We start from the raw sequence: 57,671 nt of genomic DNA on the forward strand, positions 1-57,671 counted from the left end.
TCGCCACATAGGTATCTGTTCCGTTAAATCGCATAGCTGTTTCCGAGTGTATTGGTATGGTATCCGGCCTATTCTCCAACAATATCGTTTCAATTGAAATAAATCTGATCGGTGCATAGATAAAAAGGGTGTTCGACTTGACGTTCTATTTACGTTCTCTGTATGATGTCTCTGGCTTCGCGAAATCCCTTATCGGTGCAAGTTCGATCAGGGTTCACCGAGGTCGACAGTAATCCATCTCGTCACTCTTTCGGGTTGGTGAGGTTAAATACAGCTTCAGTGCAGGGTGGGAAGACTATGGCCGTTATTGCAATGTGGAAATGTGACCGGGACAACAGCATGTTTGAAAACAGAAAAGAGGCCGATGCCCATGATCGAATGCTCGAACTGGGTGAACACTTTTCACGCCTGCTGGAGCAGGTGATTCCCGAAGTTGATGAGCATTCTGCCGAGGAATTCGGGCTGGTGCTGGCGAGGAACAAGGAGTTGATCATCCAGGCCTGTAAGGGCAGGCCGGAGGTGATGTCGGATATAGAGTTACAGGATAAAAAAGTTACCCAGCTGACTGCATCCCGTTGACGGTTTTGGAAGCCGGTAGCACCGCGACACTCCCCCATACCCACACGCTACCGGCTTCTACCTTTCTGTAATTCTGAGCGATTTTGCGGAGATTATTCGCAGTTCCAGCAAGACTGCTGTTTAGCTTGCCTTTTTTGTGGTGCGTTCTGTCATGGTGGGGATGATGGCTTTTAGCTGATCACCTGCCAGGCACCGCCAGTGTCTTTATAAGAGCGCATTGCCCGAGTCACCGATCAAGGCATGTTGCCCTAAATTCCCACATCGCGTATAAGCGGTAGCAGTTTAACCAAGACCTGTTGTCATCATGAATATCGTCTTTTTTCTGTTGGTGCTTATCGCCTTTTTGACGGCGGCCTGGCGGCAGTTCAGCCTGCCTGCGGCTGACGTCAGCCCGATGGATGCGCTCTCCAAGGCGATGATTGACTCGGCCACCGGGGCGGCGGAACTGGCCTTGGGCCTGGTGGGTGTCATGGCACTGTTTCTCGGCCTGATGAAAATTGCCGAGCAGGGTGGATTGCTGAAGATACTTGCCCGCCTGATTCGGCCATTGATGATCAGGCTGTTTCCCGATGTGCCGGCGGAACATCCCGCCATGGGGGCAATGATTCTGAATATGTCAGCCAATATGTTGGGGTTGGGCAATGCCGCCACGCCATTTGGGATCAAGGCGATGCAGGAGCTCAATCGCCTCAACCCCCACAAGGGGAGTGCGACCGATTCAATGGTTCTGTTTCTTGCCATCAATACCTCCAGTATCACTCTGCTGCCCACGGGCGTGATCGCCTTGCGGGCATCCGCCGGCTCGGCCGACCCGGCCGGTATTCTGCCGACCACCCTGTTCGCCACACTCTGCTCAACCCTGGCCGCGATTCTGGCGGTCAAAGGCTATCGCCGATTTTTCCCGGTAGCACAGGGAACCCCGGACAGGGATGAAGCTGATCAGACAATCGAGTCGTCAGACATCCCGCTGGCAACGGAAGAGGGTGTCGGTTACCCGGCCTGGGTATCTCTGACCGCACTGATCGGTTTTCTGCTGCTGATACCGTTGACGGTACTCTATGGCCAGGTCATCTCTCCGTGGATTCTGCCGGGTCTGATGCTCGGTTTCCTGCTGTTTGGTGTGATCCGCAAGGTGCCGATCTATGAAAGTTTTGTCGAGGGAGCCAAGGATGGATTCCAGGTCGCCCTAAAAATTATTCCCTATCTGGTGGCCATTTTGGTGGCGGTTGGTATGTTCCGGGCCAGCGGTGCCATGGAATGGCTGGTGGGCCAGATCGGCCAGATAACCACCTTGGTCGGACTGCCCGCAGAGGCTTTGCCGATGGCACTGCTGCGGCCCCTGTCAGGGTCGGGTGCCTACGGGGTTATGGCCTCGATCATTAACGATCCCGCCATCGGTCCGGACAGCTATATCGGTTACCTGGTCTCCACCCTGCAAGGATCGACCGAGACCACCTTCTATGTGCTCGCGGTCTACTTTGGCGCAGTCCAGGTCAGGCGTATCCGCCACGCGCTGGCCGCCGGTCTGACCGCCGATATTGTGGGCGTGATAGCGGCGGTGGTCGCCGTTTCATTTCTCTACGGATAGAATGTCGGCATGCTGTATATCTCCAACAGTGTGACCATTCCCGAGAGCGAAATCGAGTTCTCTGCCATACGTGCCCAGGGCGCGGGTGGCCAGAATGTCAACAAGGTCTCGACTGCTGTCCATCTGCGCTTTGATATCAAGGCCTCCTCCCTGCCTGCCTTTTACAAAGAGCGGTTGTTGCATTTCAACGATCAGCGCATCTCCAAAGAGGGGGTCGTGATTATCAAGGCGCAAAGCCATCGCAGCCAGGAGAAGAACCGTGAAGAGGCATTGGCGCGTCTGAAGGAGCTGATCATCTCGGCGACAAAGATTCAGAAACCACGCAAACCGACACGGCCGACTCGAAGTTCACAGAAAAAGCGTCTGGAAAGTAAAGGGAAGCGGGGCAGGATCAAGGCGCTTCGAGGTCGGGTGGATGATTAGGCGGGCTGGGGATCATATACTGATCAACCTTTGATATAGCGCAACATCAGGTGATTGGCGCCTATGTTAATGGTTTGATTCGGAGCATTATGCAGTCTTGGTCTGGTGAGAATTCTCAGGGGATGCCCAAATGAGCAATAAAAAGCGTGCAAAAAACCGCGTTGGAAACGGTAAAGATAAGACCCCCTATGTCGAAGAGTCACTGGATGAAGTAGCCGATGCACCCATAAAGAAAATCAAGAATTCAGTATATGAAAAGGAGCTGTTCCGGCTACAGCTTGAGTTGGTTAAACTCCAGGCCTGGATAGCCAAAGAGAAGCTCAAGGTGGTGGTTATTTTTGAAGGCCGGGATGCGGCCGGAAAAGGCGGGGTGATCAAGCGGATTACCCAGCATCTCAACCCCCGCATCTGCAGAGTGGTGGCGCTGCCCGCGCCAACGGAAAGAGAAGCCACTCAATGGTATTTTCAGCGCTATGTCGGCCACCTGCCGGCCGGGGGAGAGATAGTGCTGTTTGATCGTAGTTGGTACAACCGAGCGGGTGTTGAGCGGGTGATGGGGTTCTGTGACAACGAGGAGTACAGTGAATTTCTCCGTTCCTGTCCCGAGTTTGAGCGTATGTTGGTGCGCTCGGGGATTATCCTGCTGAAATATTGGTTTTCAGTGTCGGATGAAGAGCAGGAGCGCCGTTTCCAGAGTCGTCTTGAGGAACCTCACAAGCGCTGGAAGCTGAGCCCGATGGATCTGGAGTCACGCGCCCGCTGGGTCGAATATTCCCGGGCCAAGGATATGATGTTTGCCCATACCGATATCAAACAGGCGCCCTGGTATGTGGTTAAGTCGGATGTCAAAAAACATGCCCGGCTCAACTGTATTGCTCATTTGTTGAGCAAGATACCCTACGAAGATCTGACGCCGAAGGAGATCGTTTTACCGAAGCGAAAGGATAGTCTGGGCTACGTGCGCCCACCGATGTCTGATCAGACATTTGTTCCTGAAATTTATCCCTGAGACAATCACATCAATACCGAGATGCGGAGACTCCCCGTGGGTTTATGGATTGTGAGTCATTGTGGCACAGGTCGCACCGTGACACGCCGCGAATCCCGCACCAATGCAGCAAATATCATGGCAGATGTGCCCTATGGGCGGTTTTGTTTAAGAGGTCTGACCGGGTTGCGGATCACCAGATAGACTCCATAAGTCGTAAGACCGATACCCGCGATGCCCCAGACCGTAAGCCGTTCATCGAACAGTACCCAGGCGAGCAGGGCCGTCACCGGAGGTGTCAGATAGAAATAGGCGGCAACCTTGGTCGCCTCACCCTCTCTGATCATCAGCATCAGCAACAGGATGGCACTGAGCGAAAGTCCGAAAACCAGCCATAGCAGCGCGGCGATAAACTGGGGCTGCCAGTCTATTTCACGGGTTTCGAACAGCAGTGCAAGCAGGCTCATGACGAGCGCATTGGCCAGATACTGATAAAAGGTGCCGGTCAAAAGGTCAATCTTGGCGCAGAAACGTTTTTGCAGCAGGGTGCCGACGGTGATGCCGAACAGCGCCGTTAGGGCGAACAGCAGGGAGACCGTATTGAACTGTAGTGCCAAGGCGTTGGTTTTTCCCAGCAGCAAAACCGCAGCAACTCCAAATATACCCAGCATCAGACCGGTCATTTGTTTTCGGCTGATTTGATTACCCATCCAGAGCCAGGCGATCAAGGCGGTCAGAATTGGTTGCAGCCCCACTAGCAGGGAAGTCAAGCCGGCGGCCATACCGGCGTTGATGGCGGCAAAGACACCGCCGAGATAGGCTGCGTGGACCAGGGAGCCCACCAGCATGGAGTGCAGAGCTCCTTGCCACGAAGGCCATTTCGGGCGGTATACACGGATCAATATGAGGAATACCCCAAGGGTAATGTACATACGGATTGCGAGCACCGTGAACGGTTCCGCATAGGGCAGTGCGAATTTCGCCCCGATAAATCCGGTTGCCCATAACAAGACAAACAGTATAGGTATCCATCTCAGTAGTCGGGGTGAGGGCATAGCCGGGTCTCATGGCAGCAAAACTTGAATATAAAGGGCTGGCTCTGCTGGTTACAGGGGCAGATCCGGTTGAAAATCAAGGTGCAGATTGACAGGAATTTAGAATATTTGCATACCGGGTGTGTTGTACCTATTCTGATTACTCGTCAATTTCCCCGAGACAGAATACACCACAATATGCCTTTACCGGCATGTTATGTTGGATGATGCCGGCGGACGGCAGTTGTCACCGGCTGAACAGTATGACCATTATTGCGAATGACCTGTTGGGTGATTTTAGTCAGGGAAGAGGCCGGCCACGAACGGCCAGCTCCTGGCGCAAGGCTGTCAGGGAGAGGCTACTGCTCTGTTCGTCCCTGTCGAAACGCTGTATTCCGGTAGTGCATGAGTATTGATAAAAATATACCTAAATATTCAAAAATATAGGTTATACAATTAAAGTTATTTGTAATTATAGTTAATACGACTTCCGAATAAAAAGGGTTTAGCCGATGGCAAAAGAAGATGCGCGTATTCCTGCTGAAATCGGCTGTCTTGATACGGAGAATCTCCGAGTCACTCTGATTTCGACAGTTGGTGCGCACTGTGATGTGTGGCAAACGGCGGGTTACCACTTTGAGCGGGAAAAGAATCGCGCCTTCGATATGGTGATAAAACGCCATACCCTGAGCTGCAATTCCCTTGATGTAAAGATTTACCGGCGTGATTACGGGATGTTGAAAAAACGGCTGCACGATATTATTCCGGAAGCCATTTTTGTGCGTACCCGCATCGATGGCGAGGAGAATATGCTGGTCCTTGCCCAGGCGTTTACCCCCTGGTTCAATCTGGCCAACCCGGCGATTGCTGAGGATGCAATCCCGTTGATGGCGAAACTGCACAAGGCCAGGCTTCAACTCGGCCTGTTTATCCAGACCGCCAAAGAGATTCGTACCAATCAACAAAAGGTTATCGATCTATATGGACTGGATAATCTGGTACTGGACAGAAATAAGGAAGTCCGTTACCTGGACAGCTTTGAAGTGTTTTTTCACGAAGACCTGCTCTACATGATCGATGATCCCTGCGAGGATTTGCGTGAAAAAATAGATGTTTCAGTCAAGCGCCTCGCCTATCTGGAGTTCCTGCTGGCGAGTGCCAATGAGCTGGCGGCCACTCTTTCCTGACCAGATCCCCGGCTTTAACCAAAGGGGGCGGAGTCAAGCCGGCGCAAAACAGCGGGGAAAAATCACTGGGCCAAGCGGCTCGACTCCAGCCCCGCTGTTTCGGGATAGCGCGTCCAGCAAAATGTATCAGATGCCCAGTTCGTCAAGCAGACTGTCGGAATCGTTCCGATCATCGCCGGTAACGGCCTGTGAGGCGGCCGCTCTCTTGTTAGCTTCCCCCTCCAGGATATCGTCAGGATCAAAATCTTCCTGCTGCTCAAATTCATGCAGCTGGATAAATTCGGTTTTATCCATGGCCAGCTCAAGATAAAAAATATTATTCCGTTGGGTGGTGAAGGTGACCCGACGCGCCTGGGGACGGTCCAGATTGGTATTGATGGAGAGCAGCACCTCTTTATTGATGGTCAGCATTTTCGGCTGATTCTGATTGATCGGTGTCAGCAGTTGCTTGCCGACGTTGCTAATGAAATCACCGATCATCTGGTTCATTAGCTCTCCCAGGACGTTGCCCACTTCATCCGAAGTATGGCTGACCGCCAGCTCCTCACGGGGTATGCCCATGTTCGAGAGATAGGCCTGATACAGCTCGAGGGCCGCCGCCGCGGTGAAATTGATCACAACCAGACCGGAAAAGCCTCCGTCAAAGAGCACGAAACAGCCGATATCCGGCTTTAGACAGGTGCGGTTGATCTTCTGGACCATGGCCGAGTAGTTGATCTCATTTTGCGTGGCCGTGGATAGTACGGATGTGACTGACTTGCAGAGCATGATCAGAATATCATCTGTGGTGACAATCTTTGTCTTCGCCATCGAGTAATGCCTCGTGTTTTTCTGTTTTTGTTATAGAGTAATAAGGGGGTTATCGACTATTATTCACACAACTTAACAACAATACTGCACTCTATGACACCACGGCAACTGATCCGCGAGGCAGGCGATCTCGTTTCCCTTCCAGAGGTTTGTGTTCGCATCAACCAGTTGGTCGATGATCCTACCAGCTCAGCACAGGAAATCGGGCAGGTGATCAGTCAGGATACTGCGCTGACTGCACGACTGCTTAAAATCGTTAATAGCGCTTTTTATGGCTTTCCCGGCCGCATCGACACCATTGCCAGGGCCATCACGATTATCGGGACCAAAGAGTTGCGTGATCTGGCGCTGATGACCGCTGCCTGCGGGATGTTTACTGGAATACCGCCCAATCTGATCAATATGGAGCGGTTCTGGCACAGTTCACTGGCCTGCGGTGTGCTGGCCAGACGACTGGCCAAGTCCTGTCAGGTATTGCATCCCGACCGGTTGTTTGTGATGGGCGTGCTGCATGATATTGGGCGTCTGGTGATGTTCCAGCAACGGCCGATTGAGTCAAGGGATATTCTGCTTATCAGTAAAGGACGTGATGATCTGATTGTCGCAGCGGAGCGGGAGGTGCTCGGATTTACCCACGGTGAAGTCGGTTTTGAGCTCGCTAGTGACTGGCAGTTGCCATCACCCATCAGCTCAGCAATTCGCTGGCACCATCTTCCTGAGCAGGCAACTGCTGATCCGATGGAGTGTTATCTTGTCTATATCGCCAATATCCTCGCCGATTCCCTGGTATGGGAGAGCGACCTGAAAGTGGAGCTGGACCGGGTGCTGCCCAGTAGCTGGCAGATTACCGGACTTACTCCCATGCAGTGTGAAATGGCGGTTTCTGAAATCGGCAGTGAAATCCGCGAGCTGTATTCCATTCTGATGGGGCACACCCAAACGGTCTCGGCCGGGTAGGCGTCTATCGGGCTTGAGCCTTTGCAGCCAGACCATGTTGCATTTGGCTGGCTCCGGGGATGCCTCGGCTATTTGATCAGGCCCTTGCTGCGAAACAGCTCTTCCATCTCCGGCTTGTTGGCCAGTATCTCGCTCTGCTCCAGTCCTTTCATCTCATGCGGGAACACCAGCCACTGGTCTGTTTCGTGGATATAGTAATCGGGCTTGAGTGATGTCTGGTTGTTACCCGGCTTGTACCAGGGTGTGGCGATGCGGATCTGCTCCGGCATGTTGCGCCGGGTTTTCGCCTTCAGGGAGTCAAGAATAGCCTGCAGACTCAATCCGGAGTCGAACACATCATCCACGATGAGCAGTGAGCTGTCCCAGTTCATATTGCGTATCAGATAGCCAAGGCCGTGCACCCGCACCTCCTTGCTGCGCTGCCCGATACCGGTATAGGAGGAGGTACGGATCGCGATGTGATCTGAATGCACATCAAAATAGTCCAGAATCTCCTGCACCGCGATGCCTACCGGGGTACCACCGCGCCAGACGCCGACAATGAAATCGGGCCTGAAGCCGCTCTGCAAAATCTCCAGCCCCAGACGGAATGAGTCGGTCAGCAACTGCTGGGCGGTAATGTAATATTTGTCATTCATATGGCGGTGTTCTGTTTCCCGGTTCAGGCCGGAACGCTATCTTTTTTGGCTCACCAAGGCAACCGCTTTCAAGTGGTTTTCCGGGGCTGTTGCTCTTCTTTCCCGGGTGGAGCAGGGGGCTTACCCAACTGTTGCAACGCATTGCCGGCAATAATCAGCAGGAGCCCGGCGCCGCTGGACCAGTGGATATCCTCGCCGACGATGAAGTGGATCAGAAACAGCGAGAGTATCGGAGAGAGAAAGATCAGATTCGCCACCTTGGCGGTGCTCTTGGTCAAACGCAGTGCCTTGAGCCAGAGCACAAAGGTGATGCCCATCTCGAACAGGCCCACGTAGGCTGCTCCGTAGAGACCCTTAATCGAGTCAAACCCGAAGCCGGCCGTGAGCCAGGTGATCAGGGCAATTACCGGAATGGCAAAGAGAAAATTCAGGAACAGCCCGACTACCGGTTCGATCCGGCTACGGGTGTTGAAAATCCAGAACAGCGACCAGATCAGGGTGCTCCCGAGGGCCAGCAGAACACCATAGCCATTGCTGAATCGAAGCGTGAATGGTGCGCCGTGGGTGGCGATCACCAGAATACCGAAATAGCTGATGCCGATTGCCAGCAGGTCGAGCCGGCGTAGATGCTGTTTGAGCAATGGAACGGCCAGGATAGAGAGGGTGATGGCCCAGGTGTAGTTGAGTGGCTGAGCCTCCTGTGCCGGTAGCAGGTCATAGGCCTTGAACAGTACCCAGTAGTAAATACAGGGATTGAGCAGACCCAACGTGGCGCAAAGCAGCAGATCGCGGCGGGGTGTGCGCAAAAGGCGTTGCAGATGTCCCTGCCTGATCAACACCGCCAGCATCACCAGCAACGAGGCGATACTGGCATAGAACAGGAGTTGTATCGGCTCCAGATGACGTAAGGACAATTTGAAGGCGGTGGCTACCGTCGACCAGAGCAGCACGGCGCTGATTCCGTACAGGTAGGCTCTGGACTGATCGTTCACCTGTTCGGACTGCCGGCCAGGTGCCAGATGCTGAAGCGGGCGGCCACAGCGGTGAGTCTCACAGCTGTTCCAGGCAGTTCAGGAGCAACCGCAGGTCTGCCGGTTCCGAAAGCCGGTGGTCACCCTGTTTGATCAGGGTGAGGGTGGCGTCTTTACTTTCCAGTTGCTCACAGGTTCTGCGACTGAAATCCCAGGGTACGTCCGGGTCCCGCATGCCGTGAAACATCCGCACCGGGCAGTGAATGGGGATGGGTTTGTCCAGCAGGAGGTGGTTGTCACCCTCTTCGATCAGCTGTCGGGTGATCGGATAGGGCTGCTGGTCATCATAGTCGCAGGGGATCAGCACGCAGCCTTCGCTGGTTAACTGCTGTTTTTGCACATCGGAAAATGTCGGTATCAGCAGTCGCCGGGTGAAATCGGTGGCGCAGGCGAGGGTGATCAGCGCATGCACACGCTGCGGCCGGGCGATGGTGGCCAGCAGTGAAAGCCAGCCGCCCATGCTGGAGCCGACGATGATCTGAGGCCCTTTGGTCAGCTCATCGATGACGCTCAGCGCATCATCGAGCCACTCACCGATGGTGCCGGTTTCGAAACGACCGCTGGACTGGCCATGCCCCGAATAGTCAAAACGGGTAAAGGCGCGCTGATGGGTTTGGCACCATTGTTCCAGCTTGACCGCCTTGGTGCCTGTCATGTCTGATTTGAAACCACCAAAGAACAGCACGCCGGGTCCCGTGCCTTCCGTTTTATGGTAGGCGATCCGCTTGCCGTTCGGCAGGTTGAGAAAACGGACTGTGCCGGTAGTCACCAAGGTTTATCCTGCGTCAGCGAAAAGAGGGATAATACCGCCCGGTCGCGCTATTGCAACTTTGAAAAGATCACGTCTATGTTGAAGGCGCGCTTCGTACCCGCCGAATCGCCTGGTGCCAGCCCTCCAACAGTGCTTCCCGGGTGTCGGCCCGCAGTGCCGGGGAAAATTCGGTGTCCAGTTGCCAGTTTTGTTCCAGATCCTGAAAAGAGTCGAACAGGCCGCACTGCAGTCCGGCGAGATAGGCGGCGCCGAGCGCCGTGGTTTCTGTCTGTACCGGACGCTGTACCGGCAGTTCCAGGATGTCGGCCAGGAACTGGCAAAGCCAACGGTTACTGACCATGCCTCCGTCGACCCGCAGCCGGGTCGGCGTCACGCCGTCATCCGCCATGGCCTGAAACAGGTCGTGAGTCTGATAGCAGACGGATTCAAGGGTGGCGCGGACGATCTCCTTGATCCCGGTTCCCCGGGTCAGCCCAAGCAAGGCACCCCGCGCATCGGCATCCCAATGGGGCGCGCCCAGTCCGGTAAAGGCGGGTACCAGATAGACCCCCTGGTTATGTTCCAGTGTGTTTGCAATGGCCTCGGTCTCCTCAGCCGTTTTGATCAATCCGAGTCCATCCCTTAACCATTGCACGGCCGCGCCGGCGACAAAGATGGAGCCCTCCAGGGCATAGCTGCTCTGCCCATTGAGTCGGTAGCCGATGGTGGTCAGCAGTTTGTTCTGTGAGGCCACTGCGGTCCCGCCGGTATTCATCAGGACAAAACAGCCGGTACCGTAGGTGCTCTTGATCATGCCTGGTCGGAAACATGCCTGGCCAAACGCTGCCGCCTGCTGATCACCCGCCATGCCGCCGATACTCAATGACTCGTCCAGCAGCGTATGGCTGGTGTGGCCAAAATCGGCGGCACAGTCCGTGACCAAGGGAAGGAGCGCGGCGGGTATATCAAACAGCGACAGCAGTTCCGTATCCCAGCGGTTGCTGTGGATATTGAACAGCAGGGTGCGGGCGGCGTTGGTGGCGTCGGTTGCGTGGTTTTTGCCACCGGTCAGGCGCCACAGCAGGAAGCTGTCGATGGTGCCGAAGGCGAGATCACCCGTTTCGGCGCGGCGGCGGGCATCAGGTATCTGGTCAAGAATCCAGGTGATCTTGGTGGCGGAGAAGTAGGGGTCAAGCAGCAGACCGGTCTTCGCCATCACAGTCGGCTCGTGACCTGCCTGCTTGAGCGTGTCGCAGTGGCTGGCCGTGCGTCGATCCTGCCAGACAATGGCGTTGTAAACTGGCTTGCCGTTATGGCGGTCCCATATCACCGTGGTTTCACGCTGGTTAGTGATGCCAATTGCAGCTATCTGCCGATTCATCCGTCTGCCGGCGGCAACGGCATCCCGCACCACGGAGAGGGTGGTCGCCCAGATCTCTTCCGGATCATGCTCGACCCAGCCAGGTTGTGGAAAGAGCTGCTTGAATTCCAGTTGGGCGATGAATGCACAGCGTCCATCCTTTTCAAACAGGACGGCCCTGGAACTGGTGGTGCCCTGATCGATACTGAGTAGCAGTGGCGTGGCTGGCATGGGCTGCAGTGTGACTCCCGCATTGTTCTTCTGCTGAGTATAGCCGCGGGAGATTGACAGGTATGGGGTGAGGCAATGATAGTGTGCCTGAAGTTTAACAGAGTTGATGCTGATCTGTTCTGGCTGCTCACCACACCTGATGGAAAACCCAATGCCGAACCCCGAGTCCGCTACACCACTGTTTGATCTTCTGGTGATCGGGGGTGGTATCAATGGCGTCGGTGTGGCCCGGGATGCCGCAGGCAGGGGGGTGAAGGTCTATCTTTGCGAAAAAGATGACCTGGCCCAGCACACCTCATCTGCCAGCACCAAACTGATTCACGGCGGCCTGCGTTACCTGGAACAGTATGATTTCAGGCTGGTCCATCATGCCCTGCGGGAGCGCGAGGTGCTGCTGCGTAGCGCACCCCATATCATTCACCCCATACGCTTCGTTCTGCCGCATAACGAGTCGCTACGCCCTGTATGGATGATCCGTCTGGGGCTGTTTCTCTACGATCATCTGGGAGGGCGCAGGCAGCTACCGGGATCTCGACGTGTCATGCTTGAACAGCATGTCGCCGGCCAAGCGTTGAAGGAGGTCTACCGTACCGGCTTTGAGTATTCCGACTGCTGGGTACAGGATGCGCGACTGGTGGTGCTGAATGCCATGGATGCAGCGGCGCGGGGAGCGGAGATTTCGACCCACACCCGTTGTGTTGCCCTGTTCCGTGGCCCCACTCACTGGAAGGCAACCTTGCGCAATGAGCGAGATGGATCGAGCCGTATCCTCACGGCGAGGGCGGTGGTCAATGCGGCCGGTCCGTGGGTTGAGCAAGTGCTGGAATCCGGTGTCACTACCGAGCATGTCCGGGGGACTCGGTTTGTAAAGGGAAGCCATATCGTGGTGCCGCGGCTGTTCGAACATGATTACGCCTATATCTTTCAGCACCGGGATGGGCGGGTACTGTTCGCCATCCCGTTTGAAGGCGAGTTTACCCTGCTGGGTACGACGGATATTGAACTGGATACGCTACCGGAGAAAAACCGGATTATGCCGGAAGAGGTGGCGTATATCTGCCAGGCAGTAAGTGAGTATTTTTTGCGGCCGGTGCAGCCATCGGATGTAGTCTGGAGTTTCAGCGGTGTACGACCGCTGTATGATGATGCCGCCAGCGAGGCCTCCCGGGTGACGCGGGACTACAATCTGCACCTGGACTGCGACCAAGCGCCGATCCTGTCGATCTATGGTGGCAAAATCACCACCTATCGGTGGTTGGCGGAGGAGGTGTTGGATCTCCTATCTTGCTGTCTGGATATCCAGGGCGCGCCCTGGACGGAGACAAGCCAGCTTCCGGGTGGTGATTTACCCGATGCCGACTTTGATCGTTTCCTGTTCGGCTGTGCGACAGCGTATCCCGGGCTCTCTCCCGCACAGTTGCGGACCTATGCGGGTCTCTACGGGACCCGTATTCATCAGTTACTTGCCGGCTGTGATGCCGAAGAGGAGCTGGGTCTGCATTTTGGCGGTGGACTGTTTGAGCGGGAAGTACGCTATCTGATTACTCAAGAATATGCCGAAAGTGCCGAGGACATTGTCTGGCGCCGCACCAAGCGGGGTCTGCGTATGTCATCCGAGGAGATTGCACGGCTGGACAGGTGGCTGCTTGAGCGGGAAGGATAAGCCGAGCTGCATAGAGACACCTGAAGCAGAGGTTAAGCGGCCGTGCATTCACCTTGCAAAACATCGCCTCATCAATGGACAGTACAGATAGGAATAATCAATGAAAATACTGGTTACCGGCGGTGCGGGATATATCGGATCCCATACCAGTGTAGAGTTGCTGAAAGCAGACCATGAGGTTGTCGTTATCGATAACCTCTGTAACAGCAGCAGGATTTCACTCGATCGTGTGGCAACCATCAGCGACAGGCAGGTGGCTTTTGTCGAAGGGGACATTCGTAACCGGGATATCCTCAGACAGATATTTGCCCGGCACGAGATTGATGCCGTGATCCATTTTGCCGGTCTGAAGGCCGTGGGTGAGTCCGTTGAGCTGCCACTGGCCTATTATCAGAACAATATCACCGGCACCTTGACGCTCCTGGAGTCGATGGCGGAGGCAGGCATCAGGCGTCTGGTATTCAGTTCCTCGGCGACGGTCTATGGTAATCCGAACTCCCTGCCGATCACCGAGGATTTTGCCCTATCGGCATCCAATCCCTATGGGCGGTCAAAGCTCATTATTGAGGAGATATTGCGGGATCTCCATGCCGCTGATAATGCCTGGGATATCTCCATCCTGCGTTATTTCAATCCGGTGGGTGCGCACGAAAGCGGCCTGATCGGGGAGGACCCTGCCGGCATACCGAATAACCTGATGCCCTATATTGCACAAGTTGCCTCGGGGCGGTTGGAACGTTTGTCGGTATTTGGTGGTGATTATCCAACACCCGATGGCACCGGAGTGAGAGACTATATTCATGTGGTCGATCTTGCACTGGGACACCTCTCGGCACTGGATAAACTGGCAGAGCATTGCGGTGTGATTACCCATAATCTGGGCACCGGGCGTGGTTATTCGGTGCTGGAGATGGTGCAGGCGTTTGAACAGGTGAGTGGCCGTGAGGTGCCATACCGGGTTGTTGATCGCCGGGCTGGTGATATCGCCGCCTGCTATGCGGACCCTGCCCGGGCATCAATAGAACTCGGCTGGCGCGCAGAGCGAGGATTGGAGCAGATGTGCCAGGACACCTGGCGATGGCAGTGTGCCAATCCCCATGGCTACCGGTGATGGCGAATCTGTTAGTGGCTTTGCCGGGACAGGTACTCCAGTTTAAAAAAGCAGGCGATGATGATGGAGGCGATGCCGATCATCAATAGACTTTGAGCGCTGTAGCCAGATAAATAGTAAGCACCGGAAAGACGGACCAGGCCTGCTGCCAGGCAGGTCAGAATGCCGATTATCCCGAGAGCAGTACCAACGCGGGCCAAAAGTGTGTTCATTGCATAATCCCCCTGATGATTGCGTGGCCAGACTGGCATGGGCTGTTTCAGAAAACGATTGTTACTTTTAAGTCAATTTGTGTTCATTCGCAGCTTTATAAACGTTATCCTACCGTAGTGAATCGGCTGGGAACCAGATAATTGACTGAAATCACCGATAACAGACTACAGAAATCAGCGCAATGAGTGGTATGGAAACAACCGAAAAGACGGAAAGGAGATGGTTTGCGAATGGGGCGGAGCAGTTCTGCTGGGGCAACTGGCCGGGTGAGGAGGAGTCGGTGCTGTTTCACCAGGGGTCCGGTGATACGTTGATGCTGAATCCTTTGGGGGAGTTTCTGCTTAAACGACTGCAGATTCAACAGCTGACACATGCCAAGCTGACGGCATCCGCCTCCGACTATTTTGAGATTGACAACGACAGTGAACTGGCTGAAGCCGTCATGGCCTCTCTGCGTACTTTCCGGTCGTTAGGCCTGGTAATTTCAGACACGCTGTGAAAATAATTGATCTCAGCCACCGTGAAATGGCCCGTCGGTTGCGCGGAGACGGGCTTCCAATAAAGATTGGTCCCTTCTGGATAAATCTGCGCTCGATTATTCCCGATCTGCTGCGTCACATCGCCTTTTTTTACGCGCAGTATGAAACCGCAGAATCCGAACGATTTATTGATTTCCACATCACGCTGAAAAATTCAGGTGGTCTGAGGCGCTGGGTAAAGCCTCAGGCCAATTTTCTGTTGGATGAATATGCTCCGTTCAAGCCGTTGCCCTACGTTCATGCCTTTGCCATGTTCGAGTGGGGGCTCAATTGGTGTATTGCCACCACGGCGCATCACTATCTGATTGTGCATGCTGCCGTGCTTGAGAAAGGCGGGCAGGGGATAATCATGCCGGGTACACCCGGCTCAGGAAAGAGCACGCTTTGCGCGGCCATGAGTCTACGGGGGTGGCGATTGTTGTCGGATGAGATGGCGCTGCTGGATCCAGTGTCCCGTGCCATTACTCCTGTACCAAGACCCGTCAGCCTGAAAAATGACTCAATAGGCGTAATCCGGCGCTTTTCTGCGGGTGCTGAAATGGGGCCTGCGGCAAAAGACACGGCCAAAGGAACCGTGGCACATCTCAGGCCATCGCTTTTGAGTATTCAAAAAGCATCCATAACCTGTCGGCCTCATGCGATTGTTTTCCCAAAATATGAGTCAGAAAGCCGTACCAACTTGGTAAAAAAGGCAAAAAACAGGGCGTTAATGGAGATTCAGGAGAATGCATTTAATACTCATATTCTGGGCAAGGAAGGGTTTGACGCAGCAAAGTCACTGATCGACGGCTGCCCAAACTACTCGCTTCAGTATTCGAGTCTGGAGGATGCCCTGATAACCATAGAGCGCATTCTTGACGATGCGGAGGTCACCGCCTGATCATGATTGCACCGCTCCTCCTGCAAGTTCTCAAATCACCAGAAGCCGTGGCCGGGTTCACGGCGACAGAGTGGGATCTTCTGGTTCGACAGGCGAAGGCGGCCAATCTACTGGCCCATCTTCATGTGGTATTCATGGACCGGGGACTGGAAAAGGCGATACCAGAAAAGCCGGGGTTGCATTTCAAGGCCGCACACAAGATTGCCCGGCGAAGTGTGCTGGCGGTCCGCTGGGAAGTATCGCAACTGCAAGAGGCCCTGCACAGCTTGGCTATCCCCATTGTTTTGCTCAAAGGTGCCGCCTATGTCATGGCTGAGCTGCCGATCAGTCGCGGTCGTCTGTTTCATGATATCGATATTCTGGTACCCAGATCGGCGCTCGAGGAAGTTGAAAAACGGCTGATGGGTTGGGGATGGCGTACCACCCATGCCAGTGCATACGATCAGCGCTACTACCGTACCTGGATGCATGAAATTCCCCCGATGAAGCAGATCAGGCGCCAGACGGTGCTGGATATTCACCACTCCATCCTGCCCCTGACAGCAAGGCTGAAACCTGATCCGAAAAAACTGCTGTCACAGGCTGTGAATTTTGAGGGAGAGGGTGATCTCTATTGGCTGTGCGATGTGGATATGATCCTGCACAGCGCAACCCACTTGTTTCATGATGGTGAACTGGAGCACGGGCTGCGCGACCTGGTGGATATCGCCGAACTGTTGCGACACTTTGCGACTCGTGACGGTTTCTGGCAAGCGCTTTGTGATCGGGCGGAAGAGATGGATCTGGTGCGTCCGCTGGTTTATGGGCTACGTTATGTCGATATCCTGCTGGGTGTGGAGGTGCCGGACGAAGCGAAGGCGTGGATGCGTGAGGGAATGCCGGGGCGTTTACTGGTAGCTGTAATGGATAGCCTGTTCCTGCGAGCCCTGCAGCCGGATCATGCAAGTTGTAACAGGTGGGGAACCGGCTTGGCGCGATGGATGCTCTTTGTGAGATCCCATTATCTGCGTATGCCGCTGAAACTGCTGATCCCACATCTGATCAGGAAGGCATTTACCGATGACGAAGAGGCGGCAGTACCGAGGGAAGTGCAGCGATTTATCGCCAATAACAACCCTTGATGCCGGACTTTTGGCAGGTTTGATTACCGGTCGTGCAATTGTTGCGTGTAATGGCTTCAGGTCCAGGTACTGTTGAGAAATGCCTTGAGACCGATAGTGATTTGTCCTCCGTGCGTCGGATCTGCCCAGAGCGCTTTTACCTGGCTCACGCTCAGGACATAATTGGGGTCGCTCATTGCGTTAAGCAATGCCGCAATGATGTGGAACTCATCACTACCTGGTTCGGTGCAGAGCAGTTCATGCATCGAACGCCCCTGGGGGTCCTGAGGGCCAGCAGTGAAATGGCTGTTGAAAAGTGCACCGTCCACGCAATCCCATGTTGCCGAAGGGCCACTCCCGGAAATACAGTCATTACATGAAGTGGGAACAGTGTTGTCCGGTTTGAATCCCGCTGAAATTGGCCAAGCATCAGGATGCTCCTTCCAGTAACCGGGGCTTAATCCAAGATTACACTCGCCACGATTGGGATCGGACATATTGCCGGAGAGCATGTTGGAGAGACAGCCCACACCAAACACTGGGCGTGACACCACCGACATCAATACAGGAGACGCAAGCAGGCCTGTTTTGGTAAATTGTCTGCGACTCGATGAGATACCTTCCCCGGTCGTGCTGTTCAACTTTAAATCCCTGTTTGACTCTCGATTCTTCGACATTACTTGTTACTCTGTAGGTTATCTGAACTTGAAATCCAGCTTTATCTCAAGTCTGTCCCTGAGCCGGCAACAGAATTGTTCCCTGTCTTAAAATTAAAAGTAGCAGTTATTCCTTTACTGGAAAACCCCCGCTAATTTTAAGTGTAAAGATATCTGATGGTATGAAACAACTCACTCAGGCCTTAAATCGTCTGAATGGGCTTTATCCACACTACGTATAACTATCTCCTTAAAAACAGATGGTTAACAATCTCATGCAAACTGCTGTGTGGCTAAGTTATCGATGCTATTTTGTCGTACTTTTAAAGTATCCAAGCCGTACCCATGACCCGCCTCCGGTCGTCACGGGATAACTTGCCTTAATCATTATACTAAATAGCAAGTATTAAGCCATTAGAATAATATTAAATACAATCAATTAGTTAGAAAATCTTCGGCGAACAGTAGGGCGTCCCGTGTAAAAAAAACTGACAGGTGTTTGTTGGTCAATATTGGATTCGTCTGTTTCAGGGTGGCGATCGATTTTAATTCGAAAATGAGTTGAAGAATACCCAGCCGTCTGAAATTAATATCTGTGCTCCAAACCATGATGAAAGTTTTGGATATTGTTGTTCGGACAGGGTTGTGGATGCGCATGGATATCCGCCTTATCCGTTATCGATATGCGACACCTATCTCATCGCTGCAGTATTTATATCCACATAATCAGCAGGATACCCAATTTTTGAATGGAGCAAGAATGGCGTCATCTATTTGCATGAGAGCGCTGATCGAGGAGGCTGGCCCGCGATGGTTAATGTTTATGTAAATTAACTTGCAATACATTCAAGTAGTTATAGAATGTTTCAAATATGAATTATTAAGATGGTTGGCCTGTTTTTGTGAAGGCAGAAGCACATTCATGATCGCTAATTACACAGTCAGACAGATAGTTGCTGGATTATTACTGGTTTCGCCTATGGCCGTTCTTGGGGGCTCGCCCCCAAGTAATCCCGAGGGAGTGGCCTTGGCCCAAGCGGTTTATGATCGGCCGAATGGTGATGACCTCAGTGCGCTGGTGGTAATGCAACTTCAGGGTAAGGAGAGTCGGACCAGGCAGCGGGTGCTCTACAGCTATGCGAAGGAGAAAGGTGCCGGAGAGCGCTGGACCCTGATGCGATTTATCCAGCCGGACGATATCAGCGGCACCGGATTGCTCACTCAGGACCACCCCGGAGACGAGAGCGATCAGTGGCTCTATCTGCCGGCACTGAATAAGGTCAGGCGGATTTCATCATCAAGAAAGGGTGGACGCTTTGTCGGGTCAGACTTTTTTTATGAGGATCTCCTCGACCGGGAAGTCGAGATGGATTATCACTACCTTCAGGGAGAAGGTTCGGTCGGCAAAGTGCCGTGCGAGATTCTGGTCAGTACACCCAGGGATCCAAAAAACTCGGTCTATTCAAAACGAGTAAGCTGTATCTATCGCAAGATTCTTGTCCCGTTAAAGGTCGAACTGTTCGAGAAGGGAAAAGACAAACCGAGCAAGATGCTCACTGCCAGAAGAATTAAAAATATACAGGGTTACTGGTCTATCCTGGAGAGCACCATGTATGACCTGGAAACCGGGCACCGTACCCGGTTGGTGACCCAGAAGATTAAATACAATCAGGGACTGCCCGACCGACTCTTCTCCAGACGTGATCTTACAGATGATAGTAATGAGAAGGCCTTCCGCCCATGACCTGGAATGCAATTCACAAACATAGGGAATATAGCTACATGGCAAACTTCAAGATTCGAGTCGACCGAACTGCCCAATTGCTATGGCTTTGTGTTGCGCTGTTTCCAATACCTGCGCTGACCGCGGATGAAGAGGTGTTGATTATTGAAGATGATCTGGTTATCGATGAAGGAACGTCTGCGACACCAGTGGGAGAATTACTGATCATTGACGATCAAGATAATCAGGAACTATTTATTGAGGAGGGGGATGGAAGCGCTGACAAATCTGAACCCGGGCAGGAGATCCTGATTGAGACAAACGAGCAACCGAGTGTCGAAGAGGGTGGCAGGGCAGTAGTGGAAAGCAGCAATTTTTCCCTTAAGCTGGACGAAGTGTGGGGCGAGTATGGCGTATTTACCCATTCAGCTTCAGACGCCAACGGATTGGGCTATCTGCATGGGCAGGCCACAGCGCTCTGGACGCCTTCCAGTCTCTGGGATCTGCAGGCGTCCGTTCGCCTGGATGGTTACTCACAACATGGCAGACGTGACTGGGATCATGCCAATCTCGACTATGATGAGACCTTTGTCCGTTATCGTTCGGATAATTTCAGACTAACCGCTGGAGCACAGAAGATTGTCTGGGGCCGGATTGATGAATTCCCCCCCACAGACCGACTGAGCACCCATGATCTTACCCGCTATATCATGGATGATCTTGCTGACCGCCGGCGGGCATCGGCAGCGATCCGTTATGAACACTTCTTTGGCGAGAAGAAGCTGGATGTGGTTTTCCTGCCCTGGTTCAGAGAGGCTGAACTGCCGGGGGCCTCGAGCGTCTGGTTCCCGGTCAACCGACAATCCGGCCAGATTCTCGGTTTGAACTCAACGCCGGCTAGCGTGGCGCTGATCAAGAGTGCCCCGGTGGATGTCGAAGCACCCAATTCGGATGGTGGTTTTGGCATCCGTTACAGCGGAACAGGTGAGGGAATGGATTACGCCCTGACTGTACAGAAAGTCAGGCAATCGCTACCTTACTTTAACTATAACAGTGCCCGTGGCGTGCTTGAGGCGAAATATCCGCGCAGCTGGGTGCTGGGTGGAGATATTGGTGTAGAGGCGATGGGGGCAATCTGGCGTTTTGAGGCCGGTTGGGTGAGTGATGCGCCCGTTACCCGTATTGACGGATCATACGATACGGTTAATAGCCTGAACTGGGGAGCCGGCGTGGAGTTTTTTCCGGGCGATGGGGATGCCCGGGTGAACCTGCAGTTGACCGGGATTAATCATGATGATGCGCCGGCCGTTATTGACAGGACCGAGATCTATCTGTTTGGTGGCTCTTTTGAAGTTCCCTTTGCCCGGGATCAGTGGCGGTTGAAAGGGCGCTTCTATAAGGGCCTGGATACCCATGACCTCTATCTTAATCCCGAACTTGCCTATACCGGCTGGGAATCCCAGGAGGTTTACCTGGAAGCACATTACTTTGAGGGTGCGGCAGGAACGCCTGGCGCATTTCATCAGGATAATTCGATCCTGGCTGTCGGGTGGCGCGCAAAGTTCTGATACCTATCAAGCTGGCGGCCAGAGACTCGATGAAATTACCGGGAGCGCTGCGATCATCAGGCGGTGTGCCCCGTTCGTGAAGATGTCGGAGTCAGACAGGTAATCAGGGAATTATATGCAAGCTGACACCCGATACGCCAGGTTAGACCATGATCGCAAACCGATCGCGATTCAGCACGATGGCATGTTTGTCTATGCCAATCCTGCTTTTCTCGCCCTGTTGGGTTATCAATCATTCAGTGAGCTTGAAGCCATACCGGTTCTTGATCTGGTGGTGGATCGTCACAAGGATCGGTTGCGGGAGCATTTTTCCGCGGCAGGCCAGGTGTCTAGAAGTGCCCGGGAATATCCCCGGGCCAAGGTGACATTACTGAAAGCTGATAGCAGCCATCTGGTAGCCATTATTAATTCCTGTTCTACCCTGTTCGATGGTGAAGAGACGATCGAGTTTTCGCTCATTACCGAAGCAGACGTACGGCTCAAGAATGTTTTTCTGAATCTGCCCTGGAAATTCTACTTCAGTGTGCTGTTCCTGTTCCTGTTCACCATATTGCCCAACGGGTTGCTGCTGAACCTCAATATAAATAACGCCCCCAAGGTCTATCTGCCGTCAGATGCGCCGTCAGTAATCATTGATGATGAGCTGCGGCGATATTTTCCCAGTGATCAGGCTGTGTTGTTGTTGTTTGAGGGCGTGGCGCTCTATTCTGACGGGTTTGTTAAGGCATTCAATGGCTTGGCCAAAGCGCTAGCGGCCAACCCGTTGATTGATGAAGTAGTAAATATGACCACCCAGGATCATATCCACGGGACCGAAGAGGGCTTTCTGGTTGAACCGCTGGTCAATATCGAGGATCTGGACAAGACCCGGCCTAAGGAGAGACTGGCGCGTGCGCTCTCCGACCGCTTCGCCAAAAATACCCTGGTGGCGGCGGACGGCACGGCGGTGTCGATGCTGGTGATACCGGTCGCCATCGACTCGAGCCTTGAGCGTCTGGCCCTGGAAGACGCTATTCTGGAGCAGGTGGATGAGGCGCAATTGGCTGGATATCTGACCGGCATGGCCGGGCAGATCACCACGGATGTGGCGCAGATGAGATCCATGTTGCGGGATAATATGATTTTTATACCTGCCACCACGGTGATTGGTCTGTTTCTGATCTGGTGGTTATTCCATCGCTGGCTTGCCGTGATAGTGGCCGGCGTGGTTATCGGGGTTGTGGTCAGCTCCACAGTGGCGTTTTATGTGGTTTTCAATCAGCCGTTCAATCTGATCTCCAGCATCATTCCGCCGCTCCTGTCGGCCCTGACGGTTGCCGCGCTGGTACATCTGTTTAATGCCCTCCACTACGCATCAAAAAGGGGGTTGGTCGGGCCTGATCGGGTCAGCAGTGCGCTCAGCGAAGTGCGGCGACCCGCTTTTTATACTGCCTTGACGACGGTGGCTGGTCTCTCTTCACTGGGTTTGAGTCCAATTCCCCCAATTAAGGTGTTCGGGTTGATCTCGGCCGCCGGGGTTGCGCTGATCTATTTTGTCGTTATCCATCTGGTGCCAAATATCTTTTCCCGGTTTGACTATGCCGCCTGGCCAAGCAGAAGAGCGGGGTTGGCTGGTTTGGATGGAGTGGTCACGAGGCTGTTTCATATTGGTGTCCGTTACCCGCTCTACGTGGTTGGTTCGGTCGTCGTGGTGCTTGGATTGCTGTTGCCCCAGATCGGCAATATTGTTGTTGAAACCAATCTCCAGGAGTTTTTCTACCCAAGCCACCCGCTTCGAAAGGCCACCCGGCATATCGAGGACAAGCTGGTTGGCACTGCGTCTCTGGATATTGTGGTTACAGCGAACCAGCGGGGCGGGTTAAAGCAGCCCCGGGTGCTGAACGACATGCGGGCTTTCCAGCGCTGGGCGGAGGCTCAACCCGAGGTGGATAAGAGTATCTCCATGGCCGATTTTGTCGAGGAGATGCACTGGGGATTCAATGCGGAGAATCCGGAGTACCGGCGTATACCGGACAATATGGAGTTGATCAGCCAGTATCTGCTGGTCTATGACGGTGAGGACCTGTTTGATTTTGTCGATGAGGAGTACCGCGTTGCACACATTAGCCTTAATGTGAACGTGCATGGCGCCAACGCGCTATCAGAACTGATGGAGCGAATCAGCGATTATCACGGCAAGTATCCGACAAGCGGCATCGAATGGGAAATAGCCGGGTTTGGGCGGCTGTTTGCGGATCAGGAAGATCTGCTGATCGAAGGCCAGGTGAAGAGTCTGTTCGGCGCCTTGGGACTCATATTCCTGCTGATGCTGATACAGTGGCGTTCGATCGGCAGCGCAGTGCTCTGCATGATACCCAATCTTTCACCCATTCTGCTGATTTTTATTGTCATGGGGCTGTTCGGGCTTTGGCTCGATATGGCCACCGCGATGATTGCCAGTGTCGCGGTTGGTATTGCCGTGGATGATACAATCCATGTCTATCACGGGTTTATCAGTCGTGTAAGGCGGGGTATCAGCCCGATCGTTGCCCTTGTCAAAACCTATAAACAGGCCGGCAGGGCCGTTATGACAACGACCATCATACTGAGTGCGCAATTTATTGTACTGACACTTTCCGAGTTTGTGCCGACGACTCATTTTGGGCTACTGACCAGTATTGGCCTGATCGCCGCGCTGCTCTTTGATCTGTTGCTCCTGCCTGCTCTCCTGATTCTGATCTACGCCCGGCATCCGGCAGTCATCAAACAGGAGCCGCTGTTCATGAAACGACGGGACGAGGGCGGGAGTGGCTTGAACTGAAGGGCCGGGCATGCATTTTTAGTCTCATGGTACTGGTGGCTGGAAGCGGCTGTTTCCAAAATAAATAGGATGTAAAATAGTTTTGGAGGTTTTGTCCTGAATCTTTTCTGCCAATGGTGTTCGATTTTGCGGTTCGCATGTTACGATCAGGCCATTTATAGTTGGTTGAATAGATACCAGTAGGGTAATATAAAGGTCTATTTTATTAACAAGCCCAGTAAGTTGGGCTATCATCCTCATATATTGAATGAATTTTTCTGGCAGGCTTTCGGTCGATCTTTCGCGGATAAGGCTGATGGAAAACAATATGGACCGGGAAGTAGCGTGAGTCTTTGGCAGGGACTATCAGGTCATTCCTTGTATTGGCAATGTGCCCATTGAACGGTTGTACAACAAATAGCGTAAGGGAGAACATGCTCGTGCCTATCAATAAAACACTATCATCGCATCGGTTGTTAACCCAGTGTCTTCTCGGGGCGCTGGTAATACTACTTGCCGGTTGTGCATCAAAATATCCCCAGGTGACCAGTGATCAGCCCCAGGTAGCACCAGACTTTGATTATATTATCGGTCCTGGCGATGAACTGAACATCTTTGTCTGGGGGAATCAGGAGCTGACCGTCACGGTTCCCGTGCGTCCGGATGGCAAGATTACGACACGTCTGGTCGAAGATATAGAGGCCAGCGGCAAGACGCCAACCCAGTTAGCCAGGGACGTGGAAGCGGCTTACTCCGAGTATGTGAAAAATGCGGTTGTCACGGTCATTGTCGATGAGTTTGTCGGCGTTCCCACTCAGCAGGTCAGGGTCGTGGGCGAAGCCGCCGAGCCGCTTTCGGTACCGTTCAGAAAACACATGACACTGCTTGATCTGATGATCCAGGTTGGTGGTCTGACCGAATTTGCCGATGGTAACAAGTCAGTGTTGATCCGAAATATAAACGGTGAACAACAAATCTATAACGTGCGACTGGAAGACCTGGTAGAGGATGGGGATATCTCCGCGAATCTTGCACTGATGCCTGGCGATATCATGATTATCCCCGAGGCATGGTTCTAGGTCGGCGAACAGATTACCGAGAGGGTGGCATCATACGCTTATCGGGTCTCGGTCGGGTAACTGGCCGAGTTCCGATGTGTAGTGACAGAAATATCGCAATCGATATCAGACTGGCACCGGTAGGGATATTGAGGTTGATGCCTCAAGAAATATGGGCGTAGCAGGGATATATGCAAGAACTTCTAGAACAGATTGAAGAATATCTTTACGGCGTCTGGCGATTTCGCTGGGTGGCGTTGGTGGCGGCATGGATAATCGCGATAGCCGGATGGATAGTTGTAGCACAACTGCCGGATAAATATGAGGCTACCGCTCGCTTGCATGTTGATAGCAACACCATTCTTGGACCTCTGCTGCGTGGGTTGGCAATTCAGCCGGATGTGAGCCAACGAGTCGCCTTGATGAGCAAGACGCTACTCAGCCGACCGAATATGGAAAAGCTGATGCGCATGGTCGATCTGGATCTGAAAGTCAGGAACGAGCAGGATAAAGAGGCCCTGATAACAGAATTGCGTGACAATATTGAGCTAAGCGGGCAGCGCAACAATGCCTCACTCTATTCAATCGCTTACACTCATTCTGACCGGCTCGTTGCGCAGCGTGTTGTACAGTCTTTAATCTCCATATTTATCGAAAGTACACTGGGCGATAAACGCAAGGATAGTGCCGGCGCCCAGGAGTTCCTGGATAAGCAGATTGCCGAATATGAAATCCGGCTGGCTGAAGCCGAGGCCAGGCTGGCGGATTTCAAGCGCCGTTATGTCGGTACCATGCCGGGGGAACAGGGTGGTTACTACCAACGTCTCGAAATGGCAAAGGGACAACTGGGCTCCGCGCAACTCGAACTTCGTGAGGCTGAGAATCGGCGTGCCGAGTTGAAGCGTCAACTGTCTGGTGAGGAGCCTGTATTTATCCCCGGAGGAGCTGATGATTTTGGAGCTCCGTCGCATCTGGATCAACGCATCCAGAACCTCCAGACACGCCTGGATGAGCTGTTGTTGAAGTACACCGAACGTCATCCTGATGTGATAGAAATACAATCCATCATTGCCAGCCTCGAAGAAGAGAAAAAGCAAGAGCTTGAGGCGCGTCAGGCCGAACCGTCAGCTCCGCAGGCCAGCTTGCAGAGCAGCCCGGTTTATCAGCAGATGCGCAGCATGCTCTCGGAATCAGAGGCGCGAGTGGCTGAACTCCGGGTGCGTGCGACAGAGTATGGGAAACGGGTCAAGGAGCTGGAGGCAAAAATCGATCAGATTCCCCTGATCGAGGCGGAACTACAACAGCTGAATCGTGATTATGACGCCGTTTCGCAGCAGCATGAGGCGCTGTTGAAACGGCGGGAGTCGGCACATCTTTCGGAAAAGGCCGAACAGGATGCGTCAGAGGTGAAATTTCGTGTCATCGATCCTCCGTTTGTTCCACTCAAGCCGTCCCAACCCAACAAACTGTTGCTTAATGGCGCGGTTTTTCTGGCCAGCTTGGCGGCAGGAATCGGTCTTGCATTGCTGACTTCATTGATCCGGCCTGTATTCTATAGCCGCGGCGCACTGAATCGAATAACCGGATTGCCTGTGCTGGGTTCGGTGGCATTTGTGCTTTCAAAAGCACAAAAACGCAGGCAGAGACTTGCCGGTGCCATGTTTGTTTCTCTGGTGCTGCTGTTGGGCACGCTTTTTGTCGGGGTCAATCTGATGCACGACATGGGCTTTGATCTATTAGGGAAAGTGCAAAGTCTTGGGGCCAGGATCTTATGAGCATTATTGAAAAAGCGATCGAAAAGCTTAATGCCGACCAGGTTGGCAAGCAGGATGATCTATCGAACGATTTCAGTAGATCACTTGACTCTACAGCCAGTTCACAGGCACCGGTGAAATCTAATGTTGATATGCAGGGACAGCCGATTCCACCCGCATTTGAACAACCTGAAAAACTTGCCCCACAAAACAGAACCGGAAAAGTAGTCGATTTGCCGCTGGAACATCTGAAATCACTCGGCATGGTGACTCCGGATGAACCTCGCAGCAGAGTGGCCGAAGAAAATCGGATTATCAAGCGACCGCTACTGATGAATATTGCCGGTAAGGGTGCCGCAGCGATTGATAATCCAAATCTGATCATGGTCACCAGCGCCCAGCCAGGTGAGGGAAAAACTTTTACCGCGATCAATCTGGCTATCAGTATTGCCATGGAGCAGGATAAGACGGTGTTGTTTGTTGATGCAGATGTTGCCAAGGCATCGGCAGCCGCATTGCTGGGTATTCCAGATGACTGCCCTGGTCTTATTGATCTGTTAATGAATAAGGGAACCCGGATCAGTGATGTGTTGCTACACACCAGTATCCCCAACCTGCGTATATTACCGGCAGGACATGCCCACGAGCGTTCTACCGAATTATTGGCCAGTGAGGACATGCAACAGCTGATGATCGAATTGGCTCAACGCTATCCGGACCGGGTGATTATTTTTGATTCACCGCCAATTCTGTTTACCACGGAAGCAGGCGTATTGGCCAATCTGATGGGACAGATCGTTTTCGTTGTGGCTGAAAAACATACTCCACAAAGTAAGGTTGTAGAAGCGCTCAGTCATCTTGGAGGGGAAAAAGTCATTGGTCTCCTGCTGAATAAATCTTCCAATACGAGGAACGGGGCAGGTGGTTATGGTTACGGGTACGGGTATGGTTATGGCTACGGGCGTAGTCAAACAGGAAATGGATAGGGGCTCAATCTGATGGCCAGAATGAGGAGATTATATTTTCTTAACAGCGCCCTTCTCGGGAGTGGGCTGATAATCCTGTCCACAACAGTCTCTGCTGCTGAATGGACCCGATCAGCCAGTGTCAGTGCCGGTGCGGTCTATAGCGACAACGTGAACCTTTCCAGTACTGGTGGGGAGAGTGAGTTGACACCGACCCTGACGCCCAGTGTTTCCCTGCATGGAAAGGGCGGACGGGCCAGGCTGGATCTGACCGGCGCCCTTGAGATCAACGGGCAGGGCGGCAACAACGATTCCATCAATCCCCGCCTGCAGGCCGATGCCAATGCGGAATTGTATGAACGGGTTGTATTCCTCGATCTGAATGCCACGGCAACACAGAATGCAATCGACCCGTTGAACATTACAGGTACGGACAACCTGAGCAACAGTAGCAACAGGACCACCACCTACAGCTATAAAATCAGCCCTTATCTGAGGAGTCGCCTTAAAGGCATTGCGGATATGGAGCTGCGCTATACCTACAATGAATTGAATCATTCGGAAAGTAGTGTTGGTGACACCAGCAGTGACACTTTCAATCTGGCGATTAATAGCGGCCCGGAATTTGCCGACTGGTCCTGGGGTGTCAACGCCAGCGACAAAACCACCGACAATGATCAGGGGGAAGTGAGCCAGCTGAGCGCCCTGGATCTGCGTCTGGGTTATCAGATTAACCGTCAATGGCAGGTCAACGGATCGGTGGGAACTGAATCCAATGACTTTGCGTCGGTTCAGTCAAGTCACGACGGGTCCAGTTGGGATATCGGTGCCCGGTGGACACCCAGCGCCAGGACATCGCTTGATTTTGGCATTGGGGAAAGATTCTTTGGCAATACCAAACGACTGAGTCTGAGCCACCGGTCAAAGCGTTCGGTGTTAAGCGCAAGTTACACTACCGAGCTGACGGACTCCACGACCCTGTTGAGTAATCAGGTGGTGTTTATTAGAGTCGATAATTTTGGTAACCCAGTTCTCCATCCAGTTACCGGCGATCCGTTTTTTACTGTAGTCGATTTACCCGCGATCGGTATCAGCACCTTCGTTGATGAGCGACTTGCAGTCAGCTACAGTCTCAAGGGCAAGCGCACGACATTGACCCTGAATGCCGACATGTCGGACCAGACCTACCAGGATTCAACGCGTGAAGTATCCACTATGGGACTCGGGGCAACCCTGCGTCGCACCTTGTCGGGGACAGTATCCGGCGACATCAGCCTGAACTGGAATCAGCAGGAAGAGAGTGGTACAGGCAATCGGGAGTCGGATATCTGGAGGCTGCAGGCCGGTGTGAATCGTCAACTGGGTCAGAAGACCCATCTCAGGTTCAACTACAGCTTTACCGATCGCAGCTCGAATCAGTTCGGACAGAGCTATGAAGAGAATCGCCTCTCTCTGAGCCTGATGCATACCTTGTAGAAAACCGGCTAAAAAATCATGCCCGAAAAAATCGCCAAAATACTCTGTATTGTTGGGGCGCGACCTAACTTTATGAAAATCGCCCCTATCATGCGGGTGTTCGGCCAGCACGAAAATGTCATCGCTGCAACGCTGTTGCATACCGGGCAGCATTATGATGCAGCGATGAAAAAATCTTTTTTTGACCAGCTGCATATTCCGGAACCGGATATTGACCTGGGCGTGGGATCGGGCAGTCATGCCGTGCAAACTGCAGAGATCATGCTGCGCTTTGAACCGGTATTGGACCAACTGAAGCCGACGGCCGTACTGGTGCTGGGTGATGTGAATTCAACTATCTCCTGTGCATTGGTGGCGGTTAAGAAAGGGATTCCGGTGATTCATGTCGAGGCCGGTTTGCGCAGCTATGATCGGGGCATGCCCGAAGAGATCAATCGGGTCTTGACAGACCAGATATCCGATCTGCTGTTCACCACAGAAAGAAGCGCTGAAGCCAACTTGCTGCGTGAGGGAATTGCTTCCGAACGCATTTATTTTGTAGGGAACGTCATGATTGACACCCTGCGTTACAATCTTGATCGGGCAGCCGAACCGGGCATGCTGTTTTCCGCGGCAGGCGAAGCGATCGATCAGGCAGCGTTTAACTCCGGCTACGGGCTGGTCACCCTGCACCGGCCATCCAATGTCGATAACCCGGATAATCTGAAAACTCTGCTCACCCGATTAAACTCGATCAGCGAACAGCTCCCATTGGTCTTTCCGGTACATCCAAGAACGGTTCAACGGATCAAAGAGTTCGGTCTGGAAAACCTGCTCACTTCATCCCGAATTCTGCGTCTGCCACCCCAGGGCTATTTGCAGATGCTGGGCATGATGAAACACGCCAGGCTGGTTCTGACCGATTCCGGTGGTATCCAGGAAGAAACAACGGCACTCGGTGTACCCTGTATCACACTTCGGGAGAATACGGAGCGGCCGATTACAGTGACTGAGGGTACCAACACAGTCGTTGGCATCGATCCGGAGAAAATCCAGGCAAGCGTTGATGATGTGCTTGCCACCGGCGGGAAACGGGGCAGAGTGCCCGAATATTGGGATGGAGAGGCGGCCGAGCGGATTGCACAAGTGATCATTAAGTGGGCTCAGGGGCGAATCATCAAAACACAAGAGGCGGGGTGAACGTGTCGGGACATTCTGTCTCACAGAGCGCCATTACCAATGCTATGACCATTGATGTGGAGGACTATTTCCATGTCTCCGCATTTGAGCACCGATTCGACAGGTCACAATGGGATCAACAGGAGTGCCGGCTTGAACGGAATATGGAAATTATTCTCGGATTGCTGGATCGGTATCGGATAAAAGCGACATTTTTCACCCTGGGCTGGGTTGCCGAGCGCTATCCTGCCGTTATTCGCTCCCTGGTTGAATCCGGCCATGAATTGGCCTGCCATAGTTACTGGCACAAACGTGCCAGTAACCAGCACAGGGCAGAGTTCATTACAGAGATAATCGACACCAAAAAATTACTGGAAGATATCGGTGGCATGGCGGTCATGGGCTATCGTGCTCCCAGCTACTCAATCGGTAGCGATAATCTCTGGGCACACGAAGAGCTGATGCATGCCGGTTATCGCTACAGTTCCAGCATCTACCCCATCTCTCACGACCACTACGGTATGCCATCGGCGCCAAGGTTTGCCTATCATCCGATAGACGACTCGGAATTCCTTGAGATTCCGATTACCACTTCATATATGTTCAACCGCCGGCTACCGGCGGGTGGTGGTGGATATTTCCGCTTTTTTCCTTATATTTTTTCCAGAGCACTGTTGCGTAAGGTGAATATCGAGGAACAGCAGCCGGGAATATTCTATTTCCATCCCTGGGAAATCGACCCCGGGCAGCCTCGCCAGCAAGACATCAGTTTAAAAACCAGGTTCAGGCACTATCTGAATCTTAATCACACCGAAAAGCGACTTAATCGCCTGTTTGCTGATTTTCGTTGGGGCAGGATGGACCAGGTATTTTTATCTTCCGCGATTGGGTAGGCTGTACACACCAGCAGAACTCGATCTATGAAGGACCAGTTAAAACAGGAAAGCAATGGAATCTACTGTAGTAGAGAGTGAAGCGGTTACGGTCAAGCAACTCACCAGCGCGGATTATGCGCGTTGGGACCAGTTTGTAAAAGACTCGGTAGATGGTACTTTTTTTCATCTGTCCGGCTGGAAAGAAGTTATCGAACAGGCTTTCGGCTATGAGGTCTATTTTCTTTATAGTGAACGGGCGGGGCGAATCACCGGAGTTTTGCCGCTGGGCCATGTGAAAAGTGTGCTCTTCGGAAATTCACTGAGTTCGGTTCCGTTCTGTGTCTATGGGGGGGTGATTGCCGGGGATGATCAATCAGCGATGACTCTGAGACAGGCCGCCTGCCGACTTGCTGATAAACTGGGTGTCGATGCGTTAGAGCTGAAAAACAGAGTGCCTTCCAATCAGGGATGGCCTGTCAAAGAGTTGTATGTCACCTTCAGGAAAGAGATATCTCAAGATCCGGAAGAGAACCTCAAGGCAATACCGAGAAAACAGCGGGCCATGGTCAGGAAAGGGATCAATGCCGGTCTGTCGGGTGAAATTGTCCAGGGATGTGACAGATTTTACCGCATCTATTCCGAGAGCGTCCGCAATCTGGGTACACCAGTCATGCCGCTGAAGTACTTCCAGCTACTCAGGGAGATATTTGGTAATGATTGTGATGTGCTGATGGTGACCCATGAAGGTAAGGATATTGCCGGCGTCATGAGTTTCTATTTCAGAGATGAAGTGTTGCCTTACTATGGCGGCAGTATTCCCCTTGCACGGAATCTGAAAGGCAACGATTTTATGTATTGGGAACTGATGCGTCGTTGCGGCGAGCGTGGCATCAGGGTCTTTGATTATGGTCGTAGCAAAGTAGGAGCGGGTTCCTACAGCTTCAAAAAGAACTGGGGTTTTACCCCGGAACCGCTGCACTATGAATATTACCTGGTGAAATCTTCGACTGTTCCGGAAATCAATCCGAACAATCCCAAGTATCAGATGTTCATCAAGGCCTGGCAGAAGCTTCCCCTTTCGATCGCCAATGCGATTGGCCCTATGTTAGCCAGAAAACTGGGCTGATCGTTGCATGAAACCTGCGTTGCTCTATCTGGTCCATCGGATACCCTATCCCCCCAACAAGGGGGACAAGATTCGCTCTTATCATCTGCTGCGCTATCTTCGTCAACACTACCGGGTGTTCTTGGGCGCGTTTATAGATGATGTCCAGGACTGGGAGTATGTCTCCCTGCTCGAAACAGAGTGTGAGGCGTGTTGTTTCATTGAACTGAATCCAGGAAAAGCCCGGGTCAAGAGTATAGCCGGCTTGCTTAAAGGGCAGCCACTGACGCTCCCCTATTATGCCGATAGACAGATGAGTGAATGGGTAGACTCGATTGTCGCGGAACAGCAGATAGCTCGTGTCATCGTCTACTCATCAGCCATGGCGCAATATGTCACACAACAACTCGTCAGACTGGAACGGCGGGTGATCGACTTTGTCGACATTGATTCAGATAAATGGCGCCAGTATGCCTTGAAAAAGCAGTGGCCTATGAGCTGGGTTTACCGTCGCGAAGCCAACAAGTTACTGGACTATGAACAGTCCCTGGCCTCCATTTTCGATGCCAGCCTGTTTGTCTCTTCCGCTGAGGCAGCAATGTTTCGCAGCCTGATATCTACCGATCATGAAAAGGTCGCATATTATAATAATGGTGTCGATGCGGACTATTTTTCCCCTTCCGAGGATTTCGTAAATCCCTATCATGATGGAGATGAAGTCCTGGTATTTACCGGCGCCATGGACTATTGGCCCAATATCGATGCGGTGATCTGGTTCGCCAAAGAGGTTTTTCCGGAAATAACCCGACTTGCCCCCCAGGCTCGTTTTTACATTGTCGGCAGTAATCCATCCGAGGCAGTCAAACAACTGGCCAGGCTGGATAGGGTTGAAGTGACCGGCAGGGTGGAAGATATTCGACCCTACCTGCAATTCGCCAGAGCCGCGGTGGCTCCCATGCGGATTGCACGAGGGATTCAGAACAAAGTTCTTGAGGCCATGGCCATGGAGAAACCGGTTATTGTGAGTGATCCAGGTTTTGAAGGAATCAATGCTGAACCGGGAAAAGAGCTGTTGCTGGCTAATACCGCAAAAGAGATTCTCTCCTATATTCCCAGGCTTGTTGCCGGTGCGTATGATAGCCTTGGAAAGGATGCGCGTGTCCGTGTAAAAACCGATTTCAGTTGGGAAGCAAACCTGCCGATTGTATGTCAATGGCTGGAGGCGGAAAAAGGGAGCACAGATTGAATCTATGAACTCGCAAAGGGAAGTGTATTCAGAATCATCTTCTTGGCCTGCAGTGTTGGTTCTGACCATCATTCTGATCGCGGCCATTCTGGGTCTGTTTTATGAGACGGCCTGGTCAATGGTATCCATATGGTATCGGTCGGAAACCTTTGCGCACGGTTTCATTATTGTCCCCATCACCTTGTGGTTAATCTGGGAAAAACGCTCGACTTTGCGGCAATTTGTCCCACAACCTGAATATCGGGTACTGCTGTTACTGGTGGGTGGCGGTTTTCTCTGGCTGATCGGCTATCTCGCCGATGCCCTGGTGATTCAACAGCTGGCTCTGGTTTCCATCCTTATTTTTGGAATATGGACATTACTGGGTAACCAGATTACCTGGGCACTGGCATTTCCTCTGGCCTTTCTCTTCTTTGCGGTACCCATGGGTGAGGATCTTGTGCCTCCGCTGATGGAGATCACTGCGACCGCGACCGTGTATTTGATCAAGTTGACCGGGGTTCCGGTATACCGGGAGGGGCTGTTTTTCTCACTTCCCTCGGGTGACTGGTCGGTAGTGGAAGCCTGCAGTGGTGTACGATACTTGATCGCCTCTGTCACACTGGGTGCACTCTACGCCTATATGACCTATAACCGTTTATCCAAACGGGCCCTGTTCATTTTGGCAGCGGCCATCGTGCCGATAATCGCTAATAGTCTCCGCGCATACATTATTGTCATGCTCGGCCATCTCAGCGACATGAAGATTGCGACCGGGGTTGATCATCTGGTCTACGGCTGGCTGTTTTTTGGTCTGGTAATGCTTATCCTTTTTTCGATAGGTGCAATCTGGCGTGATCCGCATCAGAAACCGAATGAAGATGTTAATCAAGCCGATTCCCGGCGTGATGTTAAATATAATCGGTTTTTCGCTGCCCTTTCCATCGTCCTGCTAAGTGCCTCGGTCTGGCCGATATTGGCTTACGCCATGGATAATCGGGCAACCCTGATTGACGATAAACAACTGGTCTTACCAGGGCGGCTTGCCGGCTGGGAAGCAGCGTCCGCTTCCAGTGATGCATGGCTGCCACAATTCAATGGTGCCAGTCAGATTGTTCACGGACAGTATCATAATGATCAACAACAGATCGGAGTATCAATTGGTCATTATGCCCTTCGCAACAAGGGCGCCGAGCTGATCAATAGCCAGAATCTGTTACTGGAAAAAGATGAAAGAAAGTGGCGCATTACCGACAGCAATAAAGTCACTATACAGATCAACGGTAGGCCCCTGGAAATAGACCAGATTACAATCAAGGGCGCTGATCAGATTTACCAGGTTCTGACATGGTATCGGATTGGGGATGTCTACACGTCAAGCCGTTATAAGGCGAAACTGCTTGAAGCGTTTTATCGGTTAACATTTGGTCGGCAAGATAGCGCCCGGGTGGTTATTTCCATTCCACGCGAAATTGCGCGCAATGACATTATAGATCCCGAGCAAGAGTTCCTGGATCAGTTGATGCCGGCGCTGGAAACGACACTGGATCGTCTGGTGAATAACCAGTGAAATTAATTTCAGAAAAAAGTTTTGCCATTTTCAGGGCGGATGCCTGAGACCAGGCACCTCTTAACGGCATGGTCTGCCGGTCTCCGTAAGATGCCGCCAAAGACCCTCGCCAACAACAAAGAAAGTAGCCGATTTTATGTGTGGGATAGTAGGGATATTTGATACAACGGGCCAACGAGAGATATCTGATAGCCTGCTGTCTCGGATGAATCAAACCCAGGTTCACCGCGGGCCGGATGAGCAGGGCATTCATATCGAACCAGGCGTAGGCCTGGGCCATCGTCGTCTCTCCATCATCGACCTGGCCAGCGGGCAGCAACCCCTGTTCAACGAGGATCACTCGGTGGTGGTCACCTACAATGGGGAGATCTACAACTTTCCGGAACTTTCCAGTGAACTGAAGTCGAAAGGCCACCTGTTCCGCACCCACTCGGATACCGAGGTGATCGTGCACGCCTGGGAAGAGTGGGGCGAGTCCTGTGTTGAACACTTCCGGGGAATGTTTGCGTTCGCGGTGTGGGACCGCAACCAGGAGACACTGTTCCTGGCACGCGACCGGCTGGGTATCAAACCACTCTTCTATGCCCAGCTTGATGATGGTTTCTTTATCTTCGGCTCCGAGCTCAAGTCACTCAAGGTGGACCCGCGCCTGGGTCGTGAGATCGATCCGGCCGCTGTCGAGGAGTACTTTACCTTCGGTTACATACCGGAACCGAGGACCATCTACCGGAAGGTACACAAGCTATCACCGGGTCACAGCCTGACCCTGCGCAAGGGACAGATAACAGCAGCTCCAAAACAGTACTGGGATGTTTCGTTCAAACCGCACGCGGCAATGACGGAACAGGATGCCGGCAATGAACTGATCGAACGTTTGCGCGAAGCGGTCGATATCCGCATGATTGCCGAGGTGCCGTTGGGCGCATTCCTGTCCGGGGGGGTCGATTCGAGCGCGGTGGTAGGCCTGATGGCTGGGCTCTCAGAAAAGCCGGTCAATACCTGTTCAATCTCGTTTGGTGATCCGAAGTTTAACGAGTCGGCTTACGCCGAGAAAGTGGCCCGGCGGTTCAGTACCGATCACCGGGTGGAGCAGGTTGACCCGGATGACTTCGACCTGATTGACCACCTGGCCGATCTTTACGATGAACCCTATGCCGATAGCTCGGCGCTACCGACCTACCGGGTTTGCCAACTGGCCAAGCAACAGGTCACCGTGGTGTTGTCAGGTGATGGAGGTGATGAGAACCTTGCCGGATACCGGCGCTATCGCTGGCATACCTATGAAGAACGGATGCGCGCTATGCTGCCGCCCGCCATTCGGCAGCCGCTGTTCGGTACCCTGGGCCGCCTCTACCCGAAGGCTGACTGGGCGCCACGGGTATTCAGAGCCAAGTCTACCTTCGAGTCGATGGCCCGGGATACCCTGCAGGGCTACATGCACAGTGTCTCCATACTCTCCAACCAGATGCGCGATCAACTTTTCAGTGACAAACTGAAACGGGAGCTGCAAGGTTACCAGGCGATCGAGGTATTCCGGCGACATGCCGGTCAGGCACCGACCGATCACCCCCTCTCCCTGGTCCAGTATCTGGACCTGAAAACCTATTTGGTGGGGGACATCCTGACCAAGGTTGACCGGGCCAGCATGGCCCATTCGCTGGAGGTTCGGGTACCGTTACTGGATCATCACCTGGTGGACTGGATCTCCGGCTTGCCTCCGGAGATGAAGCTGCGTGGAAGCGAGGGGAAATACCTGTTCAAAAAGGCCCTGGAGCCGATGCTTCCGCACGATATTCTCTATCGCAAGAAGATGGGCTTTGCTGTCCCCCTGGCAAGCTGGTTCAGAGGGCCGCTGCGTGACAAGGTCCGAAATAGCCTGCTCAGCGACGAGATGCTGGGGTCCGGACTGTTCAATGAGCGCTACCTGCATACTCTGGTGGATCACCACCAGTCTGGAATCAGGGACTACAGTGCCAGTATATGGACGCTGTTGATGTTTCACTCGTTCCTGAAGAAAGAGATGGCACAGCAGGTGGCAGCCTGATGAAAATTCTGCACATACTTGACCATTCCATACCGCTGCACAGTGGTTATACTTTCCGGACCCGCGCCATTCTGGAACAGCAACGAAAGTTGGGGTGGGAGACGGCCCATGTCACCAGCAGCAAGCATATCGCCGAGTCTCAAGAGAAGGAGGAGGTGGACGGCCTGACCTTCTACCGGACCCGGCCATCCGGCACCCGCTTCTCACGGTTGCCTCTGTTTAACCAGGTCGATGTGATCACCTCGCTGCAGAAACGGCTGGATGAAGTGATCGAAATCGAAAAGCCGGATATTCTTCACGCCCACTCTCCCAGCCTGAATGGTATAGCGGCCATCCGTTCCGCCCGGTCGCATCGTCTACCGGTAGTCTACGAGTGTCGTGCCTTCTGGGAGGATGCGGCAGTCGATCACGGTACCAGTCGGGAGAACGGTTTGCGTTACCGGGTGACCCGGGCACTGGAAACCTGGGTCTTTAAGCACGCGGATGCGGTGACCACCATCTGTCACGGTCTGAAAAGGGATATCGAGGAGCGGGGTGTTGCCCCAGAAAAGATTACCGTGATCCCCAACGCGGTCGATCTTGAACACTTTACCCAAAGACCAGAGGCGGATCGAACACTGATAGAGTCGCTCAAGCTTCAAGGTATGAAGGTCATCGGTTTCATCGGCTCTTTCTACGCATACGAGGGCCTGCTGCTCCTGGTGAAGGCATTTCATCGGATACTGCAGCAGGCTCCGGATACCCGGTTGTTGCTGGTCGGTGGCGGTCCCGACAATGACCAGATGCGGCGACTGGTGGATGATCTCGGGCTGGAAGGCAAGGTGATCTTCACCGGAAGGGTTCCCCACGACGAGGTACCCCGCTATTACAGCCTGGTTGATATTCTCGTCTACCCGAGACTGCATATGCGGCTGACCGACCTGGTGACGCCGCTCAAGCCACTGGAGGCGATGGCCCAGGGAAAGCTGGTACTGGCATCGGATGTCGGAGGGCATCGTGAATTGATCCGGGATGGTGAAAATGGCCGGCTCTTTCGGGCCGGTGACGAAGCTTCCCTGGCGACAGCCGCAATCGAGATGCTGGCCAATCCGCAGGACTCGGAACAGATTCGGAAAATGGGGCTGGAGTACGTCAAGAAGGAGCGTAACTGGGTTGTCAGTGTGGCCAACTATCAGACAGTCTACGAACAACTTCTGGCTGGCCGTAGTACCGGAGCATGGGGTGCACAGCAGCTACAGGACAGATCCTCCTGATGTCGGGGCGGATCGAACAGATTGCACTCGCAGGGCCGTTGCCGCCGCCATTTGGCGGTATGGCCAACCAGACAAGGCAACTGGCCGAATTGCTGCGAGCGAGTGGTATTGGCGTGCGACTCATTCGCAGCAATTCTCCCTACCGGCCAGCTTGGGCCGGGCGCATTCGGGGGCTGCGCGCACTGTTCAGGCTGTTCCCCTACCTGACCGCGGCCTGGAGGGGGCTGGGGAAAGTTCAACTGGTCCACCTGATGGCGAATTCCGGCTGGTCCTGGCACTTGTTTGCCGCACCGATTATCTGGCTGGCACAGATCCGCAACGTGCCGGTGATTGTAAACTACCGGGGAGGGGAGGCTGAAGCGTTTCTCAAGAAGCAGATTCACTGGCTTCGACCCACCTTGCGCAGGGTGGACCAGTTGGTCGTACCCTCGGGCTTTCTCAAGGAGGTGTTTGCCCGGTTCGGAATTGATGCCGAGGTGGTGCCGAATATAATCGATCTCGATCATTTTTCGGGCGGCAAAAAAGAGCGTCCGGTCAGTGATGCTCCACACCTGGTGGTCTGCCGGAACCTGGAACTGATCTACGACGTCGAGACCGCAATTCGTGCCTTCTCTCTTGTCCATAGACACTATCCTGCCGCGAAGTTGACTATCGCTGGCGAGGGTCCGGAAAGAGCAGCACTCGAGCAACTGGCGGACAGCCTGCAAATCAAATCAAGCGTCACGTTCAGTGGACGTCTGGACCGGGACGAGATGGTGACACTCTACCGTTCGGCCGACCTCATGCTCAACAGCAGCCAAGTGGACAACATGCCCAACGCGTTGCTGGAGTCGATGTCGGCGGGGGTGCCGGTGGTGACCACGGATGCCGGCGGCATACCCCATATGGTCAGGGATGGCATAAGTGCGCTGGTTCGCCCGGTCGGAGATTACGAAGGAATGGCGCAGGCGGCAATCGAGCTATTGTCGGACCATGATCGTTACCGGCAACTCGTCCACAACGCCAGGGAAGAGGTGTCGCGCTATCGCTGGGAGTCGGTAAAGCCCCAGTGGCTGGCACTCTACACCCGGACCATTGACGGCCGGCTGGCAACAGAAAGCCGCAAACAGGCGGAATAAAAGACCATGTCACTCTATACTCGATTTGCCAGCCAGTTTCTTTTCCCGCTGCATGAAAAGCTCAAGGGACACAACAGCGTATTTATTCGCAAGGAGATGGAGCAGAGTCAGTGGTGGTCGCCGGAGCAGTTGCGGGCGTACCAACTACAGCGGCTGAAAAACCTGCTGTCGCATGTTGAGCGGCATGTGCCTTATTACCGCGAGCTGTTTAAAAAACTGGATCTTACCGCCGATAGCTTTCAGTCACTGGAGTCGCTACAGCGTATTCCCTTGCTTACCAAGCAACTGATCAAGGAAAACACCGACGCACTGAAAGCGGACAACTGTCAGACACTGCAGCGCTTCAATACCGGGGGATCAACCGGTGAACCACTGGTGTTTTATATCGGCAAAGAGCGCGTCAGTCATGATGTAGCGGCCAAGTGGCGGGCGACCCGATGGTGGGGGGTGGATATCGGTGATCCGGAAATCGTGGTTTGGGGATCACCGGTGGAGCTGGGTGCCCAGGACCGGGTGCGGGAAATACGTGACAGGCTGCTCCGTACAGAATTGATTCCGGCCTTTGAAATGTCAGACGACAATCTCGATAGATTTGTTGAGAAAATCCGTCAGGTCAAACCGAAGATGCTGTTCGGATATCCCTCATCGCTTTCCTTGATTGCCAGGCATGCAAGAAAACAAGGGGTTGGGATGGATAGGCTGGGTATCAAGGTCGCCTTTGTGACATCCGAGCGGCTCTATGATGAACAGAAGAGGGATATTGAGTCGATCTTTGGTTGCCCGACAGCCAACGGCTATGGGGGGAGGGATGCCGGGTTTATCGCCCATCAATGTCCTGAAGGGAGCATGCATATCACGGCAGAAGATATCATCGTGGAGATTATAGATAGCGATGGAAACGTGCTCCCCGCCGGTGAAGCGGGTGAAGTGGTTGTTACTCACCTGGCAACCGGCGAGTTTCCCTTTATCCGCTACCGGACTGGGGATGTTGCGGTTCTGGGTGAAGAGCGCTGTCCCTGTGGCAGGGGGCTGCCAATACTTAAAGAGATCCATGGGCGGACCACGGACTTCATCGTGGCGATGGATGGCACCGTGATGCATGGACTGGCCCTGATCTATATCCTGCGGGATATCCCATCAGTACTGCAGTTCCAGATTGTGCAGGAGAGCAGGGAAAGAATAGTCGTCAAATTGGTGACATCTGATGCATTTGACGACAACCTGTCACGACAGGTGGTTGACGGCTTCAGAAGTAGATTGGGCCAGGATGTGACTGTCGATCTCGTAAGAGTGGATACGATACCAGCCGAAAAGTCCGGGAAGTACCGGTACGTGAAGAGCAATATGGCCAAATATCGAACGGCTGAGGAAGAGTAATAAACCAACCATGCGCGATATCATTCTCACATTGATCGTATTTGGCTCGCTGCCGTTCATTCTGAGGAATGCCTACGTTGGGGTGCTGGTCTGGTCGTGGCTCAGCTACATGAATCCCCATCGTTTTACCTGGGGATTCGCCTACAGCTTTCCTTTTGCACAGGTCGTTGCGGTGGTACTGCTGATTGCCACCTTGTTGAGCAAGGAGAAGAAATCACTACCCATCACCGGGCTTACCATTTTCTGGATTCTGTTCATATTGTGGATGGGTTTCACGACACTCTTTGCACTACAGCCGGAATCTGCACTCGTCCAGCTGATCAAGGTTGTGAAGATTCAGCTGATTATATTTTTTACCCTGATGCTGATCCATAAGAAGGAGCAGGTGATCGCCTTATTGTGGGTGATTGTAGGTTCCATCGGGTTTTTCGGTATCAAAGGCGGCTTGTTCACCATACTTACGGCTGGCGCGTTCAGGGTATGGGGGCCGCCCGGTTCATTCATCGAGGACAATAATGAACTCGCTGTCGCCCTGTTGATGCTGTTGCCGCTGATCTATTATCTCAAGACTCAAGTAACCCATATCTGGGCGCAGCGCGGACTGATACTGGTAATGCTGCTTTGTGGGCTTTCAGTTTTTGCCTCCTATTCAAGGGGTGCCTTTTTGACCATTGGGGTCATGTCGCTCTACCTGCTGCTAAAAACAAAGAACAAGGTGATTATCCTTACTCTGCTCTTTATTGGTGGCTTCCTGGTCCTCAGTTTCCTGCCGAGTCAATGGCATGAACGGATCAGTACCATACAGGAGTACGAACAGGATGCCTCGGCAATGGGCAGAATCAATGCCTGGACCTATAGCGTCAACGTGGCGAATGACCGATTAACCGGCGGTGGATTCAACTCCTGGTCGACAGCCACATTTAGGATCTACGCACCAAACCCGACTGATGTGCATGCAGCGCACAGCATCTATTTCGGTGTGCTGGGTGACCATGGCTGGATTGGTCTGCTACTGTTTCTCATGATTCTGTTACTGGCCTGGAGAACAGGTGTATGGGTGCGAAAGAATGCCAAAGGGATAGAGGAGCTTAAGTGGGCTTATGACTTTGCCTACTATTTCCAGATAAGCATGGTTGCTTACTGTGCCGGAGGAGCATTCTTGAGCCTGGCCTACTTCGATTTTCCTTGGCATCTATTTGCCATCATCCTTATTGTAAAAAAGATAACCGAGGAACAACTTGAGACGCTGAGACAGCAACACAGTTATCGCCAATCATCTTCCAATACACCCCATTCAGCACTCGCCACATCTTCAGAAACCAGGTAGGCCGGATGGTGGGATTCACAGCGACAAGACATTGGCCTTTTTTGCAACTGGTAACATCATCGAGAGAGAGTGCCAGACTCTCAATTCTTAATTATCACCGGGTTCATCCAGTGGTCGACCCCATTAACCCGGGCGAGATCGATGCGGATGGGTTTACCTGGCAAATGAAGCTGATTGCAAATAATTTTAATGTTCTGACTGTGGGGGAGGCGGCTGAACTTTTAATGAAGGGACAACTCCCCGAACGGTCTCTCACGATTACTTTTGATGACGGGTATGCGGATAATGCAGAGATAGCTCTGCCAATACTCAATAAGTACTCCCTGAAAGCGACCTTCTTTATAGCAACGGGATACCTAGATGGTGGTCGTATGTGGAATGATACTGTCATTGAATCAGTAAGAAGCTTCCCTTCAAGTACTCTTGACTTGTCTGAAAAAGATCTCGGCAGCTATAGCCTGGAGAACTGGGAGGACCGGCATAACGCTTACTCGGCAATAATCAGTAAAATCAAACATCTTCCACAGGAGAAGCGGCAATACCTGGTTGACTGGATTGCTTCAATGGTTCCGGGGCTGGGTGGCACTGCACATCTTATGATGCGTAGTGATCAGGTGGCAGAACTTCACAAAAACGGTATGGAAATCGGTGGTCATACGGTCACCCATCCCATTCTGTCCTCTATCCCGGATGAGCAGGCAAAGCGCGAGATAGCCGAGGGCAGGGCGAGACTCGAAGAGATTACGGGCAGTCGGGTAAAGGTGTTCGCATATCCCAACGGGAAGCCGGGCCAGGACTATCTGCCAAAACATTGTGACATGGTTCGACAGCAGGGATTCACGGCAGCCGTGTCGACCCAGTGGGGCGTTTCGACTCCATCTTCTGACCGCTACCAGCTACACCGTTTTACACCATGGGATGACTCCCCGGCAAAATTCATGCTCAGGCTGATCAGAAACTATTATCAAAAGAGGTGAGACAGGCGCCGTAGAAGGCAGGACAAGATACTAGTTGGCGTGTTTTGCCATCCAGAGTTGCAGAACCATCAGTATCCAGATCAGTTCACCATAATAGGCGGCATGTCCCTTGCGGTGCAGTTCGATAGCGTGATCAAGGAACCCGTTGTTGAAGTAACGCGTCTTTTTTAATTCCAGCAAACTTTCGTACGCCAGTTCCTGGAGTGGCTTGTGGGTCTGCATCCAGACACCGAAAGGCAATCCAAAGCCCTGTTTCTTCTTGTCGATGGTCTCCTGTGGCAACCAGTTGGTCAGGGCTGCCTTGTAGAAGTGGCGAAGGTTGCCACCCTTTAGCTTGAGGTTGCTGGGGATTTCAAGTGAAAATCGTAACAGACTTTCATCCAGCATTGGGTACGTTACCTCCACCCCGGCAACGGCGCACATGTGACTGACTTTTCTTATGTCATTGTCTGCAAGCGTATACTGCCAGTCAAAATAGAGCATCCGGTTCAGGGTAGATGCATCAGCGGGACGGTCATAAGTCTCCCGCTGTAGCTGGAGCGGAGCATTGACATCCACCGCCGAAAGAAAATCGGCAGAGAATATCTCAGCAGGACTATGCTGGTGCAGAAAGTTGTAAGTCTGCAGTCGATCGGGGAGTGGTGTGTTTGCCTGGCTGATATAACTTCTGGCCTTGTTTAGAACCCCAAAGTTGCCAGGAAAGTTCTCCACAATCGGCTGAAGCAAATCCTTGCGCAAGAATAATGGAACCTTTTGGTATGCCTCAAAGACGCCTTGTTTGGCATAGCGCTCGTTGCCGGCAAACAGCTCATCTCCCCCATCTCCCGCCAGTAGCCGGCTGATACCGTTCTCCCGGGCAAGTTTGGCGCAGAAATAGGCAGGTAGGGCAGAAGAGTTCCCGAATGGTTCGTCATAACTTGTGGCAATCACAGGAAGAGCCTGAACCACGTCATCGGGTGTCACATAATACTCATTCAGATCAACACCAAAATGCCTGGCGGTGATTCTTGCGAAGGCCATTTCATCGTAGCCCTCGGCGGAGAAACCGATAGAAAACGCTTTTGCATCCGGGTGTAGTTCGGACAGGAAACCGGTGACCGTTGAGCTGTCCAGGCCACCACTCAGGAATGATCCTGTGGTGGCAAAATTATCCGTCGCATTATCTACCGAAGATTTCAGCAGGTTTTTGAGCCGGACTGACAGGGAAGCGATGTCCGCACCGGTCTGTTCCGAGAAGCGGGGCAGCCAGTAGTTTGTCTCGTTTAGAGCGCCATTGGATAACTGTACAAAATGACCGGCAGGTATTTTTTTTATATTCCGGTAGATGGAAACCGGACTGGGCACCATGTGGAAATAGACGTAATCATAGATGCCGTCTTCACGAAGTTCTTTTTCTATCTCATGATGGCCAAGAACACCGCTGGCAGAGGAGCCAAATACAATACCGTCCCCAACTTGAGCATAATAGATGGGATGAAGGCCAAGCCTGTCGGTTACCGCGGTGATTCGGCTACTGCGCTTGTCCATGATCAGGACTGAGAACGGACCTTCGAGATAATCCAGGCAGGCCATTCCGTGTTCCAGATAGGCATGCGAAAGGGCACCGGCATGACTCTCCCTGGAAGAGATAGCCTGAAGCTCCGCTGACTTCCAGCGTGGGTGGCCGGTCAGAGCAATTATACCGCCACCGGGTAAGGTCGATAGACTGTCGCTTGAGAGAGCAGCGCAATCGCCTGTATTCAAGGTCAGCAGATCCAGGGAACTGTTGAGTCCTTTGCTGAAGGATTCAAGTGCATTCTCTATCTCTCTGCTGCCGCTTGGCGAATAAATGCCGGCCAGTACAGGTGCGCGTAGCGTACCCGTTCCTTGAACCTTTTTAATCACTTCCAGTATCCCTTCTTTTTCAGTTTATTCCTTAGTCCCGGCAGAGGATATTCCAAGGCATAAGCCTTCCTGGCATATTCCAGCGACTTCTCGTACTGTTTCATTTCGAAATGGAGCAATCCAATATTGTATAGAAGTTGTGCGGAATCAGGCGCAAGTTCTTCAGCCAAATCGTACTGCTCCAGCGCCTCATTGTACTTGTTCAATTTGTGCAGGTAGAGCCCATAGAGCATCCGGACTGTCCCATCATCCGGCTTAAAATAGATGGCGCGCTGAAAATAGCATTCAGGTGGCGTACTCATCATTCTATTGCGTACTCGTTTAAACGAGTCAGGGAGAAACCAATAACGGGTCACCGCGTAAAGCGCATCATGATGATTGGGGAAAGCGCGTAAAGTGTAGTCTATGTCGTTAATTACCGCGGAATCTAACCTATCTTCTGTAAGGGAGCGAACCCTTGGCATGAAATGCGCACCTTCGACCAGTTGGAGATGTTCTCCCCTGTGCCTTGGATTCGTGTAATCAAAAGGTCCATAGGACTGCCCCTTTCCTTCACATGGGGCACCGGTTAGTGTATCGCCGATCCAGGGTGCGTACTGCGCATTCAGATTCATCGGCAATATACCTAGAAAGATAAAAAGCACCAAGCCCGTACGCAGTGGTTGAGAAAGATGATTCATCCTTTTAGCCATTTTCATACCGCAAAACCCCGTATTGTTATAATGCCGCGTCAATTCAGGCAGCAGATTGATCGGGACTTCTCATCAGGCCTGTCCTTTTGCGCTTCTGAATTGGATATATACGTTCATGATCTCCTCCTGTACCGGGTGTTTCAACAGCCTGACGGATAAAAACCAGGCCAATGCAACCGTGCATGCTTGAAGCGGCAGAATCAGAAGATCGTGAAGTGCCGCCATCTCCAGAAGTTGTGTCGCAAGAATTAGCGTGGAGATTGTAATCAGGGTTACCTTGAAACTCCCCAGGGTGCTTTTTATCAGGTCGATGTAGGTGAACCGAAGAGTTGCGGAGAGATGATAGTTGTAGAGCATCAGTGCCACACTCCAGCTGATAATCCAGACTGCCGCAACTGTCCATGTATCAAAAAGCGAAGCGATACCAATGCCGATGATATGGACAGGTGCAATCAAGAGACTTATCTGGAGCCGTCTTTTGACATGCCCCATGGCAATAAGCGCATTTGGCGCCAGGGAAAACACCGCTGAGATGAGCGCAGATATTGCCAGAATGGATGCCAGGGGGGCTGCGGCTAACCACTGGTCGCCGAATAGCAGATAGATAATACGCTCCGACTCCAGGGCAACAAAGCTGAAAAACGGCCAGGCAATTACGGTAAAAACCGCCACAGCCTTTCGATAGAGGATAATCAGTTGCTCTTCCGAATTTCGGTAAGTAGAGGCAAAAGCGGGTGAGGCGACCCTTGTTACGGCGGCTGTCACATTGTTCCAGAACAGGTTGATCAGCCCCAGCGCCCGGCTGAAGATACCCAGGGCCTCCATACCAAACTGCCTGCCAATGACAAACTCGTGGACATTTGTATTCAGTGTGTCAATCGCACGCGAAGAACTGAACATAACCCCGAACCGCCAGACATGGGGTATCTGTAGGGGGTTCGGGAAGATCAGGGAGTCCCGTGGTCGGTAGATCATGATCAATAGCGTCTGAAAGGCGATGCCTGTCAGGGAGGCCCAGGCCAGGCTCATATAGCTAAACCCCATGAACGCCAGGGTGACCGCAGTCAAGGCGTGGACAATGGTGCTGCTGAACTGAACCACAAAAATATTGCGAAATTGCATTTCGCGGTTGAGTAACGCAAAACCCGGTGAGGCCAGGGGCAAAATGACAAAGTTGATACAGAGGATATTCAGGACATCGATCAGTGCGGGTTCGTTGTAGAAGTTGGCAAACAGGTCCCGAGAGAAAAACAGGCCTGCCGCCATTAGCCAGGCGGTCAGTGTAGTCAGGGCATACGCGCCACTCAGCTTCTCCCGGGTCAGGTTTTTCTCCTGGATAATATATTCGCTGACACCGAAATCCCGAAAAATACTGGCTACCGCGAGAAGTGCGGCGCAGAGGGAGAATATGCCGATCTCCCTCGGGGTCAGGAGTCGAGCCAGGATCATGGAACTGATTAACCTGATAATCTGACCAAGGTTTTTTTCACCTAGTGACCAGAATAGCGATTTTCTTATGGATATCATTGATATTTATGAATAAAGAGTATTTGTTAGATTTACTTCGCGAGGGTGATTCTATCATATATGTGCTTGATATAACTGAAAAATATCAATTCTATTAACACAGTAATTTAAGGAGTTAAGGTTGAGTCGGGTATGGTTGAGGATGATCGAACTATGAGGATATTGTGAGACTACGAATAAAATACTCCGAGACATCGGTATTCGCCTTTTCCATGAATCCTAAGAGATGTTTTCTTTAAATCTCAATATTGGAGTAGACATCGCCTATCCCTTCCCACTAAATAGGAAGAAAATTACCAATGATTTTGAAATGCATCGATGTGATTTTCATCGGCGTATTTTACCTCATTTAGTGTTAACAGGTCCTAGAATGAGTTCTATCTCTACAGAAAGGCCATCGCTAGCTAAATTTAAAGAAACTTAATGATTTCAGTTTGTTCCATTCGCTCATTATTTTATATTGACAACGCTTGAAGAAATTCGTGTTGACTTTATAAGCGAGTGTTCTGTACTCGTTATGCCGGGTAAATGCGTTCGAATAGATTTCGTCAAAAACTCCAGATAATGGATCGCTTTGCAAGCTATCCTGCCTGGGTTTTGCACAAACAGCCAAGATACACTGAGCACTACTTGGCAATGCGCTTTCTACGGGTCCTATTCCATAATTATCACTATCCATTTCCACCCCAGCCAGTTGATAAAAAAAGTCTATTTGTTCAAAATGCGGTTTAAGTACTGACCGAAATAAATCAAAGTCAAAGTCAAAAAAGTGGTGATCTGTCAGTCCCCAACTGTTGGGAACAGATAGGATTGCCAATCCATTTTCAGCATCAAGTAATCGAACTATTTCCCGCATATGAGATTTTGGACAAAGAGTATGCTCAACTGTTTCAAATGAAATCACTACATCAAACGTTTTCGCTTCAAAGTCTGTATACTCGACACATGACTTTTTAAACCTTGTATTCATACTTGCATATTTCTCCGTTGCGTATTGGATTGCATCACTAGAAATATCAATTCCTACAACCTCTCGTGCAACTCCAGCAATTAATGCCGAACCGTAGCCCGTACCGCAAGCTCCATCAAGCACTCGTTTACCATGACAATAATCCATAGCGAATTGATAACGACGAAGGTGAAATTTTCTTCTATCCTCGGGAAACAAATCACAATTGGCATCCATTCTTAACGAATTATTGTCCGCTAGCCACTTGTCGCTGTTGGTCTCTACTTTATTCATGGTACGTCCCAATAAGTTAGGTTTTTGGTCGTGATGAAAATTCACTGTTGTCCCAATTCAGGACCAATTGAATACACCACTGGCTAAAGCTGGTCACGTCTAGTTACAGTTAAAAAGCGAATTGATCGAACATTCGACTGATGGATGTCGCCACACGACATGAAAATCGTCGTTCGGATCTAGCGGTGCTTGGATCTTGATATATTCCTTTTATACTTCGTTAATCACATTCGCACCATAGGTGCTGACCCCAATATCATTTACTAAAGTGACTATATTCGGACAGCAGCTTATACGAACTCTTTGCCATCAGAAACTAGACCGCTTTTGATACCGACATCTGTTGCGGTATCACTATTACTAGATGCACGTGATCTCGATTGATCAATCTGGCTAAGATCATCATCTCTTTACTCCGCGCTATTTCTCGAAGTAACTCCCGGCAGCCATGGCTCACTTCACCTGCCAATACCGGATACCTATATTTTTTCGATGACACCAGCTGGCACTTACAATCTTATACCGCATGGCTACTCTTATTTGTATGCTTCGATTTTTCGCGCATATCCTGGATCCCGTTATTCGTCGCCTAATGGCAAGGATTTTACTGATTCCCTATTGGCGACTCTAAATGTTGCGTACTAATTTATCCATGTTAGTAACCCAATTTATCGAAATATTTTCTCTGGAATAACGTGTGATGTCAGGGGAGTTAGAACTAGTAATCGATTGTTTTCTTGTATCATCAATAAATTGCATTATGGTTTTGCATATATGCTCCACATTATCGAGCGGTGCAATATGGGCTACATTATTTTTCACCAACAACCTGGCCGTATCACCCGTCTCATCAGTCAAGGCTAACACCGGTTTCTGCGCCCTGAGATACTCATAGGCCTTGGCTGGTATCTGCTGGTTACATCCTTTGCCCTGCAATAGAAGCAATCCATCCACATCAAGCATCTCCTGCAATGCCTCCTGATATGGAATAGAGGGCTTTAACTTGACGATATCGTCTATTCCCAACTCTCTCAGCCAGGATGAATAGGTGTCTTCATGTCCACTGGCCCGTAGCGTAAGTTCGAAACTATCTTCCGAGATACGGGAGTCGGTTTTGAGCTTGCTGATGGCCTCAAAGAGTTGTCTGGGGTTTCGTTCATGAATATAGACAAGCCCGGAATGGACCATCCTGATTTTCCCGTCCTTGGTCGGCCTTGGAACCAGGCCGGCATACTGCTTTTCATTATAGCCATTGGTGACCAGTAGCCATTTCCCACTCTCCACCTTGGGATAGCGCATCCTGTACTCATCAAGTGCACCCGGAGTGGCAAATACCAACTGTGTGGCACGACGTGCTGCCGTCTTCTCAATCCAGTTGAATACTTTCCACTTGGTTGGATCACTGGGATAGCCGGGTTGCGCCATAGGATCCCTGAAATCCGCAATCCAGGGGATGCCGGTCAGACGGTTGAGAATGATGGCGATCAGGTGCGCAGAGGCGATGGGGTAGGTGGAGATTATCAGGTTCGGTCGATTTCTAACAATATGGGCCAAGCCACGGATTACCGCAAAGATGATCCATGACTGCAGATTATCTGGGAGCGCCATCCATTGAAGATACTTGCCCTTTATGGAGAGTTGTTTGGCTGTATCGAAAGCCAGGGCACGGATAACCCGTATTTCGGGATCAATATCTTTCAGTGTTCCGCTGTCCGTTCTTTCATAGGTCCATTCACTGGCACTCAGGATGGCTACATCCCAGTTATGTTGCTTCATGGCATTGGCCAGGGAAACTATGCGGTGCACACCACTGCTTACTGCTACAGGTGGGAAATGGTAGGCGATCAGGAGCACTTTTTTATTCATATTTATTATTCTTTAGGGGAGATATTCGGTACGGGTTGGTTGTTTACTGGTAACTGGCTAGTTGAGTGGTTTTCAGTGTCCTCTCAACTGCCCCGGAAAGTGATTTGAGTTGTGCGAAAATCTGTTTGGAACGCCCTTCTTCTGAAGCATTCTTGGTGGCGTATTCAATAATTTTGCGACTTATCCCTTCGGATTTGTCAACGTGCATGATAAGTTTTTTGTCCCGGGTTAGCTGATACACAGGGTAACTCGGATAGAGTGGGTTCCACTCCCCGGAGACAATGGTAGGTTTTCCAAATGCAAGTGGCTCCAGAACATTGTGATTGCAACCTACATAACAGATGGTGGCGATAGAGTAGAAACTTTTCAGTTCTCCAAAAGTATCCAGCAGGAGAAGATCGTTTCCGGCCAGATCAGCCGTGCTCAGCTTTGACTTCATCTTATAAACCAGTCCTGACTGTTCCAGCTTCTCTGTGAGTGACTGCATGAAACACTGGTTTTCCGGGTGCCTGGGAGCAATGATAAACCGGATATCCGGATGGGATATCCTGATCGCACGGATGGCATCAATTAGAATATAGCATTCATCAATATCTGCCAGACATCCCGCAACTACAATGGGTGAATTGCTGTTCTCCAGATAGGAGAGGATCGGTCTGCTCGTCTCGTCAGTTATCCTGATATTCTCATCCCACAGTGAATCGAACTTCATGTTCCCGGTAATGGAGATGCGCTCTTCTCTTGCACCAGCCTGGATGAGCCTGGATCTGATATTTTCGTTCTGGACCCCGATGGAATCGAATGAGTCGAGGTACTCCTTGCGGAACAGACGGACCTCGAGACTATCCATTCTACAGGCTGGAGCATAATCGTACAGCCAGGCGTTTACCAGATGAACGCGGGCTCCGACGGACTTTGCCTGGTGGAGCAACCCATACGAGAGCCGGCAGGGAGCATCACATGGCATTGCCGGTATTTCACAGACAAAGAATAGGGAAGGTGGTAACTGTGCTGTCAGGTAAGAGCCATCCGTCGTGCGCCCTGTCAGTTCTACGACATAGGCATTACCGAAGTGCTTTTGATAGCTCTCGCGGTAGCAGTGGCGGTCTGTTATCAGAACAAGCTGCCCACGTAGTTCGAGTGATTTAATAAACGGCAGACAGGCGTTTAATTCACCAATAGTGGAGCAGAAAACCCAGATCAGGTCGCCAGCGCTATCAGAGTAATTGGTTGGGGGGTATATGCCGGGCTCTGCAGATGTTTGACTTCTGACATCTGCCAATCTATTCAGCATGGAAAATGCCTTCCACTTGATAGTCGATGAGATACTACTCAGCATATATCCTTCCCTAGGGTAACGGCGCATGAGTCTCGTTAACTCTGTCATACCGTAGCAGCGCTTCTCTCGAATTTCTAGAAGAGATGGAAGGCTAAAACTTCTTGCAGTTCACATGGTAGAGCATACGGGAGTCATGACTCCACTTGGTATGCCAGTCCATCATTTTTCCATAGAACTCAATCGACCTGATCTGTTTATTATTGAATACCTGCTGAAAAGTATCCTGCCGCATCAGGAATGCCGGTGAACTGGTCGATATGCTCTCGTCGTAGGTGGTTTTGAGTATGACGAAGACACCTGCCTGCTCGATACAAAGATCACTCGCAACCAGTTCATTATTGTAGAAGTATTGGTAAATGGACCCCAGTTTTCTGTTGCAGAAATCTTCCATCAGGGCAACATAGAATTTGCCTTGTGAGTTGTTGATCTCAATCGCCGTGCCTTCTTCTCCCTTCCAGCCCGCAGATTCCAGCTTACCGTAGGCCTCAATGGCATCCCTGACATGATCACGGTCCCGAATGATGTTGAGGTGTGTTTCAATCCCTTCTTTTTGCAGGCGATTTCTCTGGCGTTTCAGGTTGTGGCGGAGGTTTTTCCCTCTGGAGGACCAGTAGTCGTCAAAACTGCCAGAGGTATCGACCGTTGCGGTTTCTATATAGTCCATGGTGGAGATACAACCCTGATCTGCCGGGCGTGGATAGATAGATGGGTCTTGCTGGGTGAGACCAAGTTTCAGTACGATTCCCGGAAGTTCAGTTGACAAGGTCTTCATGAGATCCTGTAACTCGTTCCCAGAATTGTTAATCCATGCCCCGAGGGGAGCCTGAGAGGGTTGGAACGTGTCCCATACACCAAATTTTGATTTATAGACCACAGTCATGGCGTTGATGGTGTCGGATTCCTGGTGAATTGCCAGGATCTCTTTTCCGCTGCCCAATTCTTCCAGGGAATAAGCTATGAATGCGGAGTCGAGTACAGGGCTTTTCGGACCCTGACCATTGAGTTCATCCCACTGTTCACGGTATCTGCCGAAATCACCGGCAGGATAGAGTTGCCATGTCATGAAGCTGTTCCTTGTTGTTCAAAGTTGGCAGACAGGATTTTCGTACCCATTAACCCGTCTGATTATGGCGTGACAACTCATGCCGGATATTATCCACCATCCATTCGAGTTCCGCTTGATGAAGCTCCTGATGGCAGGGTATCTGTACCAGGTGACGACTGTAATAGTGACTGTTTTTACAGGTATTACTATCCACCTCTTCATCCAGAAACTCCCACCTCAGAAGGGGAACGCCCATTCTTCGCAAGTTGATGAAAGCAGGATCAACCTGGTCGATGATGATTGGAAATATATAGGGCACGACCCCTTCAGGCAATTCAGGATGGAGACGACGGCAGTTTGGTATGTCGGCCAGCGCATTGGACAACCATCGATAGTTGCTGCTTCTTCTGTCTATGATGCGATTGGTGGATACCATTCTGGAGATCCGTAGAGAGAAAGCAGATATACGGGTGTTGATCCACCTCGGCTGGAAATCAAATCCACCATCTGATGCGGCCGGAGAACTCTCGGCATGGGACTCTCCGCGTTGAGATTTCAACCACCTCCACAGCAGGTTTTTTATCTTGAGTGGAATCCACAGCAGTAGCTCGAGAGTTTTCAGTCTGTTGTAGATGAAAGATTTTTCCAGGGTGTTAAGTGCGCATCGCAGCTCGAATTCGCGCCCGCCCGGCTCTGTTTGCACCTGGAGATTGTGGGCTGTGTTGGCTGTGAGAACGCCACCATCATTGACAGGAAAAAACTTCATCAGGCTGCCGGCGGCATAGTCGCCAAAGCTTCCGAGAGGTTTACCCTGATAGTTGCTGAAGAGGGCATGTGCGCAATCTTCCAGCAATACGATGCCCTTGTCGGTACATAGTTTCTGCAATGCATTGATCGGCTGTGGGAATCCAAAGTAGTGTGCTACCAGAAGAAGTCGCGTCTTGTCATTCAGTTTCTGCTCGATATCCTCAAGGTCGATACTCATATCCGGCAGTATCCGGTAGAAAACGGACTTTGCGCCGGAATGTTTGACGGGCGCAATCATGGAACTGCAATGATAGGCGGGTACCAGTACCTCGTCTCCCTCGCAAATCCGGTTCAGCATCAAGGCCTGTGCGATTGCCATTCGTCCACTAGTCAGGTAAACAACTCTCTGGCTATCCAGAATACTTGGTTTTTTGCTGCGACCACCCAGAAAGGATCCCAGCGAAAGTGGGACAGAGCCTGGAATAATCGTGTTCACCGGCTCACTTGACGACAGGCTAACACCAATATTGCTTTCTACTTCCATGTCAACGGCCGCTCATGAATGGGATTTTTTATCCAGGGGAATGGTCGGCTGAGTATAGAGGAATCATATATTTGCAGGCAAATGTGCTCATCGTGATAGAGATGGGGGAAGAACGGTTGTAAAATGGCTGTTCATGGCAGGTTCAAGGCCCGGCTTGGCAGAATAAATATAACTATCTGAATTATTGAGTATAAATGGAGATTTTTGATGGTGACGATTGAACAGGTCAAGGAGATCATCGGATCGGTTCTGCAACTTGGAGACAGTGTTGACGGTTTCGATAGTTCAACACAGCTGCTTGGGAGTGTACCGGAGTTCGACTCGATGGCGGTGGTGTCCGTCATTACCGCAATCGAGGATAACTTTGGGATTGTGGTCGATGATGATGAGGTCAGTGCCGAGATTTTCGAGACTATAGGCTCGCTCCACGAATTCGTCATAGAAAAAGTCGCCGGTTGATAGAACAACTGGCCATGCATCCAGAATTTATCCAAGGCCCGTCGGGTCGACTTTTCACTCTTACCTTCATGCCTCCTGGAGATCGACTTCCCACCTCGTGGGTTCTGCATCTTCCTGCCTTTGCCGAGGAGATGAACAAATCCCGTCACATGGTCAGTTGGCAGGCCAGGCAACTGGCTCTACAGGGGCACGGCGTCCTGGTGGCAGACCTGTTTGGGACAGGAGACAGCGATGGTGACTTCAGCCAGGCGGACTGGATATGCTGGAAGCAGGATGTGCGTTTTCTTTTACAACGGATTGAAGCACTTGGCGCGACAGAGATTACGCTGTGGGGGCTAAGAGTTGGTGCTTTGCTTGCGGTGGATATGCTAAAAACCGCACCCGAATTAGTCCGTCGGCTGTCGCTCTGGCAGCCGGTGATTAACGGAAATCAGGCGATAGCCCAGTTTCTCAGGCTCCGGCTAGCGGCAGGAATGATGACCGGGAATGGCGAGAGCATGGCAGATCTCAAGCAGATCCTGTCGGCTGGAGAGCGATTGGAAGTGGCAGGTTATGGACTCTCTCCCGCACTCTATGAACAACTCTCGGCGCAATCAATGAATGATATTCCCGCTGAGACGATCAGCAGGACTCAAGTGAATTGGCTGGAGGTCGTAGCTGCACCCGAGAAGCCGCTGAATCTTCAGTCACAAAAGCTGCTCTCCAGATGGCAGGAAGCCGGTTGTTCCGTGCGTTCGGAAGCTATTGTGGGCGAGCCGTTTTGGACAACCCAGGAACTCGCGACCGCTCCGCACCTGATTGGCTGCACGACGGATCTGTTGATACATGCCGGCCTTGGTTCGACACCCGTGCAATCACCTGCTGAACGGGAGATTGCCACGGATGACGAGAGACCACTTACCTTCGATTGCCGGGGCGAACACTTGGTTGCTGTTCTGCACAATCCTTCGTCTGAAAGCAGGCGTGCATTGCTCGTGGTCGTAGGTGGCCCGCAATATCGGGTTGGAAGTCATCGGGAGTTCGTTCTGCTGTCAAGAAAACTGGCGAAATCCGGATACCCCGTTTTCCGATTTGACTATCGGGGTATGGGGGATAGTGAGGGTGACTATACCGGATTCGAAAATATTCAGGATGATATAGCAGCCGCCATTGATTCCCTGCAGTCGAGTATGTCCGGGGTAGAGGAGGTGGTGATCTGGGGGTTATGTGATGCGGCCACTGCAGCATCTTTCTATGCGGCCAGCGACCCCAGAGTGGCTGGCCTGGTATTGGCGAATCCCTGGGTTCGGAGCGAAGAGGGCGAAGCCAGGGCCTTTTTGAAGCACTACTATATCAAGCGAATTCTATCTCTGGGATTCTGGAGGAAAGTTCTGCGGGGTCAACTGGATATTGCGCAATCAGCGAGTTCGCTTCAGAGCAACCTGAAAATCGCAACAGGTGGTGAACAGGGGAGCGGTGACACGCAACCCAACATCCCGGCTGTTAGTCTGGCGATCCGACTGGAGCAGTCTTTGCGAGAGTTCAAGGGCCAGGTTCTGTTTATCCTGAGCGGGAATGATCTGACGGCTGCTGAATTCAAGGACGCGGTTGAGGCATCACGAGGCTTCAAAGGTCTTCTGGGTGAGTCGCGTTTTGAACAGTTCCACCTGGAGGCGTCGGATCACACCTTTTCTCGCCATGAATGGCTGGAGCAGGCCATCCAGCGCACAGAATCTTGGCTGAAGGCGTGGTAGATCGATTCAATGGCGGCTGGCTTGGCTATACTCAATGGAGCCCGGGACCGGTTTTATGCAATATTCTGTTAGAAAATTTATGCTAATCTTATTTACTCGTCACACTCTGTAGAACTACCGATTTACAACAGTGTTTTGCTTTTCCCGGTTTATGCTTTCTGATCATGGACGACGATCATTACTGCGCATTGTGCGTCAAAGGTTCGCCCTTCAGAGGCCATTCGAACCGCTCCAGTCGATGACTAAATCGAATGGTCACCTGAAATCATAGCAATAAGTAGGTTGTTTCTGGATGAGTGTCATCCTGCGTACGCCTGAACTGTGTGGCGGATTTCAGTAAATATATGGGGTGCGTTATGTGGAGTGAAATTCTTTAACACAAGGGAAGGTGTCAATCTATGCCTGGTTCCGGTCAATTTCCTGGTAATTGCCTCGTTATTATTCTTACCTGTTGTCTTTATGCCGCACCACACAATGTTTTGGCCGATGAACAGCAGCTGCCTGCACTCGCCATCGGGGTTAACCTGGATGATTGCGCGAAGAAACTGGAGCAGCAGGGGGGCTGGTGTGAAATAAGGGTGAATGACAAGCACCCCTCCATTTCTTCCGTGTGGCCGGAGAATCTGAGTAAGAGAATCCGCATGAGAACGGGCGGGAAGTCGATCTTGACCGCCTGGAACAGCGCGGCTTTTGATGAAGACAATCTCTATCTCTATTTTTTTGGTGGAGGACATGCGGACTATGGGGGAAATGAGGTCTATCGGTTTGATCTTAAGAAGGGTCAGTGGAAGCGACTGACCGATCCATCCCCACTGGATCAGCTATATGTACTGCATGATTATGGCGCCAGAAAGAATAAACCCTGGAGACGACTTTGCTGGATGCCAGACCCGGAAAAGGTACCCGGGAGTTCACATACCTATGACGGTATTCTATTCAGCAAAAAGACGAAAACGGTGTTCCTCTATACCTACGGAGCGGCCAATGGTTCATGCCTTGAGGACAAGGAGGACGAGTATAAAAACAGTCCCTTGGTATGGGGTGATCGGAGAGTCGGGTTTGGCTGGTACGAATTTAATCCATCAGTGTCGGGTGAGCGAAATGGACTTGCGCCACTTAAATGGCGAAAAGTCTTCGGTTACGAGGAACTGAAGCAAAAGAATGTACATCAGAGTTATCCCGTTTCAGCTGAGTTAACGGATGGAAGCATTTTACTGGGCTCAAAGAACAGGGCTGTCGTTTATGACCCGATCAATGCCGATATCCAGAGCGCAAAATCATTTATGGGTCAGGCAGACTGGGGGGATGGTCTCAAGGTATATGATGAAAAACGCAATCAGATATGGTCCATTCACAAAAAGTCATTGTTACAGTTTGATGCCAGTACCGGCCAACTGATACATACCCACAAACAGATAATTCCCCACGGGAAATCAATTGCAATTAACCGGGATGGCGACCTGGTTTCATGGGACGGGCGATGGAATATCTTCATGTTCAG

General features: G+C 51.9%; 51 protein-coding genes (2 of these 51 running past the window's edge). 33 read left to right on the plus strand and 18 right to left on the minus strand.

Annotated features, from left to right (window positions below; all coding sequences use genetic code 11):
* A protein-coding gene (locus tag A3GO_RS0104790) for an AAA family ATPase (protein ID WP_037374691.1) crosses the window boundary here: on the minus strand, positions 1-34 show its start. It extends 812 nt beyond the left edge of the window; 34 of the gene's 846 nt are visible here — the first part of the coding sequence; its start codon is at positions 32-34; its stop codon lies off the left edge, out of view.
* A gap of 263 nt (positions 35-297) precedes the next feature.
* Between A3GO_RS0104790 and A3GO_RS0104795 the strand changes: the two genes are divergently transcribed.
* The 4 genes from A3GO_RS0104795 (at position 298) to ppk2 (ending at position 3,599) form a co-directional block, all read left to right on the plus strand.
* Positions 298-579 carry a YebG family protein gene (locus A3GO_RS0104795; RefSeq protein ID WP_029132434.1) on the plus strand — a complete coding sequence of 94 codons (282 nt, stop codon included), beginning with the start codon at positions 298-300 and terminating at the stop codon, positions 577-579.
* Positions 580-883: 304 nt separating this feature from the next.
* Positions 884-2,167, plus strand: a complete 1,284-nt coding sequence (locus A3GO_RS0104800; protein ID WP_029132435.1) for a nucleoside recognition domain-containing protein — start codon at positions 884-886, stop codon at positions 2,165-2,167.
* A 9-nt stretch (positions 2,168-2,176) separates the two neighbouring features.
* The gene (gene arfB, locus A3GO_RS0104805; RefSeq protein WP_029132436.1) at positions 2,177-2,590 is read left to right on the plus strand and encodes an alternative ribosome rescue aminoacyl-tRNA hydrolase ArfB; all 414 of its coding nucleotides are present in this window, start codon (positions 2,177-2,179) and stop codon (positions 2,588-2,590) included.
* A 130-nt stretch (positions 2,591-2,720) separates the two neighbouring features.
* On the plus strand, positions 2,721-3,599 hold the full coding sequence (ppk2, locus tag A3GO_RS0104810; RefSeq protein ID WP_029132437.1) for a polyphosphate kinase 2: 879 nt from the start codon (positions 2,721-2,723) through the stop codon (positions 3,597-3,599).
* Positions 3,600-3,730: 131 nt separating this feature from the next.
* Here ppk2 and A3GO_RS0104815 read toward each other — a convergent pair whose 3' ends face one another.
* Positions 3,731-4,633 (minus strand): DMT family transporter, encoded by a 903-nt coding sequence (locus A3GO_RS0104815; protein WP_029132438.1) that lies wholly within the window; start codon positions 4,631-4,633, stop codon positions 3,731-3,733.
* Between the two features lie 242 nt (positions 4,634-4,875).
* Between A3GO_RS0104815 and A3GO_RS26025 the strand changes: the two genes are divergently transcribed.
* Complete coding sequence (locus A3GO_RS26025; protein ID WP_157606712.1) at positions 4,876-5,028, plus strand: hypothetical protein; 153 nt, start codon at positions 4,876-4,878, stop codon at positions 5,026-5,028.
* Positions 5,029-5,124: 96 nt separating this feature from the next.
* Positions 5,125-5,799 carry a hypothetical protein gene (locus A3GO_RS0104820; RefSeq protein WP_029132439.1) on the plus strand — a complete coding sequence of 225 codons (675 nt, stop codon included), beginning with the start codon at positions 5,125-5,127 and terminating at the stop codon, positions 5,797-5,799.
* A 126-nt stretch (positions 5,800-5,925) separates the two neighbouring features.
* Here A3GO_RS0104820 and A3GO_RS0104825 read toward each other — a convergent pair whose 3' ends face one another.
* Positions 5,926-6,609: a DUF3334 family protein gene (locus A3GO_RS0104825; protein WP_029132440.1), complete on the minus strand. Its 684-nt coding sequence runs from the start codon at positions 6,607-6,609 to the stop codon at positions 5,926-5,928.
* A gap of 93 nt (positions 6,610-6,702) precedes the next feature.
* Here A3GO_RS0104825 and A3GO_RS22585 point away from each other — a divergent pair, with 93 nt between their 5' ends.
* A complete protein-coding gene (locus A3GO_RS22585) occupies positions 6,703-7,566 on the plus strand; it encodes an HDOD domain-containing protein (protein WP_084609775.1) in 864 nt (287 codons plus the stop codon).
* Between the two features lie 68 nt (positions 7,567-7,634).
* Here A3GO_RS22585 and A3GO_RS0104835 read toward each other — a convergent pair whose 3' ends face one another.
* The 4 genes from A3GO_RS0104835 to glpK form a co-directional block, all read right to left on the minus strand.
* A complete protein-coding gene (locus tag A3GO_RS0104835) occupies positions 7,635-8,204 on the minus strand; it encodes a phosphoribosyltransferase (protein ID WP_029132441.1) in 570 nt (189 codons plus the stop codon).
* A 68-nt stretch (positions 8,205-8,272) separates the two neighbouring features.
* Positions 8,273-9,196 (minus strand): DMT family transporter, encoded by a 924-nt coding sequence (locus A3GO_RS0104840; protein ID WP_029132442.1) that lies wholly within the window; start codon positions 9,194-9,196, stop codon positions 8,273-8,275.
* 58 nt (positions 9,197-9,254) lie between these two features.
* The gene (locus tag A3GO_RS0104845) at positions 9,255-10,004 is read right to left on the minus strand and encodes an alpha/beta hydrolase (protein ID WP_051301868.1); all 750 of its coding nucleotides are present in this window, start codon (positions 10,002-10,004) and stop codon (positions 9,255-9,257) included.
* A gap of 76 nt (positions 10,005-10,080) precedes the next feature.
* On the minus strand, positions 10,081-11,577 hold the full coding sequence (glpK, locus tag A3GO_RS0104850; protein ID WP_029132444.1) for a glycerol kinase GlpK: 1,497 nt from the start codon (positions 11,575-11,577) through the stop codon (positions 10,081-10,083).
* Positions 11,578-11,728: 151 nt separating this feature from the next.
* Between glpK and glpD the strand changes: the two genes are divergently transcribed.
* Both glpD and galE read left to right on the plus strand, forming a co-directional pair.
* Complete coding sequence (glpD, locus tag A3GO_RS0104855) at positions 11,729-13,240, plus strand: glycerol-3-phosphate dehydrogenase (protein WP_029132445.1); 1,512 nt, start codon at positions 11,729-11,731, stop codon at positions 13,238-13,240.
* Between the two features lie 100 nt (positions 13,241-13,340).
* Positions 13,341-14,351: a UDP-glucose 4-epimerase GalE gene (gene galE / locus A3GO_RS0104860; protein ID WP_029132446.1), complete on the plus strand. Its 1,011-nt coding sequence runs from the start codon at positions 13,341-13,343 to the stop codon at positions 14,349-14,351.
* A gap of 11 nt (positions 14,352-14,362) precedes the next feature.
* Here the strand turns inward: galE and A3GO_RS0104865 are convergent, their stop codons facing one another.
* A complete protein-coding gene (locus A3GO_RS0104865; protein ID WP_029132447.1) occupies positions 14,363-14,563 on the minus strand; it encodes a hypothetical protein in 201 nt (66 codons plus the stop codon).
* Between the two features lie 191 nt (positions 14,564-14,754).
* Between A3GO_RS0104865 and A3GO_RS0104870 the strand changes: the two genes are divergently transcribed.
* The 3 genes from A3GO_RS0104870 to A3GO_RS22590 are packed head-to-tail and all read left to right on the plus strand — an operon-like array spanning position 14,755 to position 17,104.
* The gene (locus A3GO_RS0104870; protein WP_169720362.1) at positions 14,755-15,063 is read left to right on the plus strand and encodes an HPr-rel-A system PqqD family peptide chaperone; all 309 of its coding nucleotides are present in this window, start codon (positions 14,755-14,757) and stop codon (positions 15,061-15,063) included.
* Positions 15,060-15,983: an HprK-related kinase A gene (locus tag A3GO_RS0104875; RefSeq protein ID WP_029132449.1), complete on the plus strand. Its 924-nt coding sequence runs from the start codon at positions 15,060-15,062 to the stop codon at positions 15,981-15,983. The genes A3GO_RS0104870 and A3GO_RS0104875 overlap by 4 nt, the downstream gene beginning before the upstream one ends.
* Before the next feature lie 2 nt (positions 15,984-15,985).
* On the plus strand, positions 15,986-17,104 hold the full coding sequence (locus tag A3GO_RS22590) for a nucleotidyltransferase domain-containing protein (protein WP_084609777.1): 1,119 nt from the start codon (positions 15,986-15,988) through the stop codon (positions 17,102-17,104).
* A gap of 56 nt (positions 17,105-17,160) precedes the next feature.
* On the opposite strand, the gene A3GO_RS26030 is transcribed toward A3GO_RS22590, so the two are convergent.
* Positions 17,161-17,724: a hypothetical protein gene (locus tag A3GO_RS26030; protein WP_157606713.1), complete on the minus strand. Its 564-nt coding sequence runs from the start codon at positions 17,722-17,724 to the stop codon at positions 17,161-17,163.
* A 1,036-nt stretch (positions 17,725-18,760) separates the two neighbouring features.
* Between A3GO_RS26030 and A3GO_RS0104895 the strand changes: the two genes are divergently transcribed.
* The 18 genes from A3GO_RS0104895 to A3GO_RS0104980 all read left to right on the plus strand — a co-directional run bounded on the left by A3GO_RS0104895 (position 18,761) and on the right by A3GO_RS0104980 (position 43,091).
* Entirely contained in the window at positions 18,761-19,483 is a 723-nt protein-coding gene (locus tag A3GO_RS0104895) for an outer membrane lipoprotein-sorting protein (protein ID WP_418064552.1), read from the plus strand.
* A 38-nt stretch (positions 19,484-19,521) separates the two neighbouring features.
* Entirely contained in the window at positions 19,522-21,030 is a 1,509-nt protein-coding gene (locus A3GO_RS22595; protein WP_051301846.1) for a hypothetical protein, read from the plus strand.
* A 115-nt stretch (positions 21,031-21,145) separates the two neighbouring features.
* Positions 21,146-23,830, plus strand: a complete 2,685-nt coding sequence (locus A3GO_RS22600) for an MMPL family transporter (protein ID WP_051301847.1) — start codon at positions 21,146-21,148, stop codon at positions 23,828-23,830.
* Positions 23,831-24,249: 419 nt separating this feature from the next.
* Positions 24,250-24,888: an XrtA/PEP-CTERM system exopolysaccharide export protein gene (locus A3GO_RS0104910; protein WP_335340008.1), complete on the plus strand. Its 639-nt coding sequence runs from the start codon at positions 24,250-24,252 to the stop codon at positions 24,886-24,888.
* A 170-nt stretch (positions 24,889-25,058) separates the two neighbouring features.
* Complete coding sequence (locus A3GO_RS0104915; RefSeq protein WP_029132454.1) at positions 25,059-26,642, plus strand: XrtA system polysaccharide chain length determinant; 1,584 nt, start codon at positions 25,059-25,061, stop codon at positions 26,640-26,642.
* On the plus strand, positions 26,639-27,607 hold the full coding sequence (locus A3GO_RS0104920) for an XrtA-associated tyrosine autokinase (RefSeq protein ID WP_029132455.1): 969 nt from the start codon (positions 26,639-26,641) through the stop codon (positions 27,605-27,607). The genes A3GO_RS0104915 and A3GO_RS0104920 overlap by 4 nt, the downstream gene beginning before the upstream one ends.
* Positions 27,608-27,628: 21 nt before the next feature.
* Complete coding sequence (locus tag A3GO_RS0104925) at positions 27,629-29,062, plus strand: TIGR03016 family PEP-CTERM system-associated outer membrane protein (protein WP_169720364.1); 1,434 nt, start codon at positions 27,629-27,631, stop codon at positions 29,060-29,062.
* Positions 29,063-29,077: 15 nt separating this feature from the next.
* Positions 29,078-30,241, plus strand: a complete 1,164-nt coding sequence (gene wecB / locus A3GO_RS0104930; protein WP_418064553.1) for a non-hydrolyzing UDP-N-acetylglucosamine 2-epimerase — start codon at positions 29,078-29,080, stop codon at positions 30,239-30,241.
* A 2-nt stretch (positions 30,242-30,243) separates the two neighbouring features.
* Entirely contained in the window at positions 30,244-31,113 is an 870-nt protein-coding gene (locus tag A3GO_RS0104935; protein WP_029132458.1) for an XrtA system polysaccharide deacetylase, read from the plus strand.
* Between the two features lie 55 nt (positions 31,114-31,168).
* Complete coding sequence (locus tag A3GO_RS0104940) at positions 31,169-32,221, plus strand: FemAB family XrtA/PEP-CTERM system-associated protein (RefSeq protein ID WP_029132459.1); 1,053 nt, start codon at positions 31,169-31,171, stop codon at positions 32,219-32,221.
* Positions 32,222-32,228: 7 nt separating this feature from the next.
* The gene (locus A3GO_RS0104945) at positions 32,229-33,446 is read left to right on the plus strand and encodes a TIGR03087 family PEP-CTERM/XrtA system glycosyltransferase (protein ID WP_029132460.1); all 1,218 of its coding nucleotides are present in this window, start codon (positions 32,229-32,231) and stop codon (positions 33,444-33,446) included.
* 4 nt (positions 33,447-33,450) lie between these two features.
* Positions 33,451-34,995 (plus strand): exosortase A, encoded by a 1,545-nt coding sequence (gene xrtA / locus A3GO_RS0104950; protein WP_084609783.1) that lies wholly within the window; start codon positions 33,451-33,453, stop codon positions 34,993-34,995.
* Positions 34,996-35,131: 136 nt separating this feature from the next.
* A complete protein-coding gene (locus tag A3GO_RS0104955; RefSeq protein WP_029132462.1) occupies positions 35,132-37,039 on the plus strand; it encodes an XrtA/PEP-CTERM system amidotransferase in 1,908 nt (635 codons plus the stop codon).
* The gene (locus A3GO_RS22605) at positions 37,039-38,292 is read left to right on the plus strand and encodes a TIGR04063 family PEP-CTERM/XrtA system glycosyltransferase (protein ID WP_051301849.1); all 1,254 of its coding nucleotides are present in this window, start codon (positions 37,039-37,041) and stop codon (positions 38,290-38,292) included. The genes A3GO_RS0104955 and A3GO_RS22605 overlap by 1 nt, the downstream gene beginning before the upstream one ends.
* Entirely contained in the window at positions 38,292-39,410 is a 1,119-nt protein-coding gene (locus tag A3GO_RS22610; RefSeq protein WP_037374693.1) for a glycosyltransferase family 4 protein, read from the plus strand. Before A3GO_RS22605 ends, A3GO_RS22610 begins: the two co-directional genes overlap by 1 nt.
* Positions 39,411-39,416: 6 nt before the next feature.
* Positions 39,417-40,787: a phenylacetate--CoA ligase family protein gene (locus A3GO_RS0104970; RefSeq protein WP_029132463.1), complete on the plus strand. Its 1,371-nt coding sequence runs from the start codon at positions 39,417-39,419 to the stop codon at positions 40,785-40,787.
* A 10-nt stretch (positions 40,788-40,797) separates the two neighbouring features.
* Positions 40,798-42,114 carry a putative O-glycosylation ligase, exosortase A system-associated gene (locus A3GO_RS22615; protein ID WP_051301850.1) on the plus strand — a complete coding sequence of 439 codons (1,317 nt, stop codon included), beginning with the start codon at positions 40,798-40,800 and terminating at the stop codon, positions 42,112-42,114.
* A 5-nt stretch (positions 42,115-42,119) separates the two neighbouring features.
* Entirely contained in the window at positions 42,120-43,091 is a 972-nt protein-coding gene (locus A3GO_RS0104980) for a polysaccharide deacetylase family protein (protein WP_051301851.1), read from the plus strand.
* Between the two features lie 30 nt (positions 43,092-43,121).
* Here the strand turns inward: A3GO_RS0104980 and A3GO_RS0104985 are convergent, their stop codons facing one another.
* From A3GO_RS0104985 to A3GO_RS0105015, 9 genes are all read right to left on the minus strand, one after another.
* Positions 43,122-44,975: an asparagine synthetase B family protein gene (locus A3GO_RS0104985; RefSeq protein WP_245621666.1), complete on the minus strand. Its 1,854-nt coding sequence runs from the start codon at positions 44,973-44,975 to the stop codon at positions 43,122-43,124.
* The gene (locus A3GO_RS0104990) at positions 44,972-45,673 is read right to left on the minus strand and encodes a tetratricopeptide repeat protein (RefSeq protein ID WP_051301852.1); all 702 of its coding nucleotides are present in this window, start codon (positions 45,671-45,673) and stop codon (positions 44,972-44,974) included. The genes A3GO_RS0104985 and A3GO_RS0104990 overlap by 4 nt, the downstream gene beginning before the upstream one ends.
* A gap of 66 nt (positions 45,674-45,739) precedes the next feature.
* Positions 45,740-47,194, minus strand: coding sequence for a lipopolysaccharide biosynthesis protein (locus A3GO_RS0104995; protein ID WP_084609785.1), 1,455 nt, complete (start codon positions 47,192-47,194; stop codon positions 45,740-45,742).
* Positions 47,195-47,594: 400 nt separating this feature from the next.
* On the minus strand, positions 47,595-48,437 hold the full coding sequence (locus A3GO_RS25655) for a class I SAM-dependent methyltransferase (protein ID WP_084609787.1): 843 nt from the start codon (positions 48,435-48,437) through the stop codon (positions 47,595-47,597).
* A gap of 316 nt (positions 48,438-48,753) precedes the next feature.
* Positions 48,754-48,939 (minus strand): transposase, encoded by a 186-nt coding sequence (locus A3GO_RS26820; RefSeq protein WP_394707571.1) that lies wholly within the window; start codon positions 48,937-48,939, stop codon positions 48,754-48,756.
* 125 nt (positions 48,940-49,064) lie between these two features.
* The gene (locus A3GO_RS22620) at positions 49,065-50,303 is read right to left on the minus strand and encodes a glycosyltransferase (RefSeq protein ID WP_051301853.1); all 1,239 of its coding nucleotides are present in this window, start codon (positions 50,301-50,303) and stop codon (positions 49,065-49,067) included.
* Between the two features lie 43 nt (positions 50,304-50,346).
* A complete protein-coding gene (locus tag A3GO_RS25665) occupies positions 50,347-51,642 on the minus strand; it encodes a 3-deoxy-D-manno-octulosonic acid transferase (RefSeq protein ID WP_169720365.1) in 1,296 nt (431 codons plus the stop codon).
* 91 nt (positions 51,643-51,733) lie between these two features.
* Positions 51,734-52,705, minus strand: coding sequence for a GNAT family N-acetyltransferase (locus A3GO_RS22625; RefSeq protein ID WP_037374737.1), 972 nt, complete (start codon positions 52,703-52,705; stop codon positions 51,734-51,736).
* 49 nt (positions 52,706-52,754) lie between these two features.
* Positions 52,755-53,978, minus strand: a complete 1,224-nt coding sequence (locus A3GO_RS0105015) for an aminotransferase class I/II-fold pyridoxal phosphate-dependent enzyme (protein ID WP_037374694.1) — start codon at positions 53,976-53,978, stop codon at positions 52,755-52,757.
* Between the two features lie 207 nt (positions 53,979-54,185).
* Between A3GO_RS0105015 and A3GO_RS0105020 the strand changes: the two genes are divergently transcribed.
* The 3 genes from A3GO_RS0105020 to A3GO_RS0105030 all read left to right on the plus strand — a co-directional run.
* Complete coding sequence (locus A3GO_RS0105020; protein WP_029132470.1) at positions 54,186-54,437, plus strand: acyl carrier protein; 252 nt, start codon at positions 54,186-54,188, stop codon at positions 54,435-54,437.
* 14 nt (positions 54,438-54,451) lie between these two features.
* Entirely contained in the window at positions 54,452-56,170 is a 1,719-nt protein-coding gene (locus tag A3GO_RS25670) for a hydrolase 1, exosortase A system-associated (RefSeq protein ID WP_084609790.1), read from the plus strand.
* 641 nt (positions 56,171-56,811) lie between these two features.
* Positions 56,812-57,671: the start of a Kelch repeat-containing protein gene (locus A3GO_RS0105030; RefSeq protein ID WP_169720366.1), read on the plus strand. Its footprint extends 1,159 nt past the window's final position; only the first 860 of its 2,019 coding nucleotides appear in the window; it begins with the start codon at positions 56,812-56,814; its stop codon lies off the right edge, out of view.

Source organism: Sedimenticola selenatireducens DSM 17993, assembly GCF_000428045.1.
Classification (GTDB): domain Bacteria; phylum Pseudomonadota; class Gammaproteobacteria; order Chromatiales; family Chromatiaceae; genus Sedimenticola; species Sedimenticola selenatireducens.

Coding starts and splice junctions, on each gene's coding strand:
- A3GO_RS0104795 (WP_029132434.1), top strand. CDS start 298: ATGGCCGTTATTGCAATGTGGAAATGTGACCGGGACAACAGCATGTTT.
- A3GO_RS0104800 (WP_029132435.1), top strand. CDS start 884: ATGAATATCGTCTTTTTTCTGTTGGTGCTTATCGCCTTTTTGACGGCG.
- arfB (WP_029132436.1), top strand. CDS start 2,177: ATGCTGTATATCTCCAACAGTGTGACCATTCCCGAGAGCGAAATCGAG.
- ppk2 (WP_029132437.1), top strand. CDS start 2,721: ATGAGCAATAAAAAGCGTGCAAAAAACCGCGTTGGAAACGGTAAAGAT.
- A3GO_RS0104815 (WP_029132438.1), bottom strand. CDS start 4,633: ATGCCCTCACCCCGACTACTGAGATGGATACCTATACTGTTTGTCTTG.
- A3GO_RS26025 (WP_157606712.1), top strand. CDS start 4,876: ATGACCATTATTGCGAATGACCTGTTGGGTGATTTTAGTCAGGGAAGA.
- A3GO_RS0104820 (WP_029132439.1), top strand. CDS start 5,125: ATGGCAAAAGAAGATGCGCGTATTCCTGCTGAAATCGGCTGTCTTGAT.
- A3GO_RS0104825 (WP_029132440.1), bottom strand. CDS start 6,609: ATGGCGAAGACAAAGATTGTCACCACAGATGATATTCTGATCATGCTC.
- A3GO_RS22585 (WP_084609775.1), top strand. CDS start 6,703: ATGACACCACGGCAACTGATCCGCGAGGCAGGCGATCTCGTTTCCCTT.
- A3GO_RS0104835 (WP_029132441.1), bottom strand. CDS start 8,204: ATGAATGACAAATATTACATTACCGCCCAGCAGTTGCTGACCGACTCA.
- glpK (WP_029132444.1), bottom strand. CDS start 11,577: ATGCCAGCCACGCCACTGCTACTCAGTATCGATCAGGGCACCACCAGT.
- glpD (WP_029132445.1), top strand. CDS start 11,729: ATGCCGAACCCCGAGTCCGCTACACCACTGTTTGATCTTCTGGTGATC.
- galE (WP_029132446.1), top strand. CDS start 13,341: ATGAAAATACTGGTTACCGGCGGTGCGGGATATATCGGATCCCATACC.
- A3GO_RS0104865 (WP_029132447.1), bottom strand. CDS start 14,563: ATGAACACACTTTTGGCCCGCGTTGGTACTGCTCTCGGGATAATCGGC.
- A3GO_RS0104870 (WP_169720362.1), top strand. CDS start 14,755: ATGGAAACAACCGAAAAGACGGAAAGGAGATGGTTTGCGAATGGGGCG.
- A3GO_RS22590 (WP_084609777.1), top strand. CDS start 15,986: ATGATTGCACCGCTCCTCCTGCAAGTTCTCAAATCACCAGAAGCCGTG.
- A3GO_RS22595 (WP_051301846.1), top strand. CDS start 19,522: ATGGCAAACTTCAAGATTCGAGTCGACCGAACTGCCCAATTGCTATGG.
- A3GO_RS22600 (WP_051301847.1), top strand. CDS start 21,146: ATGCAAGCTGACACCCGATACGCCAGGTTAGACCATGATCGCAAACCG.
- A3GO_RS0104915 (WP_029132454.1), top strand. CDS start 25,059: ATGCAAGAACTTCTAGAACAGATTGAAGAATATCTTTACGGCGTCTGG.
- A3GO_RS0104920 (WP_029132455.1), top strand. CDS start 26,639: ATGAGCATTATTGAAAAAGCGATCGAAAAGCTTAATGCCGACCAGGTT.
- A3GO_RS0104925 (WP_169720364.1), top strand. CDS start 27,629: ATGAGGAGATTATATTTTCTTAACAGCGCCCTTCTCGGGAGTGGGCTG.
- A3GO_RS0104940 (WP_029132459.1), top strand. CDS start 31,169: ATGGAATCTACTGTAGTAGAGAGTGAAGCGGTTACGGTCAAGCAACTC.
- A3GO_RS0104945 (WP_029132460.1), top strand. CDS start 32,229: ATGAAACCTGCGTTGCTCTATCTGGTCCATCGGATACCCTATCCCCCC.
- xrtA (WP_084609783.1), top strand. CDS start 33,451: ATGAACTCGCAAAGGGAAGTGTATTCAGAATCATCTTCTTGGCCTGCA.
- A3GO_RS0104955 (WP_029132462.1), top strand. CDS start 35,132: ATGTGTGGGATAGTAGGGATATTTGATACAACGGGCCAACGAGAGATA.
- A3GO_RS22605 (WP_051301849.1), top strand. CDS start 37,039: ATGAAAATTCTGCACATACTTGACCATTCCATACCGCTGCACAGTGGT.
- A3GO_RS22610 (WP_037374693.1), top strand. CDS start 38,292: ATGTCGGGGCGGATCGAACAGATTGCACTCGCAGGGCCGTTGCCGCCG.
- A3GO_RS0104970 (WP_029132463.1), top strand. CDS start 39,417: ATGTCACTCTATACTCGATTTGCCAGCCAGTTTCTTTTCCCGCTGCAT.
- A3GO_RS22615 (WP_051301850.1), top strand. CDS start 40,798: ATGCGCGATATCATTCTCACATTGATCGTATTTGGCTCGCTGCCGTTC.
- A3GO_RS0104980 (WP_051301851.1), top strand. CDS start 42,120: ATGGTGGGATTCACAGCGACAAGACATTGGCCTTTTTTGCAACTGGTA.
- A3GO_RS0104990 (WP_051301852.1), bottom strand. CDS start 45,673: ATGAAAATGGCTAAAAGGATGAATCATCTTTCTCAACCACTGCGTACG.
- A3GO_RS0104995 (WP_084609785.1), bottom strand. CDS start 47,194: ATGATATCCATAAGAAAATCGCTATTCTGGTCACTAGGTGAAAAAAAC.
- A3GO_RS25655 (WP_084609787.1), bottom strand. CDS start 48,437: ATGAATAAAGTAGAGACCAACAGCGACAAGTGGCTAGCGGACAATAAT.
- A3GO_RS22620 (WP_051301853.1), bottom strand. CDS start 50,303: ATGAATAAAAAAGTGCTCCTGATCGCCTACCATTTCCCACCTGTAGCA.
- A3GO_RS25665 (WP_169720365.1), bottom strand. CDS start 51,642: ATGCTGAGTAGTATCTCATCGACTATCAAGTGGAAGGCATTTTCCATG.
- A3GO_RS22625 (WP_037374737.1), bottom strand. CDS start 52,705: ATGACATGGCAACTCTATCCTGCCGGTGATTTCGGCAGATACCGTGAA.
- A3GO_RS0105015 (WP_037374694.1), bottom strand. CDS start 53,978: ATGGAAGTAGAAAGCAATATTGGTGTTAGCCTGTCGTCAAGTGAGCCG.
- A3GO_RS0105020 (WP_029132470.1), top strand. CDS start 54,186: ATGGTGACGATTGAACAGGTCAAGGAGATCATCGGATCGGTTCTGCAA.
- A3GO_RS25670 (WP_084609790.1), top strand. CDS start 54,452: ATGCATCCAGAATTTATCCAAGGCCCGTCGGGTCGACTTTTCACTCTT.